We start from the raw sequence: 57,671 nt of genomic DNA on the forward strand, positions 1-57,671 counted from the left end.
AAGAAGGTAGAAAAAAAGCTTTTGATGAGCTTCAAAAATTGGGAATTGAAGGATTGATCACTATTGGTGGAGATGGTACTTTCACTGGAGCGAAGATTTTTTATGATGAATATGGAATCCCAACAGTGGGAGCTCCAGGTACTATTGATAATGATTTATACGGCACAGATTATACTATAGGTTTTGATACTGCAGTAAATACCGCTTTAGGTGCAATCGATAAAATACGCGATACCGCTGATTCACATAATCGATTATTCTTCATAGAAGTAATGGGAAGAGATTCTGGCTACATAGCCATCCGATCTGGTATTGGCGGGGGCGCTGAATTAGTAATGGTACCAGAGACCTCTACCAGCATCAAGGAAGTCATCAGTACTTTACAGGAAGGTTGGGCACGTCATAAGACTTCATCTATTGTAGTGGTAGCTGAGGGAGACGAGGAAGGCAATGCCATGGAGATTGCAGAAAAGGTGAAAAAAGAAATCAGTCAGAAAGATATTAAAGTTTCTATTCTAGGACATATTCAGCGTGGCGGATCACCTAGTGCACAAGATAGAATTCTTGCCAGCAGATTAGGATTGGGAGCCTTGGAGGGTTTAATGAAAGGTGAAAAGAATGTAATGGCAGGTATAATTAATGATAAGCTTGTTTATACTTCTTTTGAAGATAGCATCACCAAAAACAAACCCTTAAATCAGGAATTAATTCACATGGTAAAAGTGTTGAGCGTCTAATTAATTTTGAAATGAGTTTGATTAAAATACTATCAAATAAATTATTTTAATTAGACCTTAAAAGCTTAAAAGGTATCTTATTATAGAATCCATATAACAGGGGATAATGGAATTAAAAACTACAATTGAAATAAAACCAACCGAAGAAAAAATCCATCCACATGATAGGATCACTTCCATTGGTAGTTGCTTCGCAGATCATATTGGAAGTCGGTTTGAAGAAATGAAAATGGATATTTTAAGTAATCCTTTTGGAATTATTTACAATCCAATTTCTCAAATGAGACTGATTAAGGCGGCATTAAATGAAGAAGACCTTAATGAAGAACATATCATTGAAAACAGGGATATTTATAATCATTTAGATGCGCATTCAATTTTTGGCAAAAAAAATCTGATTGAGTTAAAAGATGGGATAAGGGAAGCCACTTCCAAACTAAAAGAATACTTAGAAAGCTCTAAAGTTTTGATTTTAACTTTTGGCACCGCTTGGGTCTATCGTTATGAAAAAACCCAACAAATTATAGCGAACTGCCATAAACTACCTTCTCAAAATTTCGAAAAAGAATTATTGGAGTTAGATGATGTGGTAAAAGAGGTTTGCGATACTTTACAATTTCTGAAAGAAAGAAATCCGCATCTCAGAATAATTTTGACTGTTAGTCCTGTAAGGCATATAAAAGATGGTATTCCAGAAAATATGCTCAGTAAGTCTATTTTGAGATTAGCCACTAATAAAATTAAAAAAGCCATCGAGAAAACATATTATTTCCCTGCATTTGAATTAATGATGGATGATTTGAGAGATTATCGTTTTTATGCAGAGGACATGATTCATCCCAATAATATGGCAAGAAATTTCATTTGGCAACGTTTTAGGGAGACATTCTTCTCAGAGCCACTTTTTGCCTATTGCGATAAATGGCAATCGATTAAAAATGATTTAAACCATAGAGTGATGAATCCAGGCTCAGAAGAACATGTCCAGTTTTTAGAAGCTTTACAGAAAAAACTAAACCGATTTTTCGGTAATGGGCAATGTAGAAGAGGAAATGAAACATGTTGAAAAAGAATTAGAAAATGCCAAAAGCCAATAAACTCATTCGTGAAAGTAGTCCTTATTTATTACAACATGCTCATAATCCAGTTGATTGGCAGGCTTGGGGAGAAGAAGCATTAAATCAAGCCAAGAAAGAGGACAAACCTATTTTATTAAGCATAGGCTATGCTGCTTGCCATTGGTGTCATGTGATGGAACATGAAAGCTTTGAAGATGAGGAAGTAGCAAAGGTGATGAATGAGAATTATGTTTGCATCAAGTTAGACCGTGAGGAAAGACCTGATATCGATCAAATTTATATGGATGCCATTCAAAACATGGGGTTGAACGGAGGCTGGCCATTGAATATATTCTTAATGCCTAATCAGAAGCCATTTTATGGTGGCACTTATTTCCCAAAGAATAAATGGTTAGAAATTCTAGACAAGGTTGCAATGGCTTTTCAGAGTAGCAGAAGCCAACTAGATGAATCAGCTGATAAGTTTGCTCAAGCACTGAACGCACCGGATGGAGAAAAACTAAATTTAGGTGCTCTGGAAGCAGAAAAATTTGAACCACGAATATTATCTGAAGCCTATCAAAAACTGAGTTCATTTATCGATTGGGATAATGGAGGAACTTTGGGAGCTCCTAAATTTCCGATGCCTGTTATTTGGAAATTTCTATTGAAATATGCTTTTCACTCTCAAAACCCTGAGGCTAAAAAAGCATTAGAATTTACCTTAACCTCTATGGCTGATGGTGGAATCTATGATCAAGTTGGCGGAGGATTTGCCCGCTATTCTGTAGATGCGGAATGGTTTGCCCCTCACTTTGAAAAAATGCTCTACGACAATGGACAATTGATAAGTCTTTATGCTGATGCCTTTAGATTTACTAAAAACCCTTATTTCAAAGAGATATTTGAGGATAGCATAAGATTTAGCGTAAGGGAAATTATGGATTCCTACTGTAGATTCTACTCTGCTTTAGATGCTGATTCAGAAGGTGAAGAAGGGAAATTTTACACCTGGACATATTCGGAATTAAAAAAGATCTTAGGAGAGGATTCAGCCCCTGTTTTAAAATTCTATAATGCTAGCGAAAAAGGAAATTGGGAGAATGGTAGTAATATTTTATTTCGTCATAGCTCCATTGAAGATTTTTGTAAGGCAGAAAAGCTAGATCCTGATAAATATGAAGGACAATTTGATTCTGCTAAAGATCAGCTATTGCAAGCCAGGGAAGAGCGAGTGAGACCTGCTATGGATGATAAAATCCTTACCGGTTGGAATGCTTTGCAAATGAAAGGAATCTGTGATGCCTATAAAGCACATCAGGATGAAAAGTACAAAGCTATAGCCCAAGATAATTTTGTTTTCTTGAGTGAATTTGTTTGGGACGGAAATCATTTATTCCGAAGTTTTAAAAATGATCAAGCTAAAATTAAAGCCTATTTAGAGGATTATGCTCTTACAATTCAAGCCTCATTAACATTATTTGAGATTACTGCTGACTCAAATGTGTTAGATTTCGCAGAAACTTTGGCGAATTACACTATTCAAAATTTCTATGACGATAAAGAAAAACTCTTTTTCTATACTGATAAATCCAGTGAAGAGCTTATAGCAAGGAAAAAAGAAATATTTGACAATGTAATTCCTTCTTCCAATTCAGTGATGATTGAAAACCTGCATTGGCTGGGGATTCTAAAAGGAAATTCCAGTTTTACTGAAATATCAGAACAGATGTTGAAGCAAATTCAGCATTTATTAGCCCGAGAGCCTAAGTTTCTAGCGAATTATGCTTCAGCTTATGCATTAAAAGCTTATCGAAGCTACGATATTGTGATTGTTGGAAAAAAAGCCAAAGAACTTCAAAAGGAGTTATGGAGCCACTATCTGCCCAATACTTTCATTATGGCAATTCCAGAAGAAAGTGACAAACAATTGGTATGGAAAGGAAAGGAAATCATTAATACCAAAACCACTATTTACGTTTGTGAGAATAATGCTTGCCAACAGCCAGTCTACACAGTTGAAGATGCTTTAGCCCAGCTACAGAAATGAGCCAACTCAGCTTGAATACGATTGAGGAAGAAAGTTTGAGGAAAACCTATTTTGTGCAGGTTTTATTACCAGTACCTATTCCAAAAACTTTCACCTATCGTGTTCCTCAAAAATATGAGGAGAATATTCAAGTAGGGATTCGAGCCATTGTTCCTTTTGGTAAAAAGAAAATTATCACGGGTGTTATTAGTGCAATTCATCAAGAGGCACCAAATGATTATGAAGCCAAGTATTTATTGGAATTGCTTGATGAATATCCAGTTGTAAGCAGGCAACAATTCCAGCTATTTGAATGGATGGCTCAATATTATATGGCTACTGAAGGGGAAGTACTTAATGTAGGACTTCCTTCAGGTTTGAAATTAAGTAGCGAATCAAAAATCCAATTAAATCCTGCTTTTCAAATAGAGCAATCACCTTATATTTTTAGCCAAATTGAAGAAGTAGTTATAAACCTACTGAAAAAGGAAGGACTCCTCTCCTATGAGCAATTTGCTGAAATTACAAATGCCAAACAGAGCAGTATTTTAATAAAAGAATTACTCAAGAAGCAAGTGATTATGCTCATTGAGCAAGTACAAGAGCGCTACAAACCCAAAACAGAAAAGAGACTTAGATTACAGAAAGATTGGCTGGACAAAGCGCAATTGAATGAGTTAATGCAACAGCTTGATAAAAAACCCAAGCAGTTGGATGTGCTTCTAAAATATTTGCAGGAGGTGCCTGTTTTTAATGATATCAGCAAAAATGAAATAGGCGTTGCCAAAAGTATTTTTAAAGAAGAGCAATTTTCCACCTCTTCTATCAATACATTAATAAAAAATAAAATCTTTGAGGAATATGAAGTCATTACCTCTCGCTTAGACTACCTCAACAGACAGGAAAATCTTGATCATGAAATCACTTTAAGTCCTGCTCAGGAAGCCTGTAGGGATGATATCAATACAATTTTTGCAAAAAAAGATGTAGCCCTTTTGCATGGTGTTACAGGAAGTGGAAAAACAGAAATTTATCTTTCCCTCATTCGGGAAGTAATTGACAGTGGTTCTCAAGCACTATTTCTATTACCTGAAATTGCCATCACCACACAAATGATTCAGCGAGTACGCAAAATATTTGGTGATCAAGTAGGCATATACCATTCTAAATTTTCCGATGCGGAAAGAGTGGAAGTTTGGCAAGGAGTAGCAGAAGGAACTATCAATTTTGTCATAGGGGTACGCTCTTCCATTTTACTGCCCTTTAATAATCTTTCACTCATAGTGGTGGATGAAGAACATGAAAGCAGTTATAAGCAATATGATCCTGCCCCGCGCTACAATGCCAGAGATACGGCTGTAGTTTTAGCTAATATCCATAAAGCAAAATTAATTTTAGGCTCTGCAACTCCATCTTACGAAAGTTACCATAATGCCAAAACTGGTAAATACGGTCTTTCAGTTCTTACGGAAAGATATGGAGAAGGCACTATGCCAGAAATTGAAGTGGTTGATATGCGCAGGCAAAAAGCTAAAAAGTTGGTGAAAGATGATTTCAGTCACAGTTTGCTAGCAGCGCTAGAATCGGAAATGAATAAAGGCAATCAAGCCATTATTTTCCAGAATAGAAGAGGTTATGCCCCTTACCTACAATGCGAGACTTGTGGTTGGATTTCAGAGTGTGAAAACTGTTCGGTTAGCTTGACCTACCACATGCATCAGCATGAGTTAAAATGCCATTACTGTGGCTATAGGCAAAAAAGTCCAAGTGCATGTTTGAGTTGTGAATCAACAGCATTGGTGATGAAAGGATTTGGGACAGAGAAAATAGAGGATGATTTAAAACTCCATTTCCCTGATGTGAAAATCCAACGAATGGATAGGGACACAACCAGAAAGAAATATTCTTATCAACAGATAATAGAATCCTTTGAAAGTGGTGAAACCCAAATATTGATAGGTACTCAGATGGTGACTAAAGGCTTGGATTTTGAGAACGTCAGTCTAGTAGGAATCGTAGATGCCGATAGAATGATGTATTACCCTGATTTCCGAGCACATGAACGTGCATTTCAGATGATGCTTCAGGTTAGTGGAAGAGCTGGCAGAAGCCATAAAAAAGGCAAAGTATGGATACAGAGTTTTCAGGAAAACCATCCTCTATTTAACTACCTTCTCAAATATGATTATGAAGGCTTTTATGAACTACAACTTAAAGAAAGACAATCGTTTTTTTATCCTCCATTTTGCAGATTAATCAAGATTGTCCTAAAAGGTGCTCAAGCAGATTCGGTAAGAAATGGAGCCAGATTATTGCATGAATCATTGGTATCTCAGATGGGAAATCAAAGAGTATTAGCCCCACATGAGCCTATGATTGCCAAAATCCGCAATATATATCATATGGAGCTTTGGATAAAATTAGAAAAGGGTTATCCACTGGAAAGCACCAAAAGTCAAATCAAATCATCAGTTAATAAATTGCAGGAGAACAGTCAGTTCAGGAAGTTAAGGGTTGTTTTTGATGTGGATCCTCAATAAATAAGTTTATTGCTTGCCAGTATGTTGCTTACTGGGTAAAAATCATCAATTGCTTTTGGCATCATCACCGCAATAAGATTTTAAAAAATAACTATGTATTAACTGAGATAATCTTCATCCATTTGGAGAATTTAAATCGAATTATTGTTATCCTTTGAGTGAAATTGGACTTTAGAATTTAGACTAAGCGAATCACTTAATTTCAATTTCGGTATTGTACTAATGTATAGAATAGACAATATATTGACATTTGAATATAATTAAAAACAAAAAACCTTTTCCAAAGCTTTAAAACTTCAGAAAAGGTTTTTAGAAATAATTTAACAATGAATAGTGTTTATGACTATTAGTTAATTTTTTTCTTTTTATCATAAATTTTTTTTGCTCCAAAAGCTGCTCCTGCAGCAATTAAATACTCAATCCCAGTAATCGGCACAGGATTATCTGGTGGTGGCGGAGGTGGGCCTGGTTGAGCTCGCAAGACACCTACCCACATTGCTAATAATATAGTTAAGGTTAATAATTTCAATATATTCTTCATGTTTATCCCCTATTCTTCTAAAGCATTTTTTATTGCTTTATAAATCTTTTTGTTACACTTCCTTTTCCAGATTCAAATTTAATTAAGTAAGTTCCTTTAGAATATTTACTCATTTCAACTTCAGATTGAGATGAATTTATTTCAAAACTATCTATAAACTTACCTGAAATTGTAAAAATAGTAACATTTGCCGAATTTATATCATTTAATTCAATAAACATATTATCCTCTACAGGATTAGGGTATATATTTAGTGCATTATTTAAGGCATTATTAGCACTTAAGACTTCCTCATTAAACCTAAAGCTATCACTAACTTTACTACAATTCGCTTTCGTCACCCCAACAGTATAATCACCCGATTGTTTTGCTACTAAAATCTTTCCAGTTTCATTTTCTAATATCTCACCATCTAAATACCACTGGAAAGTATCACCTTCCACAGAACTTTCTAATATATTAGCTGAAACTAAGATACCTGGCTTTGCCAAATCATTTACTTCTACTGTAAAGTTAATTTTATTTACCTCACACCCATTTTCAGGAACACCTGTTAAGGTATAAGTCGTTGTCTCTTTTGGTGAAAGATTTAAAGATGAAGCTGATTCATCAGAAATTAATTCATCCCCTATATACAATTGATAACTACTCATTTCAACATTAGCAGATAGTTCTATAGATGTCGTTTCATTTAAACAAATGCTATGATTACCTACCTCATCAATTATGGCATCCATATAAAAATCAAAAGTTAAAGCTTGATTGAGCGTACCACTTTCACAATCGTCCTTTTGTGCTGCTATAACAAATTCATTTGATCCATCTATAAAATTTTGAGTTGCTAAAAAGCCTTCATATAAACTTCCATTTCCTTCGAATGACTGGATAGTATCTTGATTGTCTAATATATGATAAGTCACCCCCACTTGTGTTGATACACTAAAAGGCGCCTGATCAGCTATTTTACAAACAGATGATCCACTTACTTCATTATCATAAGTAAGCGTTTCAATTACTTGAATCTGAGCATTACCCACAGTTACTGTATCGCAACCACCAACAAATGCTTTAACATCAAAACTGTTAATTTCCTTACTTAAGAACTTATTTAGAATTTCAACCTCTAACTCCACTCCATTGCCTTCAGCAGTTGCAATAACTTCATTATTCTGATAGATAATATAATTAGCATACAAATCTGTGTTCTGAAGTCTCATTAACCCATTTTGTTCTGGACAAACATCTGTAGTTTTTACTTCTATTTGAGAAGGACCATTTTTAGATAATACTAATTCAAATCTATTGCTCCCTGTAGATGTGGGTTCATCTGTAACTTGAAAATCATATACTAGATTTTCTGTAACAATCGTTTCAGTATTTAAGTAATGATCAAGTAAAATTATTTCCTGAGAGGAGACTGTATTAATACCATTGAAATCAATGGCATAATCTACCTCTGCAACCATTTGCTCTAAATTCAATCTTACGGATCTTCCACAGTTTGAATCCATCTCTGAGGAGGCTAGTCTGTTTACTTTCACAGTATCATTATCCGCTGTAAAAGTAGAAAGTGTTTCATAAGTATTTAATAATCTTGGTGCATCATATTGGGGCTCAAAATTATCAGTAGCATTTTCATTAAAAGATACTATTGTTTTGTCATCATAATCTGGAGTTTTTAGGATGATCTCAAATCTCTCTTGTGGAGCTTGTCTTAAGTATGTAGGCGAACTTCCTTCCACCTTAGAAGCTTCAGTTGCAGTTAAAGTCACACCGTCACTTATTGCTCTTACGAAAAAACCTTGTCCTTGTGGAATTAGTTGTTGAGTACCTCCATCATAAACCTCATATCCTTCAGTATTAGGATTCCATAAATATGCAGTAGAGCCGAAAACATTACTATTACCCCATTGAGACCAATCAGTGGTGGCAGGATAAGGGTTGGAAACCATATGCCATCCAGATCCATCAGAAGTTCCGGTTCTAGAAAGTGTAGTGCTAAAATCTCCTGAAAAAATAGTACCATTCCCTTCAAGGCTTACAGGAGTTTCACCAGCATAAGTGAAAATATAATAACCTTCGCCTTCTGCGAAACCTTGAGAAACACCAGAAGTAGGGAAACCTGTATATCCGTCATTGAATACACCATTACCGGCAGCTGTTTCATCAAAACTATAAATTGAATAAGTACAGTCACTAGTTGGACAAGGGCTAGCTCCTGAAAAAGGACCTGTAACTGATAACTCATCTTGGATTTCTGATACTGTTAATCCATCCACTGGAAAGCCCAGTATATGATAACCTCTACTATCACCTCCTACGGTGTAAATTGCTCTTTGAACATTGATGTTACCCGAAATCGAAGAACCACTTGGGATTTCACCTATGAAAGCATCTTGACCTTCTATGGATCGAAGTGTCATAATACCAGATCCTGCACCATCTAAATCAAAAGTTGTACTAGCACCTACATTTATTCCATTTTCAATGGTAATACCACCCGTGTTCGTGTTATTTATAGTGCCTCCTGTTAAATTTAAAGTATAAACACTAAATGGACTTGTTCCAGCAATAGAACGAATTCCTGTTCCATTCATATTAATGATACCATCATTATCATTGAAAGTACCATTATTAGTTAATCCGCCTGAAATATTAAGCGTTGCGGGAGCATTGAAAGTCCCATCAACCTGAATATTAGCAAAAGTAGGAACAGTACCTGAGATAGACGTAGTCCCTCCAAAAATTACTGTTCCTCCGTTTGCATTAAAGCTTCCTGAATTATCTATATCGCCATTAATTGTTAAAGCCTGAGATGAATTGGCTGTAACAGCACCACTACCACCAATTGTTAAATTGTTAACTGTAACAGGATTAGTACCACCTAATTGAGAAGTCGCATTAATAGTCAAAGTACCTGCACTACTATTTAAAGTACCATTATTGGTAATATCTCCGTTTACATTTAAACTTGTTGCTGGATTGAATGTTCCATTGACCGTAATATCACCAAAAGTTGGCGTATTCGAACCCGATAAATTAGTGGTTCCATCAAATGTGATGGTGGCATCAGCTAAAGTAGAGCCAGCATTTGAAACCAAATCACCATTTAAAGAAATGGTATTGGTTCCGGCATTAAAAATACCATTTGTAAAAGTAAGAGTACCATTTACCGTAAAATCAGTCTGAATATCTATATTGCCAGTCCCATCCTTTTGTAGATTGGCAATTGCTGTTGGATCAGTAGAAAGTTCTGCTCCTGAATTAATAGTTACATCATTATTATATAATAGGTTGTAAGTGCCATTAGCCGTTAATTCATTTGTCAAAACACCACTAGATTGCCTTTCAACATTACCTCCATCGGCAATGCTAATAGCAGATCCCGTTAATTCCCCGGAAAACAAATTTATATTACTAGCAGTAAACCCTGAGCCCCCAACATCGAATGTTGATGAAGCACGATTTAGGGTAATTGTATTAATATCGCCAGAGAAAGAAGCTGGACTTGGCAATGCTCCTGTACCATTTATTATCAAAGAAGCGGCTGCATCAGAAACTAAGCTTCCGGCTGTCCTAGCATATGGACCACTTAATGTAAAAGTATTACCATTTAAGATAAGATTACCTGCAGTTTGATCAAATGTACCATTGATTAATAAATCTCCACCTAGCGTTACTGTGCCAGAAGAGGTTCTATTAATGGTAAAATCTCTTAATTCTTGAGTTCCTACAAAGCCCAAAGTACCAAAAGCACCACTTCCACCAATAGTTAAATCTGATAATGAGCCACCCGAAAGCCCGCCATTAGTGGTCGAAACATCACCATTTAAAGTTAAATGGTTTCCATCACCAATATTTAAAGTCCCCTCTGTAAGTGCTAATGTTCTACCAGACTCTATAATAACATCAGAACTCATATTAACTCCTCCACCAGTATTATTGATAGTTAAGTTTACACCAGATGCAGGGAAGCCATTTCCTAAAGATTGAGCTGTTGTTCCACTATATTCTATAGTAGCTCCATTATTATAGGTTCTAGTGCCAGAAACTCTAATTGCACCTGTTGTCGTACCTGTAGTAATACCATCTGCATTGGCTGTAATTAAAGTAGAACCGGCACCGATTTCAAAAGTGCCTGAACCTGTTAGAGCATAGTTTGCCACATCTAATGAGGTACTATTGGATATCCTGAAATTAATCCCATTAGTAAATGAACTTCCTGTATTAGCATAATTCTGCAAAATCCCGCCTCTGAAATCTATCCTTCCAATTGCTGAAGAATTTTTTGTAAAGGTTCCAGCTGACGCGGTAAAATCATTTAAAATATTTAGAGTGCCATTACCGCTGATATTATTTGGCAGGTTAAAATTCACATTTCCTGAATTGCTCTTTGTAAAATTACCATTAACATTAAAAACACCTGTACCCACAGCAGTTATAAAAAATGCTGCTGAAGAATTAATATTTACATTACCTAAAACTTCCATTATGAAGTTATCGGAAAATGACAAAGCAACCGAAGATGAATTTAATATTTCGAAATCACCATCTACAGTGCAAGAATTAGATGTTGCGGCATTTTCCCCTAAAGCAATTAATTTGCCATTGGTATTTCTAAAAATCAAGTTGCCATTTACATCATTTAAAGCTCCATTAAAAACCAGCGTCCCCCCCCCCTGTGATGGATTATTCCATTCAAAATTATAAAATGACTGATTTAAATTAGAAACCACAGTAGATGAACCAGTTATTAAGCAAGTACTACCAATATTCCACATTGCCGTTGGAATAGCACCACCATTAATTCGGTGATCGTAAACTGCGTTATCATTGAAAGTTAAATTGTTTGATGTAGGGCTAGATATTTCACCATTATTATTTATGCGACCGTTTGAATTAACGACTACGTAACCATCACTACCTCCGAAGAATGGATCTCCTGTTTCAATTTGCAAATCATTATCTGCTCCTTGAGCCACAGTCAAAGTTCCTTCAATAAATAAATAACCATCTCCTTGCACTAAAAGTTGATCGGCTGTGATAGCATTTCCTAGCTGAATCGTTACTTCATCAAAGGCAAGAATAGTGATTTGACCAGAGGAACTTGAAGGAATATTGGAAGTATTATCCCAACTACTTCCAGTCCATTCTTCCCAAGTATCCGAATCATTCCAGTTCCCCGACTGCCTAGTTTGAAAATCACCAACACTCTGCCCAAACCCTGCACTAACAACCCCAACAAAAAATAATATCGAAAGTAAAAATCTTTTCATATCAAATATTTTAAAATCAACTGATTTAGAATAGCCCCTATTCACCAGTTTCATTTAGTTTAATTAACAAAAATACAAACATATTTACACAATAGGTAAGTAACCAACTACAAAATCTTACATTTTATCGAAAAATACTGAAAAACTGGTACTACCCACCTGTAAATCTATCAGAAGACGTTGGAAACTTAGAAAGAGTTGGAATGGTTCAGGGTTAATGATGAATTAATTATTTGGTGTGCTTATGTGCTGATTGTACAGTTCATATACAGTTGCCAATACAAAAAAGCAAACATATTGAATTGGACACTTTTACAAAATCACCTCTCATCGGACCTGGGTCTGCTCACCTAACTATACAGCGGAGGTCATACGATAGTCAGACCGGCCACGGTTTAAAAGCAAACTATCCTGGCTGTTTCCTCAAATCACAGCCATGTATCTAAAAATGTCCGATCTTCGGTCCTGACATTTCTGCGTGCTTTAAGAAAACAGTTCATCCTTCTTCCTACTATCCTCTTCTATAATAAAACCGGTCTGACCTGCGGTACTGACCTAAGTTTGTGCTACCCATCCAACATCCATCACACATCATCCAGCTCAACCTTTTCCTCTTTGGATAAAAATTAAGATATTAGCATTTCCTAAATTTTTTAGACTAAAAACAGCAATACAACATGACTTATAAAGCCAACAATCCAGCACTCAAAAGCTGGGTAGAAGTAGCAAAAGATTCAGACTTCCCCATTCAAAATCTTCCTTACGGGATTTTTTCAACCCAAGGAAAATCACCAAGAGCCGGAGTGGCCATAGGTGATTATATTTTGGATTTAACTGAAATACAATCTGCTCAATTGTTTAAGGAAATAGAGCTGCCTGAAAGAATTTTTGATAGACCCGTTTTAAATGATTTCATGGAGTTGGGAAAGGAAGTTACCGTTCCTGTTCGAGAAAGAATTTCTGAACTTCTACAGCATGACAATCAGGAGCTTCAGGGTAATGATCAATTAAGAAAACATGCTTTAATTCCTCAATCGGAAGCTACTATGCATTTGCCTATCCGTGTAGGCGACTATACTGATTTCTATTCTTCTGAATCACATGCTACAAATGTGGGCACCATGTTCCGTGATCCTGATAATGCCTTATTGCCTAATTGGAAACATATTCCCGTAGGTTATCACGGAAGGGCTTCTTCTATTGTAATATCAGGAACACCCTTGCATCGTCCAAAAGGACAAACCATTGCGCCTGATGCCAAAAATCCAGATTTTGGACCCGCTAAATTGGTGGATTTTGAATTGGAAATGGCCTTTATAACCTGTGGTGGCAATACTTTAGGAGACGCCATACCAACCAAAGAAGCCGAAAAGCATATTTTTGGATTTACACTATTTAATGATTGGTCTGCAAGAGATATTCAAAAATGGGAATATGTGCCATTAGGCCCATTTTTAGCTAAGAATTTTGGTTCTTCTATGTCGCCTTGGATAGTAACTTTTGAAGCATTAGAACCTTTCAGAATTCCTGGCCCTAAGCAAGAACCAGAAGTATTGCCCTATTTGAAATTTGCAGGAGATTATCATTTTGATATTGATTTGCAAGTGGGAATCCAACCAAAAGATTCAGAAGAAAAAGTCGTGACCAATTCCAATTTCAAGTATATGTATTGGAATGTAGTACAGCAATTAGCACATCATACAGTCAACGGTTGCAACATAAATACAGGAGATGTATATGCTTCAGGTACTATCAGTGGAAATGATCCTTCTGCTTATGGCTCCATGTTGGAATTAAGTTGGAAAGGAACAAAACCTATCCAAATGCCGGATGGAACTGAAAGAAAATTTATCAATGACCATGATACGGTCATTATGCGTGGTCATGGTGAAAAAGATGGGGTTAGAATTGGCTTCGGTGAGGTGATAACTGAGCTTCTACCAACTAAATAACAGCCAGTTTAACCACAAAGTTGCACTGAGACTTACACTAAGAAAACAAAGTAAAGCCTAAGGCTTTTGATTTAACTACAAAGGCAAGACAACACAAAGTAAAAACTTAAGTTGACTTTAAATAAATCATAATCTTGGAATTCTAACATTAATTATTCTTTGTTTAAACTTTGTTACTCAGTGGCTTTGTGGTTAATAATCTTCAGCTTTAGCTGAGTATCTTTGTGTTTCTTTGTGCCTCTGTGGTTAGTAATCTTCAGATTTAGCTGAAACCCATTTCCTTTTTGCGGTTAGTTTCAGCTTTTTTATTTCTTTTTGCTACCATAAAAAGCCTTGAATTACTTAATTTTGCGAGCAAATATCATTTTGAATAAATTTTAATCACATATATGTCACTGGCAACAAAATATAATCCTTCGGATATTGAAGATAAATGGTACAAACACTGGATGGAACAGAAGTTCTTTGCTTCTAAGCCTGATCCAAAAAAGGAGCCTTATACCATCGTAATCCCTCCTCCCAATGTAACGGGTGTCTTGCACATGGGACATATGATGAATAATACCATTCAGGATGTACTAATCCGAAGAGCCAGAATGCAAGGAAAAGAAGCTTGCTGGGTTCCAGGTATGGACCAGTGCCTCTATTGCTACGGAAGCCAAAGTGGTGAACATGCTAAAGGAAAAAGGCATCAATAAAAATGAAATCAGCCGTGATGAGTTCATGAAGCATGCCTGGGAATGGAAAGAGAAATATGGTGGCATCATTTTGCAGCAGCTTAAAAAACTAGGAGCTTCTTGCGATTGGGACAGAGAACGCTTCACCATGGAAGAAGATATGTCTGCAGCTGTGATTGAGGTTTTTGTGGATTTATATAAAAAAGGATATATCTACAGAGGAACTCGCATGGTTAACTGGGACCCTGAAGGACAAACCGCTTTGGCTGATGATGAGGTTAATTTCAAAGAAGTTCAAGGTAAAATGTATCACATCCGATATCAAATTGAAGGCAGTGATGATCATTTAATAATTGCTACGACCAGACCAGAAACTATCATGGCGGATGCAGCAATTTGTATTAATCCTAATGATGAGCGTTTCCAGCATTTGAAAGGCAAAAAAGCTATTATTCCATTAATCGATAAAGCCATTCCGATTATTGAAGATGATTATGTGGACATGGAATTTGGAACAGGTTGCTTAAAAGTAACTCCTGCCCATGACATTAATGACCATGAAATTGGTTTGCGTCATAACCTGGAAGTAATTGATATCATTGATGATAATGGTAAACTGAATGATAAAGCGCAGATTCTAGTTGGAGAGGATAGATTTGTTGCTAGAAAGAAGATTGCTAAGCTCTTAAAGGAAAAAGACCAATTAGAAAAAGAAGAAGACTACACAAATAATGTTGGTCACTCTGAAAGGACTAATGCAGTGATTGAGCCAAAGCTTTCAACTCAGTGGTTTGTGAGAATGGAAGAATTGGTAAAGCCAGCTTATGAAAACGTCATGAACGACAATATCAAGCTGATTCCACCTAAATTCAAAAACACCTACAAACATTGGATGGAAAATGTAAGGGATTGGTGTATTTCCCGTCAGCTATGGTGGGGACAAAGAATTCCTGCTTATTTCATGCCCAATGGTGATTTTGTGGTGGCTCAAAATGCCGAGGAAGCATTGGCTTTGGCTAAAGAAAAAACCGGTGACCATAACTTAAAAGCGGACGATTTAAATCAGGATGAAGATGTTTTAGACACTTGGTTTAGCTCTTGGTTGTGGCCAATTTCTGTTTTTGATGGCTTTAAAGACCCAGACAATGAAGATTTTAATTACTACTATCCTACCAATGATTTGGTAACTGGGCCAGATATTTTATTCTTCTGGGTAGCTAGAATGATCATTGCCGGTTACGAATTCAAAGGAGAGCTTCCATTTAAGAATGTATATTTGACCGGAATCGTTCGTGACGATAAAGGCAGAAAAATGTCCAAGCAATTAGGTAATTCTCCTGATGCTTTAGGCTTGATTGATAAGCATGGTGCTGATGGAGTGAGAGTTGGTTTATTGCTTTCAGCTGCTGCAGGAAATGATTTATTATTCGAAGAGAAACTTTGTGAGCAAGGTTGGAATTTCGGTAATAAAATCTGGAATGCTTATCGATTAGTAGAAGGACTGGAAGTGAAAGAAAAGGACACTCCAATTGAAGCCATGAAAGCCCGTGATTGGTTTGAAGCTCGTTTTCAAGATGCCTTGAGGGAAATCAACGACCATTTCAGCAAATTCAGGATCTCTGATGCTTTAATGGCTACCTACAAATTGATATGGGATGATTTCTGTTCTTATTATCTAGAATTGGTAAAGCCGCCTTATGGAGAAGCCATAGACAAAGATACTTATGAGGCTACCATCACATTCTTTGAAGATATATTGACAATTCTACATCCATTTATGCCATTCCTAACAGAAGAAATTTGGCATCAAATTACTGATAGAGAAGAGAAAGATTGTGTAATCGTGAATCATTGGCCGATAGAGAAAGATTATGATAAAGCCATTTTACATGATGCAAAAGTAGCCTTTGAGTTGGTTTCCCAAATCAGAAATATCAGAGCTTCTAAAGGCATTTCGCCTAAAGAAGCCCTGACATTGCATGTGAAAACCAAGAGTGAAATGATTTATCAGGAATATATTTCCGTGATTGATAAATTGGCTAATATAGATGAATTGGCTTTCACCAATGATAAAATAGATCAAGCAGTTAGCTTTTTCATAGGTTCAGATGAATGTTTCATTCCAATGGAGGGTGCAATAGATGTAGAAAAAGAGAAAGAGGAAATCCAGAAGGAATTGGATTATACGAAAGGCTTTTTACAAAGCGTGAAAAAGAAATTGGAAAATGAGCGCTTCGTAAACAATGCTCCTGCTCAGGTAGTGGAGATGGAAAAGAAAAAGCAAGCCGATGCTGAAGCCAAGATTAAGACTTTGGAGGAAAGTTTGAAGAATTTGGGCTAAGATTTGAAGATGTATGCTAGCCTCTGGCTAGTGGAAACTACTGCCGCCTCAGGCGGACTTTAGCTATGAAACATCCTCTTTTGTTCCTAAAAGCAAGCTGTTGCATTCCGTGCCAGAGGCACCCAGTAATGATCACCAGCAAGATGCTGGCAATAGTTGCAGATATTTTGATTAAATGAAATCTTTGTATATTGATTACTGTTTTAGAATAAAAAAAAGATTTATGAAAACTCAATTTATAACAGATGATAAGGGTCAAAAGCAAGCAATCATCCTTCCTATAGCTGAATATGAAAAATTAATGGAAGAGCTTGAAGAATTAGAAGACATTAAGCTGTATGACAAAGTCAAGTCAAATAAGGAAGAGTATATCTCTTTTGATGATTTTCTAAAATCTAGAAAAGTAAAATAAAGGGATGAGTATAAAATCATCATATCCAAAACTGCTCAAAAAAAATTAAACAAATTACCTGATCAAATTTCAGATCTTCTTATAAAAGCCATTCTTTCTCTAGCCCAAAACCCTAAACCTCAAGGATACATAAAATTAAAAGGTAGAGATGCATTCAGGATCAGAAAAGGTGATTATAGAATAATCTATGAAGTTAATGACAATATTTTAACTATTACAGTCATTGCAGTAGGACATAGAAAAGATATTTACAAGATATAAATAATTCCGCCTGCCTCTGGCTGGTAGAAACTACTACCGCCTCAGGCGGGTTTTAGCAATAAAATGCCCCTTTTGTTCCTAAAACAAGCTGTTGTATTCCGTGCCTGAGGCACCAAGTAATTATCACCAGCAAGATGCTGGCGATAGGATCTATAGGATGTTATTCTAATATAGAAACTTCCGCTAGCGTAATGTCGATAAATTAAGCTTTTTTATAAGATCCTCTTTTTTTAATTTAATGTTCTTCGGATTAAGTAAGCACCTTATATTTTTCTTCTTTTAGTCCTGAAAGGACGACATATCATAACACAGGGTGTAGCCCTGTGATAATACAAGCGAGCTCTAGAGCCCTGAAAGGGCGAAATATTACGCCCTTTCAGGGCTCTTTTATCTTGCTTTTTTAGGTAGGGCTTCACCCTACCTTATGATATTTCAGCCCTTCGGGCCTATATTAATTACAAATTGTAAGCAGTTAAATTGTTACATTTAACTGGAAAAGATGTTAAGCTTTCATATTCTTAATCCGTAATTTATCTTCCGCTTTTCAAGGTATTATTTCTTAACTTAACTAGTTTGTCTGCTAGGTTCCCGCAAGTGGAAAATACTATCACCTCTCTACAAATTTCAGATGTAACACTTATCACTTTAACAATCACTTTTTCTTCTTACCTTTGCCAAAATGAAAAGAATTTTCGGCATAGCGCTTATTAGTTTGTCAGTAAGCATTTTACTGTTGCATAGCTTTGCGCCTCATCATCACAGCACTGATGGGTTTAATTTGAAGGAAATTCTTCAAAAAGAGCCTGTTAAATCTCCTATAGATTTACTCAAAGTCGGTTTTCACCTTAATTTAGGTGCTAATCATCTTGAGAATTTTCAGAAAAGTAAATCTGTAATTGCAGAGAAAAAAGCAGTAGCTAAAATACAAGTTAGAGCACAGGATTTAATCTTTAATGTTTTAAAACCTAATTTAGCTCAAACAACAGAAAATCAATCACTTTTTCCACCAAGAACCATTGGTGCAATTCAAATTCAATTCAATAATTCCTTTACTTACAGAGGACCTCCCCTATTTGCTTAAGAAATCGATTAATCTATTTCAAAATCTTAAGTAAATGACATTTTCATGTTTCAAAAAATTATTTCTTTCTCCATAAAGAACAAATTAATTGTGTTCTTTGGAGTAATCGCCTTAATTGGGGGCGGTATTTATTCAATGGGGCAGCTCTCCATCAATGCTGTTCCAGACATTACCAATAATCAAGTACAGGTAGTGACGGTAAGTCCATCTTTATCTGCACAGGAAGTGGAGCAATTTATCACCTACCCCATCGAAATATCCATGGCGAATATCCCGATGGTGGAAGAGATACGCTCGATTTCAAAATACGGACTTTCGGTAGTTACCATTGTTTTTAAGGAAAGCGTTCCTGTTCTGGATACTCGGCAATATGTGCAAGAGCAAATCACTATTGTGAGTGATGAAATTCCATCTAAATTAGGAGCTCCAGAATTGATGCCGATCACCACAGGATTGGGTGAAATCTATCAATACACTTTAGAAGTGGATGAAGAACATCAAGGAGAATATTCCGCCATGGAACTCCGAACTATTCAGGATTGGATAGTGAAAAGACAGCTATCTGGTATAAAAGGGATAGTAGAAGTGAGTTCCTTTGGTGGCTATCTAAAGCAATATGAGGTGGCAGTCAATCCCACTTTGATGGCTCAGCATAAAGTGAGTTTTCAAGAAATTATTGAAGCCCTAAATGCCAATAATGAAAATTCTGGGGGCAGTTATATCGAAAAGAATCAGAATGCTTATTACGTAAGAACGGAAGGCATGATGATGAATCTGGATGACATCCGAAACACCTTATTAAAGCATGACGAAAAAGCGCCTGTTTTAATAAAGGATATTGGGACGGTACAATTTGGAAATGCCAAAAGGTTTGGCGCCATGACCAAAGACGGAAAAGGCGAGGCTGTTGGTGGTATCACCTTGATGTTAAAAGGAGCTAATTCATCAGAAACGCTGGAATTGGTCAACGAAAGAGTGGCGGAAGTACAGAAATCACTGCCCGAAGGCGTAAAAATTAAGCCATATCTAGACAGATCTGATTTAGTAGGCAGAGCAATCAATACCGTAAAAACCAATTTGTTGGAGGGCGGTGTAATTGTAATTTTGGTACTTATTCTCCTTTTGGGAAATTTCAGAGCAGGTTTGATTGTGGCTTCCATTATTCCGCTATCCTTGCTATTTGCTTTCATCATGATGAACATTTTTGATGTGTCAGCCAACCTGATGTCGCTGGGAGCCATCGATTTCGGAATAGTAGTGGATGGTGCTGTGATTATAGTAGAAAGCATTCTGCATATTCTCTTCACTGTCCATATAGGTAAGCAATTGAGCCAATCGGAAATGGATGATATTGTCATTGATGCTTCACAAAAAATCTACAAATCTGCTGCTTTTGGAGTCTTGATTATTTTGGTGGTATTTCTACCTATATTATCCCTTACAGGTATAGAAGGTAAAACTTTTAGACCTATGGCACAGACTGTTAGCTTTGCCATTTTGGGCGCCATGATTCTTTCTATGACTTATGTGCCTATGATGACGGCTCTATTTCTCAAGAAAAACATAAAAGAAAGAGTCACTTTCGCTGATAAAGTGATGAGCAAATTAAAAGCAGCCTATAAACCGGTTTTAAATTCTTCCCTACGGAATCCAAAGGTCACAATTTCTTTATCAGTGATTTTATTAGCTGCAGCTCTATTTATCTTTAGTAGAATGGGATCTGAATTTATTCCACAGCTGGAAGAAGGAGATCTAGCCATGCAGATGACACTTCCTCCAGGTTCTTCATTAGAACAAAGTATAGCTACAAGCACCAAAGCTGAACGCATTTTACTGGATAATTTCCCGGAAGTAGAATCTGTGGTATCAAAAATTGGTACTGCTGAAGTACCGACAGATCCTATGTCGATTGAATTGGCAGATATCATGATCATTCTAAAACCAAAAGACGAATGGACAACTGCTGAAGATCGATTTGATTTAATTGAAAAAATGGAGGAGAAATTGGCAGTTATCCCAACGGCAATTTTTGAATTTACTCAACCGATTCAATTAAGGTTTAACGAATTGATTACGGGAGCTAAATCGGATATAGCGGTTAAAATTTATGGTGAAGACTTAGCTAAACTGGCAGATTACGGAAATCAGGCAGCAGAAATAATAAAAGAAGTGCCTGGTGCTGCTGATGTGAAGGTAGAACAGACAGAAGGATTAGCACAGTGGGTGATTAGCTATAATAGAAAAAAAGCAGCTCAGTATGGTGTTTCCATAGAAGAATTGAACAGTATCATTAGAGCAGCTTATGCTGGTGAAAATGCAGGATTCATATTTGAGGGAGAGCGTAAATTTGAACTGGTGGTCAGATTAAAAGAATCCTTTAGAAATTCTATTGATTTGGATAAGCTCACCATTAAAAGTCAAAGTGGTCAATTGATTCCTTTATCAGAAGTCGCTAAATGGGAATACCAAGAAGGTCCTCTACAGATTTCAAGAGATGATACTCGCAGAAGAGTGGTGGTCGGAACCAATGTAAGAGATCGCGATATAGCGGGACTAGTGGCAGAAATCGAATCCAATCTGGATAGCTAATTAAAAATGGAGCCTGGCTATTCTATTAAATACGGTGGACAGTTTGAAACCTTAGAAAAAGCAAGGAATAGATTAGCCATAGCTGTGCCAGTTGCCCTATTATTGATTTTCATCTTGCTCTATTTTGCATTCGGAAAAGTAAAATATGCTTTATTAATCTATTCAGCCGTTCCGCTTTCCGCCATTGGTGGAGTGTTGGCATTGTGGATTAGAGATATGCCATTTAGTATTTCTGCCGGAGTTGGCTTTATCGCTCTTTTTGGTGTGGCCGTATTGAATGGAATTGTACTCATCAGTCATTTAAATGATTTGAAAAATGAAAAAGACATGGATTTACTGCAACTTATTAAAACAGGAAGTACGGATAGATTAAGACCTGTTATCATGACTGCTTTAGTGGCTTCTTTAGGATTTCTACCAATGGCGCTATCCACTTCAAGTGGTGCTGAAGTACAGAAACCTTTAGCTTCCGTAGTGATTGGCGGTTTGATCACTGCTACTTTCTTGACCTTAGTTGTATTGCCTTCTTTGTATTATCTCATGAATAAAAATAAGGGGAAATCATCTTCTAAACTGATTCCAATTGCATTGCTGATGCTTTTTAGTTTCTTAGGATTCAATCAAAATGCTAATGCTCAAGATCAAAATAAGGAGCCTGAAGCATTGAGTTTGATGATACAAAATGCAATGGAGCAAAATCCTCAAATACAGAATGCTAAGTTGAGAATAGAGCAAGCTGAAAGTTTTAAAACTCAATCTTTTGAAATACCCTCAACTAATATCAATTACCAAAGAGGACAGTTAGATGGGCCTGAGATTGATTACAGCTGGAATGTTCAACAGTCATTTGGAAACATCCCAGCAAATTTCAGAAGGCAAAAAATGGCAAGTGCTCAGATTGAATTAGCTCAACAGGAATATCATTTAACCAAAAAGGAAATTTCAAGTGAGATTCGAAAAGCCTGGAATGAATGGACTTTCAGTTTGAAACAAGTTGATTTTTTAGAAGAACAAGCTAAACTCTTAAAGAAAAGCATGGAGCAGGCTGAGGAAATGGTCGAAAAAGGTGAAAGCGGAAAACTGGAAACATTAAGTCTATCCGGTCAATTAATGAGCATTGAAAATGAATTAATCAAAAGCCGTAAAATGCTCAATGATAATATTCAAGCATTAAAGCAATTATGCTTTTGCGATCAATTGCCTGATTCTGCTAGAGACTACAGCCGTTTCGAATGGACTTTTTCATTAGATTCTTTGACTTTAGACCCTGCTTTTACGCAAAGGAACGAGCAACAGCTTTTAGCTGCAGAGACCAATATCAAAGTGGGTAAAGCTCAGTATTTTCCAAATGCTTATATCGGCTATGTGAACCAAAGTTTGCAAAATGTAACGGGTTATCAGAGCGTACAAGTAGGCATTAGCATTCCCATTGTTTACAATGGAGTAAAAGGAAAGATTGAGGAATTGAAAATCGAAAAGGACATTCAAGAATCCACTTTGGATTGGGAAAATAATGAAAGGAATCAAAGGCTGATAAGCGCTAAAAATGACTATGAAAATTATAATGCGCTCATTGATAAAAGCACTTCCATGATGGAAGAACTGGATGATTTGGAATCATCATCGGCTGAAGCACTCCAAATTGGAGAACTGAACTTTTATGAATTTGTGCAGAATTTAACAGCACTTTACAACATTCAAAAAACCAATTTGGAACTCCAAAAAGAGATCGCCAATATTTCAATTGAACTACAATATTTAACTCAAGAAAAATGAAAATCATCAATATAATTATCCTAACATCCTTACTCGCTTTTGTGGCTTGTAGTGGAAAAGAACAAAATACTGTTGAAGAACAGGAAGAGAATAAAAATGAAATATCCTTAACGGAAGATCAGGTGAAAAACACCAATTTGAAAGTAGGGAAATTAGAAAAGGCACCCTTAGATAAAAAACTTACAACCATAGGTGAATTAGCCGTTGCTCCTAAAGATATAGCGGAATTACATCTGGTTCATCATGCTTTTATAGAAGGGACTGAGATTTTGCCTGGTGAGAAAGTGAAAAAAGGACAGGTCTTGGCTACTTTCTCCCACCCTGATATTCTCACTCTGCAAAGTAATTATCTCGCATCAGTCAATAACCTAAAGAGATTGGAAGCAGATTATAATAGGAAGAAAAGTCTGGTAGAGAACCAATCCATCTCCCTAAAAAGCTTTCAAGAAGCTGAGGCTAATTATTTTGAAGCTAAAGTAAGTACGGATAGCAAAAAAAGCATGCTTCAAAAGTTAGGAATTAATGCTGCAAGCTTACAAAAAGGGAATTTACAGAATGTTTTAAGCTTAAGAGCACCATTCAGCGGTGTAATCACAGAAGTGAATATCAGCAAAGGCATGCTGGTTGAGCCTAGTCAAAGTCTTTTTGAGTTAGTAAATTTGGATGAAATGCATTTGGAATTTAATGTGTTCCCTAAAGATGTAGATCAATTGAAAGAAGGACAAAGCGTAAGTTTTAAACTTCCGGAAGGAAAACAGTGGTATGAAAGTACACTCCATTTCATCAATAAAAAAGTGAGCGATAATAGTGTTTTGGCACATGCGGATTTACCGAAAACTGTAAATCTTCCTTTAGGCGCACAATTGGAAGTTCAGGTGCATATAAAAACCGACAGCTTATTGCTAATGCCAAAAAAGGGAATCCTGAAGCAAGGAGATCAAATTTTTATTTTTGAGGAAATTTCTAAAGGCAACTATAAAAAATTGGAAGTAAAAGCTTTAGATGAAAATGAGGATTATATTGGGATTAATTCTGAAGATTTGGCTCAGAACAAAAATTATGTGGTGGATGGTGCTTATTATTTGAATGAATGATAAGCGGTCTATCGGATATAAAGAATTGAGATTCAAGGCTGTAATATCCGTCTAGAATCTCATATCTTTTTGTATAGAATTTGCCAGTTCAAACGCCTGATTAAGTAGGGACAAATGAGAACAGGAAAACCTATATTTCTTGCACTGAGGATCAATTATTCTCAACACTATATTCCGTGCGTCATCCCTGTGAAGACAGGGATCTTGTCCTATTGAAACGAAGTTTCAATACTCTTATCCTAGAAAAGGCATAGAGGGATTAATAGGTGATTAGATTCTATTCTCGCTTTTTTAAATATTTTAACCTTTGGTTAAAATCAATAGATTCCTTTCTTCAAAGGAATGACGTTCTAATTTACTTTTGTGGTTTACAAAAGAAATTTACAGGCTTGAACCAAATTGGTTTGATTTTACAGCAGAGCTGTTGCTAGCACGCTAACAACAGTCTCAGATTCAGAAATCAAGTCTTAATTTAATAATCTTGATTCTAGATATTAGTCTCTAGATTCTGCGGAAACTAAATATGTCCAAGCTACAATCCTACTTGTCTTATTTCCATGACTCATCTCAATAGTTTCAATCTCCTTAGCTCCAGCCTGTTTGATGGCTTCATAGATGCGTTTTAGATTAGAGGATTTGGAAACTAAGCTTGTAAACCAACGAACCGAATGCGAGTGATACTTGCTTTGGACCGCCATATTCGTAATAAACTTTAATTCTCCTCCTTCAGTCCATAATTCGTTGCTTTTACCACCAAAATTTAAAGTGGGCTTCTCTCCTTTCCTGAATTTTTTGAGGTTTTTCAGCTTTCTAGTCGTGCTTTTTTCCGCTTCTTCAGCTGAAGCATGAAATGGTGGATTGCAAATACTCACATCATAGTATTCATGCTTTTTAACAATACCTTTGAATATATCGGTGGACTTGTACTGCTTCCTTATTTCGATTTTATCCTTTAAGGAAGGATTCTCAGTAATAATTTTTTCTGCTGAAGCAAAGGCTTTTGGGTCAATTTCTGAGCCTACAAAATTCCAGCCGAATTGCTGTGAACCCAAAACAGGATAAATACAACTGGCTCCCGTTCCGATATCCAGGCACCTTATTAAATCGCCTTTTACCTCCACTCCTTTTCGATTTTTAGTCAGAAATTCATCTATATGAAATAAATAATCTGCCCTTCCGGGTATGGGCGGACATAAATATCCATCAGGAATATCCCAATACTTCAAATCATAATGCTGCAATAATAGTGCTTTATTCAAAGCCTTCACTGCCTTAGGATCAGCAAAATCAATAGTTTGACTATCATACTGATTCGTGAAAATAAAAGCCTCTAATTCAGGAAGCGTTTTGGCTAAACTTTCCAGATCATATCTTTTATTAAAAGGATTATTGGGGTGCAAGCTGGACTTTTGTGGAGAGGGCATTTTTAATATTTAGGATTCTGAGGCAAAGATAGGCTTAATTTTGAAGAGACTTATAGAAATTGGTTTTAGAATTCAGTTTAAATGTATAATAGATTCTGTATTGTAAACTAAGAAATCTTCAATAAATGCAGCTACAATATTTAATCTTTGCTGCTCAATTTATTTTAGTCTAATGATTTTGTTCGAAGCGTCATTCCCACGAGGGTGGGAATCTATTGATTTTAATCTCTGATTAAAATATAATTTTAAAAGATATTAAAACTAATCACAGCATAGAAAATCGATATTGTTAGATTATTGAAACCTTGTTTCAATAGGACAAGACTCCCTTCTTCAAGGGAATGACGCTTCGATGTAATTTTGCATTTTTTATTAAAACCTGTCTCATTGATTTCAAGATTGCAAAATTTTAATTATTTAATTATCAAGTTATGTTATGTAATATAATAAAAAAAGCACGGCTCCAACCGTGCTTTCTATTATCTTAAATCTTGTATCTAGGTTCTTAATTACATATCCCTTATGTATTGACCTCCTGATCCGCTAGTAAGCAGATCTGCAGCCAATTAGATTACATGTTTCGTCTATATTGCCCTCCGACCTCAAACATCGCATTAGTAATCTGACCTAAAGAACAGAATTTAGTGGCTTCCATCAATTCAGCAAAAAGGTTTTCATTTTTAATGGCTGCTTTTTGCAATCTGTCTAAGCTTTCTTTTGCTTCTGTCTCAAATCGATCGTTCAGTAAATTAAGCGTTTCAATTTGATATTCTTTCTCCTCTTTAGTAGCTCTAATTACCTCACCTGGCGTTACCGTAGGCGAACCTTTAGAATTCAAGAAGGTATTCACGCCTATAATCGGGAATTCACCTGTATGCTTTAAGGTTTCATAATACAAGCTTTCTTCCTGTATTTTTCCACGCTGATACATGGTTTCCATAGCGCCTAAAACGCCTCCACGCTCGGTGATTCTATCAAATTCAGTTAAAACTGCTTCTTCCACTAAATCAGTCAATTCTTCAATGATAAAAGAACCTTGGATTGGGTTTTCATTTTTGGTCAAGCCCAATTCTTTGTTGATTATTAACTGAATTGCCATGGCTCTACGCACTGAGTTCTCAGTCGGAGTCGTGATGGCCTCATCATAAGCATTGGTATGCAATGAATTACAGTTATCATAAATCGCATACAATGCCTGAAGCGTAGTTCTGATATCATTAAAATCAATTTCCTGAGCATGCAATGAACGTCCAGAGGTTTGGATGTGGTATTTCAACATCTGAGCTCTTGAGTTGGCTCCGTATTTCTGCTTTAAGGCTTTCGACCAAATTCTTCTGGCTACTCTACCGATTACCGCATATTCAGGATCAATTCCGTTTGAGAAGAAGAAGGATAAATTTGGACCAAATTTATTGATGTCCATTCCCCTACTCAAGTAATACTCCACATAAGTAAAGCCATTCGCTAAAGTAAAGGCCAATTGCGTGATTGGATTTGCTCCAGCTTCTGCAATGTGGTAACCTGAGATGGATACAGAGTAGAAATTACGGACTTGATTCTTGATGAAATACTCTTGCACATCTCCCATCAATCGCAAAGCAAATTCAGTAGAGAAAATACAAGTATTCTGCGCCTGATCTTCTTTTAGAATATCTGCTTGTACTGTACCACGAACAACCGCCATGGTCTCAAACTTGATTTTTTCATAGACATCCTTAGGCAATACTTGATCTCCGGTTACACCCAAAAGCATCAAACCTAAACCGTTATGATTGGCTGGTAATTCACCTCTATATTGCGGTCTGGCAGAACCTTTCTCCTTGAAAATTCTATCGATTTTCTTATTTACTTCAGCTTCTAATCCATTCTCTTTAATGTATTTTTCACATTGCTGATCAACCGCTGCATTCATGAAAAACCCTAAAAGCATAGGAGCTGAACCGTTAATGGTCATAGAAACCGAAGTCATGGCATCTGCCAAATCGAAACCAGAATATAACTTCTTCGCATCATCCAAACAGCAGATACTTACTCCTGAATTACCAATTTTACCGTAAATATCAGGTCTGTAATCCGGATCATTTCCGTAAAGCGTCACGGAATCAAATGCTGTAGATAAACGCTTAGCTGGCATATCCATACTCACATAATGGAAACGCTTATTGGTTCTTTCCGGTCCGCCTTCCCCTGCAAACATACGGGTTGGATCCTCTCCTTCTCTTTTGAAAGGATAAATTCCGGCTGTATAAGGGAATTCACCCGGAACATTCTCCTGCAAATTCCATCTTAGTAAATCTCCCCAACTTTTATATTTTGGTAAAGAAACTTTTGGAATCTGACTGTGAGATAATGATTCCGTATGCGTCTTAATCTTGATCTCTTTGTCCCTTACTTTAAATGAATAGATAGGATCTTTATACTTCTGAACCTTATCACTCCACTCTTCTATCAATAATTTATTCTTTGGATCGAAGTTTAGTTCTTCTTTTGCATAAGCTTCTTCCAATCCTTTGATTAATCGATCTTTATCCTCCAAATCAGAAGCTTGAAGTGTTTCGATAGATTTTCTGTAACCATAAAGCTTATCTGCAACTTCTGCTTGTTGCTCCACCCATTCATCATAGCCTCTGTTGTTTTCAGAGATTTCTGATAAATAACGGGTTCTATTCGGTGGGATAATGAATACTTTCTCCGACATTTCATCGGTAATTTCAAAAGTAGATTTCAAATCAGCACCTGATTTTTCTACCACCTTATCCATCAAGGTTTTATATAATGCGTTCGTCCCAGGATCATTGAATTGAGAAGCAATAGTACCATAAACTGGCATATCGTCTACTTTAGCTTCCCATAATCCATGGTTACGCTGATATTGTTTTTTCACATCACGTAAGGCATCCAATGCACCTCGCTTATCGAATTTGTTAAGCGCAATAATGTCAGCAAAATCCAACATATCGATTTTCTCCAACTGAGTTGCCGCACCATATTCAGGAGTCATAACGTAAAGTGAAGCATCAGAATAATCTAAAATTTGCGTATCAGACTGGCCAATACCAGAGGTTTCTAAGATGATGAGATCAAATTTTGCTGCTTTTAAGATCGAAACAGCATCTTTTACATATTTTGAAATGGACAAATTACTTTGACGAGTTGCCAAAGAACGCATATAAACGCGTTCGTGATTGATGGCATTCATTCTGATTCTATCTCCTAATAATGCTCCACCTGTCTTTCTTTTGGATGGATCGACAGAGATGATTCCAATGTTTTTGTCTTTAAAATCTAATAAAAATCTGCGTACCAATTCATCCACTAAGGATGATTTTCCTGCTCCACCAGTTCCTGTAATCCCTAAAACCGGGACAGAAAGTTCTTTTGCCTTTTCCCTCACTTTATCCAATTCAGCATTGCTTTCCTCTGGGAAATTTTCAGCCGCTGAAATTAGTCGAGCAATTGCTTTTACGTCTTGCTTGTCAACACGCCCTACTTCTCCGTTCAGATTCTGACCAGTTGGATAATCACTTTGCTGAACCAAATCATTAATCATGCCTTGCAAGCCCATTTCTCTTCCATCATCTGGAGAGTAAATTCGAGAAATGCCGTAATCATGCAATTCTTTGATTTCCTCAGGAAGGATTACTCCTCCCCCACCGCCAAATATCTTTATATGACCAGCGCCTTTTTCTTTCAGCAAATCATGCATGTATTTGAAGTATTCCGTATGACCACCTTGGTAAGAAGTCATGGCAATGGCTTGTGCATCTTCTTGAATGGCAGTATTCACCACTTCTTCCACGGCACGGTCGTGGCCTAAATGAATCACCTCACATCCAGTGGATTGAATGATTCTTCGCATAACATTAATAGCCGCATCATGCCCATCAAAAAGGGAGGCAGCGGTTACTATTCGAACGTTATTTTTAGGCTTATAAGGAGCTACAGTTTGATGTGCAGACATATTTTTTAGTCGTTTAATTCCAATTACGAAATTACAACAATAAAGCTAAAGATTAAAGCCAATGCCAAACATTCGTTAGGAAGAGATATTGTAAAAATTATATTTTATGATGTGGGGATTTGGGTTGTGGTTTTGTGGTGGTTTATATGATATTACGGTGTTTTGTTTGGTGTTTGGATTGAGATAAGATCGCGCCTACGGGGCTTAGGGGTTCTGTTTTTGTTGTTTTGTTACCGTAATTTAGCCCCGATGGGGCTATAGTTTGCAGTAAATTCACTTCGGTTATAATTACAAAAGGCTTTTGCTAACTAAAAACGACTTTGTAGTAGCTACTCTTTTAAGTCCCAGAGGGACGAACTTATGGTAACGTAGTCCCTACCAGAGCATCTAAGCCCCATAGGGGCGACCTTATAAATCCACTCGGATTAATAGGATCGGGAAATTCCTTACAAAAACTATGCTCTCCAAAAATTTCCATCCCTCCCATTTTTCTAAAAAACGCAATTTCCCTACATTTACAGTTAAACTAAAACCTTTTGAACACAAGATTATGTCACAGCACAAACTAACCGAAGTCGCCAAAATTGCCGTTCGATATGTGAACACCACCAACCGTTTGATTTTTCTAACAGGAAAGGCAGGAAGTGGGAAAACCACTCTTTTGCGCTATATCATAAATAATACTTATAAAAATGTAGCCGTTGCTGCCCCAACAGGAATTGCTGCTATAAACGCCAAAGGTGTTACTTTACACTCACTCCTACAGCTTCCTTTCGGTACCTTTATTCCTGAAGATAATGCAGTTGATTTCTCCAGAACCAGCGAGCAAATTAATACCCCAAAAACATTTCTTCAGCAGTTTAAAATGTATGGTAATAAACGCCAGATTATCCGGAACTTGGAACTGCTCATTATTGATGAAGTCAGTATGTTGCGAGCAGATATTTTGGATTGCATGGATTTAATATTGCGAATGGTTCGCAAAAATCCTCAGCCTTTCGGTGGCTTGCAAATTATGTTTATTGGAGATCTGAACCAGCTCCCTCCCGTAATCCGTCAGCATGAGTGGCAATATTTAAATAAATTTTACAAGACCGGCTATTTCTTTGAGGCTTTGGCTTTACAGAAAACCGAAATGGTATATATCGAACTCGATAAAATTTTCCGTCAATCTGATCCCGAATTTACTGATATTCTAAATCGCTTAAGAGATAATCATTTATCTGAAACCGATATTGAAAAGTTAAACCAACATTATGAAGAAGGTGTAGAAGAATCACCGAAAGAGGGCTATATCAATATCACTACTCATAATCGAAAAGCAGATTTAATTAACGAGAAGGCTTTAAAATCATTAAATACAGTAGAAAGAAGCTACAAAGCTGAAATTGAAGGTGACTTCCCTGAAAACATGTTCCCTTTGCCTGAAAAACTCAATTTTAAAATTGGCGCTCAGGTGATGTTTATCAAAAATGATAGCAGCGGAGAGGCAAGATATTTCAATGGGAAAATCGGTGAAATATCCGAAATGAATGAAGACACCATCAAAGTGAAACTTAAAAACCCCAAGGATGAAGTCACGGTAGAACGATATGAATGGATGAACCAGCGATACAGTTTGGATAAATCCACAAATGAGCTTCAGGAAAAATGGCTGGGAACTTTTAAGCAATTCCCTTTAAAACTGGCTTGGGCTATCACCGTTCACAAATCTCAAGGCTTAACTTTTGAAAAAGCCATTTTGGATTTATCCGATAGCTTTGCTCCAGGGCAAATGTATGTAGCACTTTCAAGGCTTACAGGTCTGGAAGGATTGACCTTATCTCAACCAATTAGCAATATTCCATTTGAATTAGATAAGAGTTTAAGGCAATTCGAGAATAACAAAAAAGCTCCTGAACAGCTGAATCAAAAGTTAGACTCCGACAGAAAAGCTTTTGTTTTCAACACTATTAGAGAAACATTTGATTTCCAAGGCTTGATGAAAGAATTAAATATTCATTTAGGGAGTTTTAATAAGGGAGAAAACAGATCCTTAAAGCAGCAATATGCGGACTGGACTAGAGAGAAGAAAGAGCAATTAGAAGAAATCAATAAAGTTGGGCTTAAGTTTCAAAGTTCATTAGCCCATTACGAAGCTAAAGAGGATTATTTGTCTGAATTAGCTGAAAGGGTCAATAGTGCTGAAGATTATTTCAAGCCAAAGGTGAAGGATTTATATGATGCTTTTAAAGCACATTTGATCGACACTTCCAATCAAAGTAAAGTAAAGGCCTATCTAAAAGAACTGGAGAGCATTACGGAGCAATTGAAGTCAAAGCTTTTGCAAATTAGTAAAACGGCAATGTTAGTAACTGCAGCATCAGAAAACAGGATATTGTCTAAAAAAGATCTTCATCAGTCCTCCACTTATGAACAGGAGAAAAAAGAATCTAAAGAAAAGAAAAAGAAATCAAAAAAGGATAAAACTCCTACGGCTGAGATATCCTACAATTTCTTTAAAGAGGGTTTAAGCACAGAAGAAATCGCAGCTAAGAGGGAGTTAGTACCAGGAACCATTTTGGGGCACTTATCCAAATACATTGAAACTGGTGAAATTGAAGCTTCTGAATTAATGGATGCCACTAAACTAGATCAGATTTGCCAAGTAATGGCTTTGGATGAAGTAAAAGGCAGCGCAGATGTAAAAGCCAGATTGGGAGATGAATTTACTTATGATGAAATAAGGATTGCTTGGGGGCATTTCAGACGAGAAAATCTAAAGGAAGCCCCCTAAATCCCCCAAAATGGGACTTTGGAGCGTGCGTTTTTATAGATAGAATTGATGGATGTAGGGTGCTGGATGAAGGGTGTTGGGTGGTTGTGCTTAAAGCCATGTCAGTACCGAAGATCGGACATTGGAGCGTTGGAAGTATGAAGCTAGAAGATAAAAAAAGAAATAAGGTAGTAATAAATGGAAATAAATTATCGGGTGAATTCTTTGCACCTAAAAAACTTGACAACTTGCCAACATGTCAACTCAGCCAATCTTACTTTCTAAATAATCAATAACTTTACCTTTGTCCTCGGCCGAAAACCAAACAAATTCTTCATCCTTTTTAAACCAAGTCATTTGTCTTTTGGCGTATCTTCGGCTGTTTCTCTTTAATAATCGGATAGCCTCTTTCCTATCGTATTCACCATCCAAAAAACCAAATATTTCTGAGTAGCCTACCGTCTGCAAAGCATTCAAATTTTTAAAAGGGTATAATTTTTCTGCTTCTTCGAATAAACCTTCCGCAATCATCTGATCCATTCTTAAATTAATGCGATCATATAATTCTTCTCTTGGACGCTCCAGTCCTATTTTAATGATATTAAAAGGTCTTTCAATTTTATTTTCTTGAGCTCTGTAATAACTCATGTTTTTTCCAGTAGCTCGGTAAAGTTCCAATGCCCGAATCAGTCTTTGTGGGTTTTGCTGATCTACTATTTCAAAATATTCAGGATCACATTGAGCTACTTCCTTTTGTAAATATTCAATTCCATTTTGTTCAAATTCAGCATTCAATTTTTGTCTAATTTCAACTGGAATCGTGGGCATGTCATCAATCCCCTCACATAAAGCTTTTACATAAAGACCTGAGCCTCCTACCACAAAAACCATATCATGCTTTTTAAATAAATCATCCAACAATTTTAAAGCATCTTTCTCAAAATGACCTACATTATAATCATCCTGAATATTATGGGAATTCACAAAATGATGCAGAACTCCACCCATTTCTTCTTCAGTCGGCTTTGCAGTACCAATTTGCATTTCTTTATAAAATTGACGGGAGTCAGCTGAAATTATTTCAGTTTGAAATCGTTTAGCCAATTGAATGGATAAGGAAGTTTTGCCCACGGCAGTAGGCCCTGCCAAAATCACTATAGTTTTTAATTTTTTAGTCAAGTTTGATATTTAATTCAATCTTAAAAGCTTAAATTGAGCAGTAAATTTAGACATTTTGGAGTTACAAAAATACGATAAAGATCAACTTATAAAAGAGGTAGAAAAATTACGTCTCGCGCTCTACCAAAATAAATATTTGCTTAAAAATTCCAGGCATCTTGAAAACAATATGTTTCCAGAAGAAGGCATTGACTTAAGTATGGAGTTCACTGATGATGGAAGGATCATAAAAACCAATAAAAACTGGCGTAAAAGCCTTGGTTATACTATTCAAGACTTACAACACATTTACATTAGAGATATAATTATACCGGAAGATTGGCATAAATTTCAAAATTCAATTGAAATTGTAATAAAAAATAAATCCCAGGAGCTTTTAGAAATCCGTTTGAGCTCAAAAAACAATGATAAAATCCATGTTACAGGCATCATTTTAATGAGCTTAAACAACAGGAATATAGTTGCCAATTTTCAAGATATTACTAACCAGATTCATGCACAGAAAGCTCAAAATTTATTTTATGAGATCACTAATTTAACATTAAAAAGCACTGATTTAGATGGCTTATTTAAAGGTGTTCATGAAAAGTTAAAAGAAGCAATGGAAGCTAAAAACTTCTTTATTGCGCAATTTAAATTTGAAAAACAAGAGTTATTCTTTCCATACATTCATGACGAGTTTATACCAGACTCTCCCAAATCACTATCTTTTGAATATAAAAAGGGATTATGTGAATATATCTATCAGCAAAAAAAAGCCATGTTGTTAAAAGAATCTGATATAATGGATTTGATTTTAGAAGGGAAAATTAATCAATATGGCACTATACCCAAAGTATTTTTAGGCGTTCCTTTTCAAACTGAAAAAGGAACGCCAGGAGTAATTGGTGTGCAGAGTTATAAGGATGAAAATGCATTCCAAAACCGAGATCTTAAATTATTAAACTTTATATCCAATCAGGTTTTACTTTCGGTTGAAAGAAAATTTATTGAAGAAAAAATTAGTACACAGGCAGCACGATTGCAATCTATTTTCAACAGTAGTAATCACATAATTTGGTCGATTAATAAAGATTTTAAACTTACTTCCTTCAACCAGAATTTTGAATATGAATTTTTAAAATATTTTAATTTTAAACCAAAAGTAAATACTGACTTGCTGGGTAAAAATATTTCAACTTTTTTCCCAACGAAAACCTTCGATTTTTGGAAGGTGAAATTTGAGAAATGTCTAAATGGTGAGACTCTAAATTTTGAAATAGAATTTAAAGATCCTCAAAATGAAAAAACCATTTGGAAAGAAATATATTTAAACCCAATCTATACTGAAAGCGGTGAAATTACTGGGCTTTCAGGCATAGCGCATGACATTACGGAAAAGAAAATCAATGCATTAAACATTCAAAAAAGTGAGTTAAAATTTAGGAATATATTTGAATCTTTTCAGGATATTTATTTCAATTGCCGCTTTAATGGAGAAATAATTTTAATCAGTCCTTCTGTTAAGGAGAACATTGGTTATGAACAAAATGAAGTTACAGGTAATAACATTACAAATTATTATCTCTACACAAAGAAGACCAAAGATTTACTGAAAAAAATAGTTTCCAGAAGAAGGGTTCAAAACTTTGAAGCAACACTGATTACTAGAGATGGGCGATTAGTGAACTGCATTTGTAACGTTAGATTGGTAAGAGATAAAGAAAGTAGAGAGGTAACAATTGAGGGGGTAGCTCGGGATATCACCAAACTAAAGCAAGCCAACAGGGAATTATTACATGCTAAAAATGTGGCAGAAAACTCCCTAAAAGTAAAAGAGCAATTCTTGGCCAATATGAGTCATGAAATCCGAACCCCGATGAATGGGGTAATCGGAATGGTGGATTTGCTTTCTCAAACTCAGCTCAATCCTGAGCAAATGAATTTTGTACAAACTATCAAACGTTCGTCTGAAACTTTATTGACTATTTTGAACGACATTCTAGACTTAAGCAAAATTGAGGCTGGGAAAATGAAAATTCAACCCCATGTTACTGAGGTAAAATCAATTTTTGAAAAAGTATTAAACTTATTTAGCCAACAAGCCAAGCAAAAATCTATTGATTTAAGTTTTAAAATCGATAATGAAGTTCCTCAATATTTAAAAATTGATGAAACTCGTATTATTCAGATTGTTTCAAATCTTACCTCCAATGCATTAAAATTTACTGAGAAAAACGGTAAAGTTCTACTGCACATTTCAAAGGAAATTAAAGATAATCTATACAGAATAGCAGTTGAGGATACAGGGATTGGAATCTCCGAAAATGATCAACAGCAGTTATTTAAATTGTTTACCCAATTGGATAAATCTAGCACCAAAGCTTTTAGTGGGACAGGGTTAGGACTTGCCATTTCGAAGCAGTTAAGCAGTCTGATGGGTGGACAGATAGGTGTGAGCTCAGAACCAGACGAAGGAAGTGTATTTTGGTTTACCTTAGTAGGTGAAAAAGCATCAGAAACTGAGATACAAGATTACAAGAAACAGAAACAGAAAGTAGCAAAGAGTCATAATCTAACATTTAAAAGTAATAAAGCCCCATATATTTTAATAGTAGATGACAACACCATAAATAGACAGGTGGCCAGTCAAATATTATTGAAATCAGGTTTTAAAACCGATTTAGCCTTTAGTGGTTCTGCAGCAATAGAAAAAGTGAAGAAAAATGATTATGATTTGATTTTAATGGACATTCAAATGCCTGTGATGGATGGAGTAACTGCAACAAGGGAAATTAAAAAGCTACCAAAGAAAATTCCTCCTGTAGTAGCCATGACGGCTTACTCAATGAAAGAGGATCGTCAGCGATTTTTGGATATGGGCATGGATGATTATTTGGCAAAACCTATTGTTTCGGCTTTACTTCTAGATGTTATCCAACAAAATTTACCTGGTTTTGAAACCGAGAGTTCTATTACTGAAGAAATCCAACAAGAGCAAAGTAATGGAAAAAGCCTTGAACTAATTGATAAATCCACTTTACAACAGTTAAGTAAATATGCAGATAAACCAACTATCAAATCATTCTTTGAAGAATTTGAAATTGAAGCAAAAAGTTTGATATTGGAAAGCATAAATGCTGAAAAGACTTCGGACATCGACAAAATATTAAGTAATTTGCATACTTTAAAGGGAAATGCTGGCACGCTTGGAATCCGTTCTTTAGAAGAACAGGCAAAAAAAATAGAAGCGGATTTAAAAAATGAAAAAACCGAAAAGCTTATAAATGACTTAAACCATTTATTAGATAATTTTAATAAATTTACAGATAATTATCAGTCAATATTAAAATAAGATGGCAGAAACAAAAAAAGTACTTATAGCAGAAGATAGCTCGGTAATCCAAAACCTTACCAAGAAAATATTAATGATGCAGAATTACAGTATCCATTCCGCTAAGAATGGGGAACAAGTTTTAAAAGCTTTAGAATCTGAATCCTTTGACATCATTTTAATGGACATTAACATGCCTAAAATGGATGGTATGGAATGCACCAGAGCCATAAGAGCAATGGATGATCAAGAAAAATCAGCTATTCCGATTATTGCTATAACAGGAAATGCAAAAAATTACAGCATAGAAGATTTTAAAGAAGCAGGTATCAATGAATATTTGCAAAAACCGCTGAATTTTGATCAATTAGTAGAAACTGTTAAGAAATTAACAAATTGATCTAATTCTTTTTAGCATTTAACCGAACTTAAAATTATAACTATCCGAAAATAAATAACAAATAGAAAGTTTGTGTAGTTAGTTTATAAATTCCTTAATATGCAAATAAAGTACACAAAATCATTCCTCAACAAACTAGAAGATGTATTCGCTGAATCTGAATATGTACTGCGTTATGAAAAAGGAAATTTCAAATCAGGCTATTGTGTATTGAAAGATCAAAGAATTGTGATCATTAACAAATTTTTTGATACTGAAGGAAAAATCAATTGCTTAGTGGATATCCTAAAAAACATTGAATTGGATAGCAAAACACTTAGTGATAAAAACAAAAATTTCTATTTAGAATTACAACAAACCGAACTCGCACTTTGAAGGTAACATTTCTAGGAACAGGAACATCGCAGGGAGTTCCCGTAATTGCATGCGATTGTGAAGTATGTCGCTCTCTTGATTATCGGGACAATAGAACAAGAACAAGTATACATATTGAAGTTGATGGTAAAAGCATTGTATTTGATACAGGTCCTGACTTCAGAGAACAAATGTTGAGAGAAAGGATAAACCATCTGGATGCGGTAATCTATACCCACGAACATAAAGACCATACAGCCGGATTAGACGATGTGCGCTCCTACAATTTCAAGCAAGAAATGGATATGCCTGTATATGGTAGAAAACCCGTTTTGGAGCAAATACAAAGAGAGTTTGCTTACATTTTTGCAGCCAATAAATACCCTGGAATTCCTAAGGTTAAACTACATGAAATAGAAAATAAGCCTTTTCAAGTGGAGGGAGTGGATATTCAGCCAGTAGATGTATTGCATTACAAACTGCCTGTTTTTGGCTATAGAATTAAAGATTTTACATACATCACGGATGTTAATCATATTCCTGATGAGGAGAAAGATAAAATTAGAGGCAGTCAAGTTTTGGTTTTAAGTGCTTTACAGAAAAATTCACACCTCTCTCATTTTAACTTGGAACAGGCTATTGCTATGGTGAGAGAATTGGAAATACCTCAAGCTTATTTCATTCACATGGGACATAGAATGGGATTGCATAGAGATATAGAAGAAGAATTGCCTGCAGGCATGGAATTAGCTTACGATGGACTTCAAATAGAACTTTGAGATGCATAATAACTATTATGTATTCAGACAATTATCATCAGAATTAGAGTCTAAAATCCGTGGAAGTGAACTATTGGCTTGTTTTAGCCAAAGCAGAGATGAACTGATTTTAGGTTTCAGCCAAATAGAAGAAGAGTTTTATATTAAAGCATCCTTAAAACCCGAATTTTCTTGCCTGAGTTTTCCCAATCAATTTGCAAGAACCAAAAGCAATAGTATAGATTTATTCACTGATTTTATCGGTAAAAGAGTAAGCAGAATTCAGCAATTTGAAAATGAAAGATGCTTTGCCATTCATTTTGAAGAAGATTGGTCTTTGTTGTTTAAAATGCACGGAAACCGATCAAATATTATTGGCTACAATTCTTTTAAAGGGGTTGAACTTTTTAGAAATAGCTTTCCGCAAGATATTGAGCTGAATTTAAATGATCTCGACAGACCTATTGATCAGAATAAAGAAGCATTTTTTGAATATGATGGAAATTACCAGAAGCTATTCCCCACTTTTGGCAAGTTGATTAAACAATATTTTCAAAGCATAAAACTAGAGGAAAAGCCGTTAGAAGAGCAATGGGAAATCATCTCAATTTTAGAATCAGGTCTTAAAAATCCAGATGGTTATTATACCATTCTTTGGAATGATGAGATTCATTTTTCCCTTTTGAAGATAGGTGAAATCTTAAAAGAGGAAGAAAGTTGTGTTGAGGGCATCACCCAATTTTACTATACCTATAGTAAGGAAAACTTTATACGAAAAGAAAAAAAACGGCTATCCAAGCAATTAGAGAAGCAGCGCAATCAAGCCATAAACTATATCAAAAAATCAAACCAGAAATTAGAGGATGTTCTCAACAAGCCTGGCTATAACCAACTTGCTGATATATTGATGGCGAATATGCACCAAATCCCTCCTCATACTAAAGAAGTGGAGCTGTTTAATTTTTACACCAATGAGAATATCAAAATCCCATTGAAATCACATTTAAGTCCTCAAAAAAACGCAGAAAACCTCTACAGAAAGTCTAAAAATCAGAAAATTGAATTAGAGCAACTGGAAGCATCCATTAAGCAGAAAGAAAATGAACTTCAGGAAACCGAAAACAAACTAGAAGAAATAGCTGCTGCGGAAGATATCAAATCAATTAAAAAGCTGATTAAGCAAAACCCTGTAAAAGAGAGAGCTCAGGTAGAATTAAAAGTCCCTTATAAAAAGTTTGAGTATGCTGGTTTTACCATTTTGGTGGGGAAAGGCGCAAGGGAAAATGATGAGCTGACTTTAAAATACGCCAAGAAAAATGATCTTTGGTTGCATGCCAAGGATGTCACGGGTTCTCATGTAGTGTTGAAGCAGCAAAGTAGTAAGCCTTTTCCACAAGAAGTAGTAGAAAAAGCAGCCCAAGCAGCGGCCTTTTATTCAAAAAGAAAATCAGACAGCTTAAGTCCTGTAATTGTGACTCCAAAGAAATATGTAAGAAAACCTAAAGGTTTACCCCCAGGCATGGTGCATGTCGATAAGGAAGATACAATTTTGGTGAAGCCTGAGGCATGGTGGATTAGCCCCCTTTAATTCCCCGCAATGCTATTAAGTTAAGCTTTGAAGCCATATCGTTCACTGTAATCCTAAAAAATAACCAAGGTTATTTTTCTTTGTGTTCTATTGTCTCTTTTATGGTGGGAATGAACCTCAGTTAAATAAAAAAGCAAAGGTTACTTTTAACCACAAAAGAATCAAAAGAAAACAACCTTTCCCGACCATTCGGGAAAGGTTTTTCGCTTTAGCGAAAAACTCGTTAAGGAAATTTCCTTAACTTAATAGCATTGAATTCCCCCGAAGGGAAGATATTCACAGAACTTATGAAGTCCTCAATAGAAATTTACATCGGCTATTATTCATAAATTTAGAAGCTTCTCAAAATCGATACAATGGCGCTCTCAATCAAAAATAATTAGACCATAAAAAAGGCAATGCTTACCAAACATTGCCTTAACGACCTATAAAAAACTAAAAAATAAAACTATTCTTTTCGAATGTTAATAGCCATTGCTTCATCCTTAGTATCAAATCCAAAATCTTGATAGATATTTTTTACATGATGGTTATAATCCATCATCGTATTAGATTTTTCTGCTCCTGCTACTATTATTAAACTTTCAGTATCTGGTCTTTGAATGGCTAAGTTCATATCAATAAGCTCGAAAACCTCACTTACATTTTGCTTTTCCCACTCATTACCCATATAAAAATAATAACCAGAATCTCCATCTGAAACATAAACCAATTGGTTAAAAACTGTTTCCTTTAGTGTTTTTAATTCCTCACTACTAACCTTAGGAATTACGATATCATAATCATAATCAGCAAGTTGAACCACCATTGAATTATTGATTTTATCAATGTCATTTTCTAACAATGTGCTTTGTGCGTTAGCATTTAAGCTCAACCCAAATAAAGTAATCAAAAAGATGAACCCTATTAAAATATTTTGGTTAACTGGCTTCAATATGTTGTGATGCGTTTTCATAAGATTTATATTTATATTCAATGGAATTAAGGAGTCTTTGACTTTAAATTATACTCAAATATCACAATATTATGGGCTGTAAACATTAGGGCATTGCTGAAAATACAATTAGGTGATTTACGTAGTCCGCATGCTTTTCATTTTCTCAGTTCTCTTATTAATTTCATCCAATTGAAAAGGGTCCTAAGATTGTAGAGGAGAATCGTGATTTAAAGGTTTACAATTTCGATCTGATATTGCTTCTGATCTAATATCCGACACAGCTGGATTCTATAAGAATTTTGAACCATCCAAAAATAACTCATAAAAAAGGCGATGCTGCTAAAACATCGCCTTAATCGACCTATAAAAAAAAAACTATCACTATAAACCTATTCTTTCTCTATATTGATTGCCATTACATTATTTTGTTTTTCAAATCCGAAATCTTGATATATACCCTTTACATGATGATTATAGTCTAATAATGCAGTAGAATTTTCTTCTCCTGCAATTATTATCAAGCTTTCAGAACCAGGTTCTTGAATGGCTAAATTCATATCAATCAGCTCGAAAACTTCCCTTACATTTTGCATTTCCCATTCCGCACCCATGTAAAAATAATAACCTGAGGCCTCATCAGTAACATAAACCATTTGATTAAAAGATGCATCTTTCAAAGCATTTAATTCTTTACTACTAACTTTTGGAATAATGATATCAAAATCATAATCCGCAAGTTGAACTACCATTGAATTATTGATTTTGTCAATGTCATTTCCCAATAATGTACTTTGAGCATTTGCTTTTAAAGTTAAACCAAATAAGGTGATCAAAACGATTAACCCTATTAGAACATATTGCTTAACTGGCTTCAGAATATTTGGATACGTTTTCATGAGTCTTTGATTTTAAATTATACTCAAATGTCATAAAAATACCCTCTGCATACATTAGGGCAATGCTGAAATTGAATTTAGGTAATTTACGTACTCAGCTAACTCTAGCTGTATTTCAGCTAGAGGCTGAAATGGGTTAACCGTAGAGTTTCACTTAGGCTGATATTGAGGTCACATAGGATATCAGCTAAAGCTGATTATTATTTGATCATTCTCAAATTAATACTGGATTAAAAGACAGCAAACTTCTGATTTCTTGCGTCTAGGATAAGAATTTTATCCATAAATAGTTTATTTCCAATCATTCCACCCATGCCGCTAAAATACATTAGAAGATTTTGGACAATGGAAGTTCCTTCAATATATGTGACTGTATCAAGTGTAATTTCTTCCTCACCAAATTTGATTACGCCATTACTTGCTATGTTGTGTACTTTTAAGGTTTTCCCCCAGGAATTGGCTTGATAAGTTTGCTCCACTGTCCCTGAAAGCGCTAAATTCTCCCATTGATTTTTATTGGTGATTAATTCAAAAGCACTGCTCCCTGAATCATAATATAACTGAGTATACTCATCATTTACTTTTCCATTCAGCAACACTTTTCGCTTTTTAAATTCAAAATCCTGAATAGCATTTTCCTTAATTTCTTTAGGGAAGGCATTACAAAATCGAATAATATGCTGTTTAAAGTCAAACACAACTACCTTATGTTCCAAAATATCTGAACCTAGCGTTCCAATAATATTGGTTGCTGAAGGTTCCCAATTTATTGAGTTTCCATAATTTATTCTTTGTATGACTGGAATTGAAACCGAAATATCACCCAATTTAAATTGAAAAGGATCATTTTCATTTTCAATCCTTGAGTTTAAAAAAGGATGTTTTTGAATAATGGATTGAAGCGCTTTTTCATGAAAAAGAGTACTGTGTGCTCCCAAATCAAATTGCAAATAGAATGTGTTAGTTATTCCATCTAACTTTACTGGTAAAAGTAGGGCTGCATACTCACTATCTTGATTAGAAATCCATTTTATAGCAAGGTCATCTTGATGATTGGAAACCTTCAATTGATTTTCTGGAGGGGTAAATTTTTTATCAAAATAAAAGTAGCCAATTACTCCACTTATTAGCAATACAGCAAATAAAATAAATACGAATTTCCTCATTATACAAAGTTTTAAGATTTGATGTAAAACTGAGAAAATATAAGCTGAAGCTATGCGTCAAGTCTATGACAAAAATGTGACAATAGCAGAATAGCGGTTATAAAAGCTGATAAGTTACTTTTAACCGATTCAATATTCCATTACTTATCCATCTGGAGAACTTAAATATCATTAGAATATTAAAGCAATATCCTAGAATTAAAATCACTATTATTAATGAAAATGATAACTGAATTGAATTTTGAATAAAAGGACTTATTATGAGCAAAAGTGATAGCACTAAAGTCCATATGATCTGGAAATTTAGAATACTTTTACCAGCTTCATTAATTATTTGATCTTTATGATACTTACGCCATAGAATAAAAGGGAAAATAATATTCCCGAAAGGAATCACAATTACAGCTAAAGCAGAAAGATTGATAAGCTTTATGTGATCAATCTGCTCATCTGAAACTTGAGAAGGATTGCTTTTAAAATCTGCATGGCTTAGTCCAATAAATTCTGAAAGCACCTGCAAAGTATGTCCTTTGGGAATGGTCTGACCAGATTCAATTCGTTGAATAGTTCTTAATGACAAGCCTGTTTTATCAGCTAAGTCTGTTTGTGTTAATCCATTTTGCTCGCGAAAATCTTTTATCCTTTGCACTTTTTCAGGAAAATCATTCTTACAAAACCTGACAATCTACTTATTTGTAGTTTGACTTTTTTTAGATGCTAAAAATAAGCTGATGACAGAACCAAAAAGAAGTATAAATAAACTTGAAGCAAGGCCAATAGTTATTGCAACATTATCAAACAAAGGTTCTTCTTTGTTAATTCCTAAAATTATGAATGCAATAGAAGTTAATAAAAATAAAAATAGCATACCTCCTGCTATTCCAAAATAAGTCTGTTTAGTTAAATTCATATACTATGTTTTTAAAATTAAATTTATTAATGCAATTATCATTACTGTTTTCGTCATTAAAATGGAAGGCTGATAAATCAATTCTCCATTATCCTCAACTTAGCAAAAGTCAGCAGAAGTGTCTTCTCTCCAAAGTTCTCAAATTCAATAGTAGCTTTTCTATTAGCTCCTTGCACATCCATTTTCTTTACCTCCCCAAAACCAAACTTTGGATGCTCTACTTTCATTCCTGTATCTAAACTACGAGTATCACTAGGAGCAAAATCAGGAGATGGGGTATGTAATTTCTTACCTGGAGGAACTGCTTTTCGCTCGGTCTTTCTTTGAGCTACTAAGTTCTTGGCATACACACTGCTCCCACTTCCATTATTCAAATTGCCCATAGGTTCAGAGCGATTGAATTTCCTATCCACTTTTATATAAGCAGGATCTATCTCTTCAATGAATCGGCTTGGTTCACAGTTTTTCAACCTCCCAAAACGGTAACGGGTTAAGGCATAGCTCAAAGTGACTTTTTCCATAGCTCTGGTCAATGCCACATAAAACAACCTTCTCTCCTCTTCCAAGTCGGCTCGGCTGTTGAGCATCATCTGAGAAGGGAATAAATCCTCCTCCATTCCCACTATAAACACATGCTTGAATTCCAATCCTTTGGCAGAGTGGATAGTCATCAGATTCACATGGTCGTTATTGTCTTTATCCTCATTATCAGCATCCGTCAATAAAGCCACATCTGCAATAAAAGCTTCCAAAGATTTATCTTCCTGCTGCTCGTCATCCACAAATTCTTTGATGGCATTGAGCAATTCCTGGACGTTCTCGTAGCGGTTTAACCCCTCTATGGTTTTATCGTCATATAATTCCTTCAACAATCCACTTTGCTTTGCAATAAATGCGGCAGTATCATAAGCATCGGCTCTTTCCAGTCTTATTTTAAAAGATTTAATCAGGGTGACAAAATTATCCACTGCATTGGCTGCTCGATTTGGGAGCACTCTTTGGCTCTTTTGTAATACATCCCAAATTCCCAACTCATTTTCAAAAGCCGAAACTACTATTTTATCAACCGAAGAAGCCCCAATTCCCCTTTTGGGTAAATTGATAATCCTTCTGAAAGATTGCTCATCGTTATGGTTGATGGTAAATCGGAGGTATGCCAATAAATCCTTGATTTCTTTTCTTTGGTAGAAAGATAAGCCACCGTAAATTCTGTAAGGAATATTGCTTTTCCTCAAAGCCTCCTCCATCGCCCTTGATTGGCTATTGGTTCGATAGAGAATGGCAAAATCCTTATTTTCAAGCTTTTTGTTATTCTTGTCCTCAAAAATAGAAGAAGCCACCAGTCTGCCCTCCTCATTATCGGAAGTGGACTTTATCAGATGTACCAATTCGCCATCATCATTCTGCGTCCAGACATTTTTCTTAAGCTGGGCTGCATTTTTCAGGATAACAGAGTTAGCCGCGTTTACAATATTCTGCGTACTTCTATAATTCTGTTCTAATTTGATTACCCTCAAATCCGGATAATCTTTTTCAAAATTCAGGATGTTTTGAATATTGGCGCCACGGAAGGCATAAATACTCTGTGCATCATCCCCTACCACACAAATATTTTGATGAACAGATGAAAGTCTTTTGGTAATCAGGTACTGTGAAATATTGGTATCCTGAAACTCATCTATCATCACATATTTAAATCGTTGCTGATATTTATTCAATACGTCCAGATGATCGCGAAATAAAACGTTGGTGTTGAATAATAAATCATCAAAATCCATAGCCCCCGACCGAAAACAACGCTGGACATATTCCTTATAGATAGCGCCCATTTTGGGCTTTTGGGCTTGCTCATCCTCGGAAACATAGACTGAGTTGTTCATGTAGTTTTGCCAGGAAACCAGATTGTTCTTGGCTCCAGAGATTCTACTATAAACTACATTCTGCTTATAGACTTTATCATCCAATCCCATTTCCCGAACGATTGCTCTAATCAGAGATTTGGAATCTTCAGTATCATAAATGGTGAAATTGCTGGGATAGCCTAATTTATCTCCTTCTGCTCTTAAAATTCTGGCAAAGACAGAGTGGAAAGTTCCCATCCATAAATTACGGGCATCAGTTCCCACTATCTTTTCAATTCTTTCCCGCATTTCCTTTGCAGCCTTATTGGTAAAGGTCAAGGCCAAAATACTAAAGGGATCAACATTCTTAACTGTAATAAGGTGAGCAATGCGATAGGTCAGCACTCTTGTTTTCCCAGAACCAGCACCAGCAATGATCATGGTGGGCTTTCCAAATTCTCAACTCCTTCTCTCTGCGGGGGATTCAAATGACTTAAATAATCCATAAGGCAAATTTATAATCTAATTGCCAAGGAGCATTAAAAAGCAGTGGGAAATGTTAAAATTATTTTGAGTGTTATGGAAACTAAAATTACCTTAATTTCAAATAGTCTCATTATTTTAAGTAATGAAGATTCTTTTTTTGATCATCTTATCATAATTTTATTAACTTGATTAAAATATTTTCTCATTGAGCAAGCTTTACCAATATAATCCATTCTTACTTTGGTTTAAAAACACTGAAACTGAAAGAAAATTTAATCTTAGTAGTTTCAAAGACGATTTATATGCACTTCGTTTTGTAATTATTTTGGGCACAGCCCTGAGTATTATTTTTATTTTCGTGGATGTGATAAGGTATAAACCTGATATAGTTTCTATCGGTTTTCGAGGTGGAATGGCCTTAGTACTTTTAATATTAGGTGGGTTAACTTTTTTATTTAAACAGGAGAAATACAAATTAACTCAATACATGGGTATTTTGATTGCCTTGTTTATTTCTTCTATTTTCTTTTTGCATTATCATTTTAATGATGATCCGGCTTTCGATATTTTCCTTTCCAATATTCTAATGGTATTGATTTTCATTACCTCTACCATTATGGGGATGCGTTTTCGATTTGCGCTTTTGGTCAATAGTATCAATTTTATTGGTTATATTTTATATATAGAAAACATAAATTACTCAGCCATAGCGGAAAGGCAGATTTCACAGCTCTTTGTTATCTATATGGTGGGAATATTAGCTTCCTACTTATTGGATCGACAAAAAATGACTTCTTTCATCAATAAAAATGAATTAGATCTTGAAGTTAAAAAAGTAGATGAACTTAATAAAGTTAAAAACAAGCTCTTTTCTATCATTTCCCATGATTTAAGAGGCCCAATAGTTTCTTTAAAAGGAATATTAAGTTTGTATAAAAAAGGTGGAATAAGCGAAGAAGAATTTAAGCAACTAACCAACAATTTGGAAGGTGACTTAAATAGTTCATCTAACTTACTAGACAATCTTTTGGCATGGTCGAAAAGTCAATTGCAGGGATTAGAAATTAAGAAAACCACGATAAAACTAAATGACGAATTTCAAAATTTAAGGAATCTGTTTAGTTCACAATTAAAATCAAAAGGAATATCTTTCGAAATTAATATAGCAGATGATCAAAATATTTTTGTAGATAAAGAAACCATTCAAATTGTTTTTAGAAATATTATTTCGAATGCCATCAAATTTACTCCTCATGGTGGTAATATCAGTATTTCTTCTGAGCAGCAAAATAATAGGATAATTAAGCTAATCATTGCTGATTCGGGTGTTGGTATGCCACCCGAAAAATTAAAACAATTATTCCAAATTAGTAGAGATTCACTTATTGGTTCTTCCTCAGCTAATGGAGCAGGAATAGGTCTATTACTCGTTAAAGAATTTGTTGAATTGAACCAGGGAGATGTTTCCGTTGAAAGTTCAATTGGAAATGGGACTTCATTTAAGGTTTTGTTACCTGCAAAATAACCCTGGGAACTTTTTCACTTCAAAAAGCTTTTTAAAATCATTTCAATTCTATTGAGGCAAATCCATCAATTAAAATTAATTTTGCAATATGATATTAATAGGTAATGCAGTCATCACAGATGACATTAAGGATAAAAATTTTGTTTGTAACATTGAAAAGTGCAAAGGAGCATGTTGTGTTGAAGGCGATTTGGGAGCTCCCCTAACGGAGGAAGAATTGCCCATTATGAAGGAAATTTATCCTAAAGTAAAGCCCTATTTATCAGCTGAAGGCATTAAAGCCATAGAAGAACAAGGTGAATATATTGAAGATTGGGAAGGCGATTATAGCACTACCACCATCAATGATAAGGAATGTGCCTATGCAACATATGATGATAAAGGGATTTTGAAATGTGGCATTGAACAAGCTCATAATGATGGGAAAATCGATTTTCTAAAGCCTATATCCTGCCATTTATATCCAATACGGATTACAAAATACGATGAATATGATGCACTAAATTACGATAGATGGGAAATTTGCAATCCTGCCTGTGATTTTGGAGAAAAACTGGGTGTTCCTCTATACAGATTCTTGAAGGATGCCTTAATCAGGAATTACAGCAAAGAATGGTATGAAGAACTAGTTAGAGAAATTGAATCTGATAATTCAAGTAATTAAATATTTAAATTGGGTAACTTTACTGTGAAAACAGTACCTTTTTCAATTTTTGATTTTACTTGAATTTCTCCTTTTACTTTTTGAATGGTCTCTTTTACAATATAAAGACCTATGCCAGTTCCTTTGCTATTATTGGATGCTCTAAAAAACATATCAAATATTTTTTCCAGATATTGATTATCAATTCCTAAACCGTTATCTGAAATTTTAACGACAGCTTTTTCTTGATCTACCTTAATTTCTATTTCTACTTTAGGATTATCAATATAAGGATTGAAATAACGAATCGAATTGGAAACAAGGTTGTTGAAAATGACTTTTATCCTTCTTTTATCGGAATAAAATTTGACATCAGATCCAATTTTTAATCGCTTTTCAATCTTGTCATAATTTTCTAAATATTGATAATTATCTAAGGTATCCTGTACTATTTCTTCGAAATCAATAGGCTCAGCTTTTACTTCCTGCCTTGCATTTCTAGATAAATCAACTATATCCTTAATGAAATCATCTAGCTTATTAATGCTTTTATCTACTAAATCTAAATAATGAGCTAATTTATCTTTGTCATTTTCATTTTTAGCTAAATTGATCAAACCCTTTACGGAACTAAGAGGAGCTTTTAAATCATGTGAAGCACTGTAAACAAAACTATCTAACTCAGTATTCAATTTCTTTAATTCCCTATTTTGTTTTTTAAGTTTCTCTTGTGCACTCTTAATGGCAGAAACATCCCTAATAGCGCCATCAAAATATTTAGCGCCTTCCTCATCTTCACTTACCATACTGCTGATCAATCCAGTAAATATTTCTCCATTCTTTTTGCGAAACTGTACTTCTACATTGGTTACTTCTTTCTTTTTAATTAAAAGATTTCCTAACCGCTCTCTGTCCTCAGGGTTAGCATAGAGACTATTCAATTTACTGTGATGATATAGTTCTTCTTTTGAATCAAAACCAAACATTTTAACGAAGGCTTCATTAATAAAAATCAACCCCTGATCATGTGTACTTCTGTAAATTGCCTCAGAAATATTTTTATTTACTGAAGCAATAATTCGTTCATTGCTTTTGATTCTTTCTTTGACTTCAAAACTCTCCGTTATATCATCCGTGATGCACACAACTCCGCTTATATGTTTATTTACCTCAACTGGAAAAATCTTTGAATCTACCACTTTATTAACCTTCCCATTCTCTTTGTAAAAATCGCGATAATTCTCTTCCTTTCCACTTAGTGCTAAGTTTATGCGCTTTATTGTATTATCATATTGAGATGCTAATTCGTTTTGCTCCAATAAATTCATACCTACCTCAGGTGAGATACCATAATGCCGCTTTACATGATGATGGAATTTATTATTAAATGCCAAAAGATTAAAATCAGCATCAACCATCCAGACAACAGATTCAAGACTATCGAAAATTGCTCTCAAACTGGCCTCTTGATATAAAACCTCCCCAACTTGAAATTGAAGTTGATTATAAAAGTTATCTTTTAATTCCTCTAGCTCTTTGTTTAGCTCTTTGAAATCGTTAATAATTGTATTTATTAAGGCGTAAATTGGTTTTAAGCTATCCTCACCATCAATTTTCATCAATTTGGTATCTTTACCTTTCCAGCTTAAATCATTGAGGGTTTCGATTAAGGAATTCGACTCTTTTTCAATTTTATCTTTACTCCCATTCTGCTTAGCCTTTAATTCCTTAATCTCATAAATTAATTCTTTTCTAGTGAGAGAATGTAGATAATCGTCCGAAAACGGATCAGGTTTCTTTCCATTTATGGCATAGTCAATAGCTAATTGGGGATTACTTACTTTTTCAACACCTACTAGATTTTCGGGTTTATGAGTCTCGTATAAATCAATTATGACTTTACCCACCCCATCATAAATAAATAAAAATTCCGACCAATATTTCCGGAATGATAGGTCAAAAAAATGAATCTCTTCTCTTGCAGAGGACGGAATACTATCCAATTGAGAAGTATCCATAATAAAGATTAACTTTTCTCCATTTTTCAAACGGGCTACCTCTTGTAGATTTTTAAAAAAAAATTGTGATTTATCACCATCTACTTGTCCTATCGTAATTGCATATAAAATACTATCCTCTATAAGTAGATAATAACAATTGAAGTTATTGTAAACGGTAATGTTTAAACTCTCTATAAGCTCGTAATTAAGCTTTTGATTATCAAGAAAATTTATTATTTGCTTTAAGTATTCCGTATTCAATTGAATGCCGCTTTATAAGATTTTGTCTAACTTATTATAATATAAAAATATACAAAATTTTATTCAGATAATGGACTGAACGCTTCAATTATAGTTAATGTAGGATATGTTGAAAATTAAATTAAAATGTTAGTCAATTTACTAGAAAAGAATATTCCATTTAGGACTTAAATATAAAAAGCCCGAATTAAATTATTAATTCAGGCTTATTTCTTCACAAGGAGTGTTAAGATTATTTCTGAAATCCTCTTAACTTAATTTCGGTTAGTTTTCTTTTAGTGTCCATTGGGAAGTCACCTTTCATCATCCAATCATAATAACCCGATTCCTTTTTCAACACCAATTCTACAGCTTGTCCTTTATGCTTTCCAAAATTAAAAACTTCTACCCCATCATCATTAAAGACAAATCTTCCTGCCAAATCTACCATATTATCGTTGGTGATTTGATGTAAGGTTTGTACATCATTTTCAATTGTACCTATCACCTTTCCCTTTAAATCCTTTAAACTTTCACCTTCATATCTTTTGATCTGTGCATCTAAAACTTCTAAGGTAGCCAAAGTATCAGCCTCCGCAGAGTGCGCATCTACTAAGTCTTTTCCGCAATAAAATTTATAGGCAGCAGTTAAAGTTCTCTTTTCCATCATATGGAATATCTTCTGGGCATCTAATAATTTTCTTTTGGAGATATCAAAATCAACATCTGCCCTAAGGAACTCTTCCACTAAAACGGGTACATCAAATTTTAAAATATTAAAACCTGCTAAATCACAACCATGCAAAAATGCAGATAATTCTTTTGCTACAGATTTGAAAGTAGGTTTATCCTTAACATCCTTATCATAGATACCGTGAATCAAACTAGTTTCAATTGGTATTGGTCTTTCAGGATTAATCCTTTCTGTATTTTTGATGATATCCCCACCTGGCATCACTTTAACGAAAGAATATTCTACTATTCTATCATTTACTACATTGGTTCCGGTTGTTTCCAAGTCAAATATGACCAATGGATTTTTGAGTTTTAAAAACATATTTTATTTAACTAAATTTTGAGCGGTTTCTTTAAGGTCTAAATTTCCGAAATGTCCTGAACTTAAAAATGCAAAAGTGGATACCTTTCCCTTTTGGTTGTCCAGTGCATTTTTCAATTCATTTTCATCATCAAAAAACTTTAAATCAGCATTATTAAAAGCTTCTTTAAGGTCGGATTCATTTAACTTATTATCTCCATCAATTTTCAGGTTTGCAGGATTTATGTAAATAAATGCTACATCAGCATGCTTAAAGGTGTCCTTATATTCCTTTAAGAACTCCTTATCCAAACTGCTGAAAGTGTGTAATTCATAAGCTATACAAATTTTACCATGTTTGAATTGGTGATGTAAAGCATTAACAGAGGCTTTTAGCTTTGAAGGTGCGTGGGCATAATCTTTATAAACCCTCACATCATTATTTTCAGCCAGTAATTCCAATCTGTTTTTGGCTCCTTTAAATGAGGTGATTGCAGCGTAGAATTTATCAGCAGGAACTCCTAAAAGATCACAAACTTCTTGAGCGGCTTTAATATTTTGTAGGTTATGCTTACCAAAAACATTGATTTTTACATTTCCATGATCTTTTGTTTTCAGATAAGTTACACCATCCTTAATCTCAGCATCATGGGCAGCATAAGGAAGTTTACGAACATCCTCTCTTTCTTTTGCACCCACTATATTGGCAAGATTATCTTCTTCGCAATAAATCAATGAACCCGCTTTAGGTGTTTTATCAGCAAACAAATCAAACTGCTTAGTATAATCCTCAAAGGTTGGGAATACATTTTTATGATCCCATTTGATTCCTGAAATCACCCCAATATGATGGTCATATTTCAAAAACTTAGGCTGAGGGTCTAATTTTGAAGCCAAATATTCATCTCCTTCTATGATGATGATGGCTGCATCAGAAATTTGAACTGTCAAATCAAAGCCTTCAATTTCTGCACCTACTAAATAATCAAAACTCTTTCCTGCCGATTTTAAAACATGCATTATCATAGCCGTGATGGAGCTTTTACCATGGCTACCTCCTACTACTATTCTTTGCTTATTGGCTGAAACTTCTCTGATAAATTCAGGAAAAGAAAAAATTTGCAGACCTAATTCCTGGGCTTTTTTCAATTCAGGATTGTCTTCTTTGGCATGCATCCCTAAAATAACTGCATCCAAATCCTTATGAAGCTGATCGATTTTCCATCCAATGGATGGATTTAATCCGGCAGTTTTTAATTTTCCAGCTGCAGGCTCATAAATTTCATCATCAGAACCTGTAACTTTAATATTTCTTTTGTGAAGGGCTAAAGCGAGATTATGCATCACGCTGCCCCCTATTGCTATAAAATGTACTTGTTTAATTTGATTTAAATCCATTGGGTTTGTATTAGATTATCCAAAAATAGAATAAAGTTTATGCCGTGGCAAATTATCTCATGTTTTTAGATGTTGATAAGCTGTGGATAAGTTGTCGGAAACTTGGTCGGTTTTCGCTAAAGATAAAGAAAATAATAATTTAGCTTTGTTAGCTTTTGAAAATACAAATTAAGTAGGGGAACATATGGAATCAAAGAAATCATCCGCATTGAGAATAGGTAATAAAAACAAAAAGCTTGATATAAGCGAGAATATGGGGAAAATGCCCCCTCAAGCGGTTGAATTGGAAGAGGTCGTATTAGGTGCCTTAATGCTGGAAAAAGACGCATTAACCAATGTTATTGATATCCTAAAGCCCGAAAGTTTCTATAGAGAAGCCCACGAAGAAATTTATAAAGCCATCGTTCAACTTTTCAACAATTCGGAACCTGTTGATTTAATGACGGTTACGAATCAGCTACGAAAAAACGGAAAATTAGATCTGATTGGTGGTGCTTATTATATTACTTCCCTAACCTCAAGAGTAAACTCAGCAGCCAATATTGAATATCATGCTAGGATAATTGCAGAGCAAGCCATCAAAAGGCAGTTAATTAAAATTTCTCGCGAAATTCAAGAGGATGCATATGAAGACACTACCGATGTTTTCGATTTGTTGGACAAAACCGAGCAGGAATTATTTGATGTCACCAACTCCAACATCAAAAAGAATTATGCGGATATGTCTTCTTTAATGAAGCAAGCATTTGTGGAATTAGAAGAAAGAAGAAATCATACCGATGGATTAACAGGTGTCCCTACAGGATTCTCCGCGCTTGACCGAGTTACTTCAGGCTGGCAGAAATCAGATATGGTGATTATAGCGGCTAGGCCAGGTATGGGGAAAACTGCATTTATAGTTTCAGCGCTAAGAAATGCCGCTGTGGACTTTAAACAACCTGTTGCCATCTTCTCTTTAGAGATGTCTTCTGTGCAGTTGGTCAACAGATTAATTTCATCAGAAGCTGAATTAGATTCTGAAAAAATTAAAAAAGGTGATTTAAAAGATTACGAATGGCAACAGTTGGTGCATAAAACGGCCGCTTTAACAGAAGCTCCGATTTTCATAGATGACACCCCTGCCCTATCCATTTTGGAATTAAGAGCGAAATGTAGAAGGCTGAAACAGCAACATGATATTCAACTTATTGTAATTGACTATTTACAGTTGATGTCTGGTGATACTTCCAAATCAGGTGGCGGAGGTGGAAACCGTGAGCAGGAAATTGCCTCTATTTCCCGATCATTAAAGAATATCGCCAAGGAGTTGAATGTACCGGTAATCGCGCTTTCTCAGTTAAGCCGTGCGGTAGAAACCCGTGGTGGAGATAAAAGACCACAACTTTCCGATTTGAGGGAATCAGGATCTATTGAGCAAGATGCGGATATGGTAATGTTCTTGTATAGACCAGAATATTACGGCATTACAGAAGATGAAAACGGAATGCCAACTTCCAATGTAGGTGAAGTGATTATTGCCAAACACAGAAATGGTTCTTTGGAGACTGTGCCGTTGAAATTTATCGGTCGATTTACTAAATTTTCAGATCTTGATGCACCAGGAAGTGATAGCGGTGTTCCGGGTTATGGAACAACTTTCCCTTCTCAAGCAGGCGTTCCTTCTGATTTTGATGATGCGCCTAGTGCAGTTACTTTGCCTAGTAAAGCAACAGGAAAAGACAATCCTCAGGATTCAGATGAAGCTCCGTTTTAATATAATGCTTTTTACCCTGATTTTAAACCACTAACAATTTTTATTAGTAATTCGTATATTTATATCATGAGTAGAGAAGAAGTAAAGACAGCGATTAACGAAATGTTAGAAAATATTCCTGAGGAAGCTTTGCAGGATGTGTTTGATTATTTGAAGTCTGTACAAGACAAATCATTAGCATCAATCACATTATCAAAAAACCTTAGAACTATCTTGAAGGACGAACCAAGAGCTTTTAGAAAGATTGGCAAAATGATTTCCGAAAAAGAAGCTATTGAAATTCATTCCATATTAATTGACAGATTTGGTGGCTCAAATGGTATAAGAGATAAAGAATTATTGAACTCTGCTTTAAATCGTCCATACCAAACATTTGACGGTAAAGAATTATACCCAGAAGTAATTGATAAAGCTGCTGCAATCCTAGAAAGTATTGTTAAAAACCATCCTTTTTCAGATGGTTACAAAAGGGTTGGCTCAAAAAACACTCAAGGTAACATTTGCTTAATGCTTATAGCAAATAATGATGCAAGAAGAAACGATTTCTAAAAAACCAAAAGAAGAAAAAGACAAATATGAAAGCACTGATTATAGCAGACAATAATCAATTAAAATTTATAGATAAAGAAACTCCACAGCCCAAGGGAAATGAAGTTTTGGTCAAAATCAATGCGGTGGCGCTAAACCACAGAGACCAATTTATAAGAGAAGGGAAATATCCAGGAATCAGACCTGGAACTATTTTAGGCTCAGATGCTTGCGGTACAGTAATAGAAACTGGAGCGCAAGTAGATGTGGTTTGGATAGATAAAGAAGTCCTCATCAATCCAAATGTAGGTTGGGGCGATAATCCAAAAGTTCAATCATCTAACTATCACATTTTAGGAACACCATCCGATGGATTATTTTGTGAATATGTGGCAATTGATGCTAAAAAAATAGCTGAAAAACCAGCTCATTTAAGGTCCAGAGGCCGGGGCAGCACTTCCATTAGGTGGAATGACCGCATACAGAGCACTATTTCATCATGGGAAATGTGAAAAATCAGAAAACGTATTGATTTCTGGAGTTGGAGGTGGTGTAGCTCAATTTGCCTTTCAGTTTGCTCTGGCAAAAGGTGCCAATGTATATGTAACCTCCAGCGATGAAACAAAAAGAACCAAGTCCATTGAATTGGGAGCAAAGGATGCCTTTGATTATAAGGACGCAGATTGGGTGAAAAAAGCAAAAGAAGCATCAGGAGGTTTTGATTTAGTGATTGATAGCGCTGCTGGTGATAGCATAAACAACCTTATTAAACTAATGAAACCCGCAGGAAGAATTGTCTTTTATGGAGCGACTCAAGGCAAGCCCCAAAACCTGGATGTGCACCGCATGTTCTGGAACCAAATTACCCTTCAAGGCAGCACCATGGCGAATGATGATGAATTTAAAGCCATGATTGCCTATGTAAAGAAAAATAGAATTGAGCCTATTATAGATTCTGTTCGCCCATTTGATGAAATTGTGGATGCATTTGATAAAATGAAGGATGGGAAGCAGTTTGGGAAGTTGGTGGCTAGAATGTGATTTCATCAAATTGAAATTAAATTTAAATGTACTACTATTGAATAAAATACCTAAATAAACTAGATTATTTTGCTCGTAGTTTCACCGCCAACAATGGAAAAAAGAAAAACACCCCTATCATGGAAAATATTAATCCACCTATGGTGCCAACGGCTAAAGAAAACCAGAATACCTCATTTTGCCCGCTCATCACAAAAGGGATCAAACCAAAACAAGTGGAGAAAATGGTCAGTAAGATGGGGGCTGCTTTAGTGCTTACTGATTTAAGAAAAGCTCTACTATTCTGTACTTTTCTATTTCTAAAATCATATAAAATGTAAATCCCTGCATTTACCGTTAAGCCACCTAACATCACGAAAGCGGCATAACCACCTTGGTCAAAATAAAACTCGAACCAACCAAAAGTGAGGAATAAACCAATAAAAGAGAGCGGAATCAAAAGCAAAATATAGAATGGTAACTTAAAGCTTTCAAATAAAATACTGCAAATAAAAAATATGGCGACTATCAATAATAGCAATAAAGAATATTGCTTTTTGGCATCATCCGAGCCCCAGCTAAAAGATTGCTTTTCTGCGCTATACCCTAAAGGCTTTGTTTGGTCATAAGTTGTTAACACCTCATCCAGATATTTACTACCAAAGCGGGAAGAGCCATAATATTCAAAGCTCAAAACCCTTATATAACTTCTATTTTTCTTATAGATCGCATTGACGGTATTTTCCAACTTCAATTTGCTTAAATTGCCTGTAGGAATTCTTTTTCCAGCATAATCCAAGCTGTATTGTTCTAAAGCAAATTTATTGAAGTTATCGGCCTGAGCTGAAGCTAAAACAACCGGAAATTGCTCTCCACCAATGGGCAAATAAGCAGTTGCTCCATTAGCCGGGGCATGCATTCGAATGGCATTGGTGAAATCCGAGAGACTGATATTGTGAAAAGCCAGTTCCTTTAAATCCGGTCGGATGATGTATTCCTTACTTTTCTGGTCACGCCAGCTCATCCTTTCATTGGTATTCACTTCTTGAATTCGAGGATGTTCCAACAACATCTCAGCCAATTTATCGGCCTGATTCTCCAGCTCAAAATAATTATAGCCTTTTAAAGCCACCCTGAAAGATGGAATTTGATCACCAGAGCCAGTAGAAAAGCCCTGCCCTACTCCATAGACGCTC

The 57,671-nt window shown here is 35.4% G+C and carries 37 protein-coding genes and 2 pseudogenes (2 of these 39 cut by a window edge); 24 read left to right on the forward strand and 15 right to left on the reverse strand.

Annotation, left to right across the window (positions count from 1 at the left end; all coding sequences use genetic code 11):
- The 4 genes from pfkA to priA all read left to right on the forward strand — a co-directional run.
- Positions 1 to 737, forward strand: the 3' portion of a protein-coding gene (pfkA, locus tag ABWH96_RS14150; protein WP_375578171.1) for a 6-phosphofructokinase. 235 nt of this gene lie to the left of the window's left edge; 737 of the gene's 972 nt are visible here — the last part of the coding sequence; the start codon falls outside the window, past its left edge; the stop codon is at positions 735 to 737.
- Between the two features lie 106 nt (positions 738 to 843).
- Positions 844 to 1,803, forward strand: a complete 960-nt coding sequence (locus tag ABWH96_RS14155; protein WP_375578172.1) for a GSCFA domain-containing protein — start codon at positions 844 to 846, stop codon at positions 1,801 to 1,803.
- Positions 1,804 to 1,817: 14 nt separating this feature from the next.
- A complete protein-coding gene (locus ABWH96_RS14160) occupies positions 1,818 to 3,845 on the forward strand; it encodes a thioredoxin domain-containing protein (RefSeq protein WP_375578173.1) in 2,028 nt (675 codons plus the stop codon).
- Positions 3,842 to 6,364 (forward strand): primosomal protein N', encoded by a 2,523-nt coding sequence (gene priA, locus ABWH96_RS14165; protein WP_375578174.1) that lies wholly within the window; start codon positions 3,842 to 3,844, stop codon positions 6,362 to 6,364. The genes ABWH96_RS14160 and priA overlap by 4 nt, the downstream gene beginning before the upstream one ends.
- Positions 6,365 to 6,710: 346 nt before the next feature.
- Here the strand turns inward: priA and ABWH96_RS14170 are convergent, their stop codons facing one another.
- Together ABWH96_RS14170 and ABWH96_RS14175 are read right to left on the reverse strand one after the other, a co-directional pair.
- A complete protein-coding gene (locus ABWH96_RS14170) occupies positions 6,711 to 6,905 on the reverse strand; it encodes a hypothetical protein (RefSeq protein ID WP_375578175.1) in 195 nt (64 codons plus the stop codon).
- Positions 6,906 to 6,934: 29 nt separating this feature from the next.
- Positions 6,935 to 12,181 (reverse strand): T9SS type A sorting domain-containing protein, encoded by a 5,247-nt coding sequence (locus tag ABWH96_RS14175; RefSeq protein WP_375578176.1) that lies wholly within the window; start codon positions 12,179 to 12,181, stop codon positions 6,935 to 6,937.
- A gap of 677 nt (positions 12,182 to 12,858) precedes the next feature.
- Here ABWH96_RS14175 and fahA point away from each other — a divergent pair.
- The 8 genes and pseudogenes from fahA to ABWH96_RS14215 all read left to right on the forward strand — a co-directional run bounded on the left by fahA (position 12,859) and on the right by ABWH96_RS14215 (position 24,364).
- Positions 12,859 to 14,133 carry a fumarylacetoacetase gene (gene fahA / locus ABWH96_RS14180; RefSeq protein WP_375578177.1) on the forward strand — a complete coding sequence of 425 codons (1,275 nt, stop codon included), beginning with the start codon at positions 12,859 to 12,861 and terminating at the stop codon, positions 14,131 to 14,133.
- 389 nt (positions 14,134 to 14,522) lie between these two features.
- Positions 14,523 to 17,151, forward strand: a pseudogene (locus ABWH96_RS14185) (valine--tRNA ligase).
- 223 nt (positions 17,152 to 17,374) lie between these two features.
- Entirely contained in the window at positions 17,375 to 17,563 is a 189-nt protein-coding gene (locus tag ABWH96_RS14190) for a hypothetical protein (protein ID WP_375578178.1), read from the forward strand.
- Positions 17,564 to 17,629: 66 nt separating this feature from the next.
- A complete protein-coding gene (locus tag ABWH96_RS14195) occupies positions 17,630 to 17,824 on the forward strand; it encodes a type II toxin-antitoxin system RelE/ParE family toxin (RefSeq protein WP_375581488.1) in 195 nt (64 codons plus the stop codon).
- A 679-nt stretch (positions 17,825 to 18,503) separates the two neighbouring features.
- Positions 18,504 to 18,905 carry a hypothetical protein gene (locus ABWH96_RS14200; protein WP_375578179.1) on the forward strand — a complete coding sequence of 134 codons (402 nt, stop codon included), beginning with the start codon at positions 18,504 to 18,506 and terminating at the stop codon, positions 18,903 to 18,905.
- A 45-nt stretch (positions 18,906 to 18,950) separates the two neighbouring features.
- A pseudogene (locus ABWH96_RS14205) lies at positions 18,951 to 22,616 on the forward strand (CusA/CzcA family heavy metal efflux RND transporter); the annotation flags it as partial.
- 24 nt (positions 22,617 to 22,640) lie between these two features.
- Complete coding sequence (locus ABWH96_RS14210; protein WP_375581489.1) at positions 22,641 to 23,270, forward strand: TolC family protein; 630 nt, start codon at positions 22,641 to 22,643, stop codon at positions 23,268 to 23,270.
- Positions 23,267 to 24,364 carry an efflux RND transporter periplasmic adaptor subunit gene (locus ABWH96_RS14215; RefSeq protein WP_375578180.1) on the forward strand — a complete coding sequence of 366 codons (1,098 nt, stop codon included), beginning with the start codon at positions 23,267 to 23,269 and terminating at the stop codon, positions 24,362 to 24,364. Before ABWH96_RS14210 ends, ABWH96_RS14215 begins: the two co-directional genes overlap by 4 nt.
- Before the next feature lie 494 nt (positions 24,365 to 24,858).
- Here the strand turns inward: ABWH96_RS14215 and rlmF are convergent, their stop codons facing one another.
- Entirely contained in the window at positions 24,859 to 25,788 is a 930-nt protein-coding gene (gene rlmF / locus ABWH96_RS14220; protein ID WP_375578181.1) for a 23S rRNA (adenine(1618)-N(6))-methyltransferase RlmF, read from the reverse strand.
- A 571-nt stretch (positions 25,789 to 26,359) separates the two neighbouring features.
- Positions 26,360 to 29,749 (reverse strand): methylmalonyl-CoA mutase family protein, encoded by a 3,390-nt coding sequence (locus ABWH96_RS14225; protein WP_375578182.1) that lies wholly within the window; start codon positions 29,747 to 29,749, stop codon positions 26,360 to 26,362.
- 550 nt (positions 29,750 to 30,299) lie between these two features.
- Between ABWH96_RS14225 and ABWH96_RS14230 the strand changes: the two genes are divergently transcribed.
- Positions 30,300 to 32,525 carry a helix-turn-helix domain-containing protein gene (locus tag ABWH96_RS14230; RefSeq protein ID WP_375578183.1) on the forward strand — a complete coding sequence of 742 codons (2,226 nt, stop codon included), beginning with the start codon at positions 30,300 to 30,302 and terminating at the stop codon, positions 32,523 to 32,525.
- 243 nt (positions 32,526 to 32,768) lie between these two features.
- Here ABWH96_RS14230 and miaA read toward each other — a convergent pair whose 3' ends face one another.
- Entirely contained in the window at positions 32,769 to 33,683 is a 915-nt protein-coding gene (gene miaA / locus ABWH96_RS14235; protein ID WP_375578184.1) for a tRNA (adenosine(37)-N6)-dimethylallyltransferase MiaA, read from the reverse strand.
- Between the two features lie 55 nt (positions 33,684 to 33,738).
- On the opposite strand from miaA, the gene ABWH96_RS14240 reads away from it, so the two are divergent.
- From ABWH96_RS14240 to ABWH96_RS14260, 5 genes are all read left to right on the forward strand, one after another.
- Complete coding sequence (locus tag ABWH96_RS14240) at positions 33,739 to 37,017, forward strand: PAS domain S-box protein (protein WP_375578185.1); 3,279 nt, start codon at positions 33,739 to 33,741, stop codon at positions 37,015 to 37,017.
- 1 nt (position 37,018) lies between these two features.
- The gene (locus ABWH96_RS14245) at positions 37,019 to 37,396 is read left to right on the forward strand and encodes a response regulator (RefSeq protein ID WP_375578186.1); all 378 of its coding nucleotides are present in this window, start codon (positions 37,019 to 37,021) and stop codon (positions 37,394 to 37,396) included.
- 99 nt (positions 37,397 to 37,495) lie between these two features.
- Positions 37,496 to 37,771 carry a hypothetical protein gene (locus ABWH96_RS14250; RefSeq protein WP_375578187.1) on the forward strand — a complete coding sequence of 92 codons (276 nt, stop codon included), beginning with the start codon at positions 37,496 to 37,498 and terminating at the stop codon, positions 37,769 to 37,771.
- Positions 37,768 to 38,529 (forward strand): MBL fold metallo-hydrolase, encoded by a 762-nt coding sequence (locus ABWH96_RS14255; RefSeq protein ID WP_375578188.1) that lies wholly within the window; start codon positions 37,768 to 37,770, stop codon positions 38,527 to 38,529. The genes ABWH96_RS14250 and ABWH96_RS14255 overlap by 4 nt, the downstream gene beginning before the upstream one ends.
- 1 nt (position 38,530) lies before the next feature.
- Positions 38,531 to 40,096: an NFACT RNA binding domain-containing protein gene (locus ABWH96_RS14260; protein ID WP_375578189.1), complete on the forward strand. Its 1,566-nt coding sequence runs from the start codon at positions 38,531 to 38,533 to the stop codon at positions 40,094 to 40,096.
- 448 nt (positions 40,097 to 40,544) lie between these two features.
- On the opposite strand, the gene ABWH96_RS14265 is transcribed toward ABWH96_RS14260, so the two are convergent.
- The 6 genes from ABWH96_RS14265 to ABWH96_RS14290 all read right to left on the reverse strand — a co-directional run bounded on the left by ABWH96_RS14265 (position 40,545) and on the right by ABWH96_RS14290 (position 46,287).
- Positions 40,545 to 41,051 carry a hypothetical protein gene (locus ABWH96_RS14265; protein WP_375578190.1) on the reverse strand — a complete coding sequence of 169 codons (507 nt, stop codon included), beginning with the start codon at positions 41,049 to 41,051 and terminating at the stop codon, positions 40,545 to 40,547.
- Between the two features lie 371 nt (positions 41,052 to 41,422).
- Entirely contained in the window at positions 41,423 to 41,929 is a 507-nt protein-coding gene (locus tag ABWH96_RS14270; protein WP_375578191.1) for a hypothetical protein, read from the reverse strand.
- A gap of 230 nt (positions 41,930 to 42,159) precedes the next feature.
- Complete coding sequence (locus ABWH96_RS14275) at positions 42,160 to 43,095, reverse strand: hypothetical protein (protein ID WP_375578192.1); 936 nt, start codon at positions 43,093 to 43,095, stop codon at positions 42,160 to 42,162.
- Positions 43,096 to 43,192: 97 nt separating this feature from the next.
- Positions 43,193 to 43,744 carry a helix-turn-helix domain-containing protein gene (locus tag ABWH96_RS14280; RefSeq protein ID WP_375578193.1) on the reverse strand — a complete coding sequence of 184 codons (552 nt, stop codon included), beginning with the start codon at positions 43,742 to 43,744 and terminating at the stop codon, positions 43,193 to 43,195.
- Between the two features lie 36 nt (positions 43,745 to 43,780).
- The gene (locus ABWH96_RS14285; protein ID WP_375578194.1) at positions 43,781 to 44,005 is read right to left on the reverse strand and encodes a hypothetical protein; all 225 of its coding nucleotides are present in this window, start codon (positions 44,003 to 44,005) and stop codon (positions 43,781 to 43,783) included.
- Positions 44,006 to 44,082: 77 nt separating this feature from the next.
- Positions 44,083 to 46,287 (reverse strand): ATP-dependent helicase, encoded by a 2,205-nt coding sequence (locus ABWH96_RS14290; protein WP_375578195.1) that lies wholly within the window; start codon positions 46,285 to 46,287, stop codon positions 44,083 to 44,085.
- A gap of 250 nt (positions 46,288 to 46,537) precedes the next feature.
- Between ABWH96_RS14290 and ABWH96_RS14295 the strand changes: the two genes are divergently transcribed.
- Positions 46,538 to 47,857, forward strand: a complete 1,320-nt coding sequence (locus tag ABWH96_RS14295; RefSeq protein ID WP_375578196.1) for a sensor histidine kinase — start codon at positions 46,538 to 46,540, stop codon at positions 47,855 to 47,857.
- An 88-nt stretch (positions 47,858 to 47,945) separates the two neighbouring features.
- On the forward strand, positions 47,946 to 48,521 hold the full coding sequence (locus ABWH96_RS14300; protein ID WP_375578197.1) for a DUF3109 family protein: 576 nt from the start codon (positions 47,946 to 47,948) through the stop codon (positions 48,519 to 48,521).
- On the opposite strand, the gene ABWH96_RS14305 is transcribed toward ABWH96_RS14300, so the two are convergent.
- From ABWH96_RS14305 to murC, 3 genes are all read right to left on the reverse strand, one after another.
- On the reverse strand, positions 48,518 to 50,761 hold the full coding sequence (locus tag ABWH96_RS14305) for an ATP-binding protein (RefSeq protein WP_375578198.1): 2,244 nt from the start codon (positions 50,759 to 50,761) through the stop codon (positions 48,518 to 48,520). The two genes, ABWH96_RS14300 and ABWH96_RS14305, sit on opposite strands and share 4 nt — an antisense overlap.
- Positions 50,762 to 50,993: 232 nt before the next feature.
- The gene (locus tag ABWH96_RS14310) at positions 50,994 to 51,797 is read right to left on the reverse strand and encodes an exonuclease domain-containing protein (protein ID WP_375578199.1); all 804 of its coding nucleotides are present in this window, start codon (positions 51,795 to 51,797) and stop codon (positions 50,994 to 50,996) included.
- A 3-nt stretch (positions 51,798 to 51,800) separates the two neighbouring features.
- Positions 51,801 to 53,174 carry a UDP-N-acetylmuramate--L-alanine ligase gene (gene murC / locus ABWH96_RS14315; RefSeq protein WP_375578200.1) on the reverse strand — a complete coding sequence of 458 codons (1,374 nt, stop codon included), beginning with the start codon at positions 53,172 to 53,174 and terminating at the stop codon, positions 51,801 to 51,803.
- A 184-nt stretch (positions 53,175 to 53,358) separates the two neighbouring features.
- Between murC and dnaB the strand changes: the two genes are divergently transcribed.
- From dnaB to ABWH96_RS14335, 4 genes are all read left to right on the forward strand, one after another.
- On the forward strand, positions 53,359 to 54,927 hold the full coding sequence (gene dnaB, locus ABWH96_RS14320; protein WP_375578201.1) for a replicative DNA helicase: 1,569 nt from the start codon (positions 53,359 to 53,361) through the stop codon (positions 54,925 to 54,927).
- Positions 54,928 to 54,993: 66 nt separating this feature from the next.
- Positions 54,994 to 55,476 (forward strand): type II toxin-antitoxin system death-on-curing family toxin, encoded by a 483-nt coding sequence (locus ABWH96_RS14325; RefSeq protein ID WP_375578202.1) that lies wholly within the window; start codon positions 54,994 to 54,996, stop codon positions 55,474 to 55,476.
- 26 nt (positions 55,477 to 55,502) lie between these two features.
- Positions 55,503 to 55,967 (forward strand): alcohol dehydrogenase catalytic domain-containing protein, encoded by a 465-nt coding sequence (locus tag ABWH96_RS14330; RefSeq protein ID WP_375578203.1) that lies wholly within the window; start codon positions 55,503 to 55,505, stop codon positions 55,965 to 55,967.
- Positions 55,927 to 56,496 carry a zinc-binding alcohol dehydrogenase family protein gene (locus tag ABWH96_RS14335; RefSeq protein WP_375578204.1) on the forward strand — a complete coding sequence of 190 codons (570 nt, stop codon included), beginning with the start codon at positions 55,927 to 55,929 and terminating at the stop codon, positions 56,494 to 56,496. The genes ABWH96_RS14330 and ABWH96_RS14335 overlap by 41 nt, the downstream gene beginning before the upstream one ends.
- A 64-nt stretch (positions 56,497 to 56,560) precedes the next feature.
- Here ABWH96_RS14335 and ABWH96_RS14340 read toward each other — a convergent pair whose 3' ends face one another.
- Positions 56,561 to 57,671 carry the 3' portion of an efflux RND transporter permease subunit gene (locus ABWH96_RS14340; RefSeq protein WP_375578205.1) on the reverse strand. It continues 1,991 nt past the right edge of the window, so the window shows 1,111 of its 3,102 coding nt (coding positions 1,992-3,102); its start codon lies beyond the right edge, outside the window; its stop codon occupies positions 56,561 to 56,563.

Source organism: Marivirga tractuosa, assembly GCF_042140215.1.
Lineage (GTDB): Bacteria > Bacteroidota > Bacteroidia > Cytophagales > Cyclobacteriaceae > Marivirga > Marivirga tractuosa_A.

Excerpts from the sequence above, each read along its gene's own strand:
- ABWH96_RS14155 (WP_375578172.1), top strand. The coding sequence starts at position 844 with ATGGAATTAAAAACTACAATTGAAATAAAACCAACCGAAGAAAAAATC.
- ABWH96_RS14160 (WP_375578173.1), top strand. The coding sequence starts at position 1,818 with ATGCCAAAAGCCAATAAACTCATTCGTGAAAGTAGTCCTTATTTATTA.
- priA (WP_375578174.1), top strand. The coding sequence starts at position 3,842 with ATGAGCCAACTCAGCTTGAATACGATTGAGGAAGAAAGTTTGAGGAAA.
- ABWH96_RS14170 (WP_375578175.1), bottom strand. The coding sequence starts at position 6,905 with ATGAAGAATATATTGAAATTATTAACCTTAACTATATTATTAGCAATG.
- ABWH96_RS14175 (WP_375578176.1), bottom strand. The coding sequence starts at position 12,181 with ATGAAAAGATTTTTACTTTCGATATTATTTTTTGTTGGGGTTGTTAGT.
- fahA (WP_375578177.1), top strand. The coding sequence starts at position 12,859 with ATGACTTATAAAGCCAACAATCCAGCACTCAAAAGCTGGGTAGAAGTA.
- ABWH96_RS14190 (WP_375578178.1), top strand. The coding sequence starts at position 17,375 with ATGAAAACTCAATTTATAACAGATGATAAGGGTCAAAAGCAAGCAATC.
- ABWH96_RS14200 (WP_375578179.1), top strand. The coding sequence starts at position 18,504 with ATGAAAAGAATTTTCGGCATAGCGCTTATTAGTTTGTCAGTAAGCATT.
- ABWH96_RS14210 (WP_375581489.1), top strand. The coding sequence starts at position 22,641 with ATGCTCAATGATAATATTCAAGCATTAAAGCAATTATGCTTTTGCGAT.
- ABWH96_RS14215 (WP_375578180.1), top strand. The coding sequence starts at position 23,267 with ATGAAAATCATCAATATAATTATCCTAACATCCTTACTCGCTTTTGTG.
- rlmF (WP_375578181.1), bottom strand. The coding sequence starts at position 25,788 with ATGCCCTCTCCACAAAAGTCCAGCTTGCACCCCAATAATCCTTTTAAT.
- ABWH96_RS14225 (WP_375578182.1), bottom strand. The coding sequence starts at position 29,749 with ATGTCTGCACATCAAACTGTAGCTCCTTATAAGCCTAAAAATAACGTT.
- ABWH96_RS14230 (WP_375578183.1), top strand. The coding sequence starts at position 30,300 with ATGTCACAGCACAAACTAACCGAAGTCGCCAAAATTGCCGTTCGATAT.
- ABWH96_RS14245 (WP_375578186.1), top strand. The coding sequence starts at position 37,019 with ATGGCAGAAACAAAAAAAGTACTTATAGCAGAAGATAGCTCGGTAATC.
- ABWH96_RS14250 (WP_375578187.1), top strand. The coding sequence starts at position 37,496 with ATGCAAATAAAGTACACAAAATCATTCCTCAACAAACTAGAAGATGTA.
- ABWH96_RS14260 (WP_375578189.1), top strand. The coding sequence starts at position 38,531 with ATGCATAATAACTATTATGTATTCAGACAATTATCATCAGAATTAGAG.
- ABWH96_RS14265 (WP_375578190.1), bottom strand. The coding sequence starts at position 41,051 with ATGAAAACGCATCACAACATATTGAAGCCAGTTAACCAAAATATTTTA.
- ABWH96_RS14270 (WP_375578191.1), bottom strand. The coding sequence starts at position 41,929 with ATGAAAACGTATCCAAATATTCTGAAGCCAGTTAAGCAATATGTTCTA.
- ABWH96_RS14275 (WP_375578192.1), bottom strand. The coding sequence starts at position 43,095 with ATGAGGAAATTCGTATTTATTTTATTTGCTGTATTGCTAATAAGTGGA.
- ABWH96_RS14285 (WP_375578194.1), bottom strand. The coding sequence starts at position 44,005 with ATGAATTTAACTAAACAGACTTATTTTGGAATAGCAGGAGGTATGCTA.
- ABWH96_RS14290 (WP_375578195.1), bottom strand. The coding sequence starts at position 46,287 with ATGATCATTGCTGGTGCTGGTTCTGGGAAAACAAGAGTGCTGACCTAT.
- ABWH96_RS14300 (WP_375578197.1), top strand. The coding sequence starts at position 47,946 with ATGATATTAATAGGTAATGCAGTCATCACAGATGACATTAAGGATAAA.
- ABWH96_RS14310 (WP_375578199.1), bottom strand. The coding sequence starts at position 51,797 with ATGTTTTTAAAACTCAAAAATCCATTGGTCATATTTGACTTGGAAACA.
- murC (WP_375578200.1), bottom strand. The coding sequence starts at position 53,174 with ATGGATTTAAATCAAATTAAACAAGTACATTTTATAGCAATAGGGGGC.
- dnaB (WP_375578201.1), top strand. The coding sequence starts at position 53,359 with ATGGAATCAAAGAAATCATCCGCATTGAGAATAGGTAATAAAAACAAA.
- ABWH96_RS14325 (WP_375578202.1), top strand. The coding sequence starts at position 54,994 with ATGAGTAGAGAAGAAGTAAAGACAGCGATTAACGAAATGTTAGAAAAT.
- ABWH96_RS14330 (WP_375578203.1), top strand. The coding sequence starts at position 55,503 with ATGAAAGCACTGATTATAGCAGACAATAATCAATTAAAATTTATAGAT.
- ABWH96_RS14335 (WP_375578204.1), top strand. The coding sequence starts at position 55,927 with ATGACCGCATACAGAGCACTATTTCATCATGGGAAATGTGAAAAATCA.